The sequence below is a fragment of the Staphylococcus sp. HMSC062A01 genome, assembly GCF_001836805.1.
Lineage (GTDB): Bacteria > Bacillota > Bacilli > Staphylococcales > Staphylococcaceae > Staphylococcus > Staphylococcus haemolyticus.
This window is the reverse complement of the sequence record NZ_KV830621.1, coordinates 1-57671: the sequence shown is the minus strand read 5'-3', so window position 1 is coordinate 57671 and position 57671 is coordinate 1. Positions and strand designations below refer to the sequence as shown.

Genomic DNA, 57671 nt, shown 5'->3' with positions numbered 1-57671 from the left:
TTCGCTAGGAATATATTGTTGTTGATTCAACACATTGCTATTTAGAGTATTAGAATCAACATTAAATATATGTGCTACATCTTTGATTATCTTATTCTGCAAAATTTGAGAATTCATTAATGCAATATCTTGGGTAACTTCTTTAAGATAACGTTCATAAGCTAAGTCATTATTAGCAATTTCATCTTTGTGTTTATTTACTTTATAAATGATAAATGATTTCTTTTCATTATTTACATATTCAAGAAATTTTTCATTACCATATTTAGTTATATACTCATCTGGATCCATATCTTTAGGTAATTGAACCACAAAAACATTAAATCCTTGTTGTAAAAGGTGTTGCCCAGTTTTAATTGTTGCTTCTTGACCAGCGAAATCACCATCAAACATTAGAGTAATATGAGATGTTAATTTTTTTAGAACAGTAATGTGTTCATCTGATATAGCTGTTCCCATACTTGCAATGACCGGTTTTAGTCCTGATGAATCTGATTTAATTACATCCATAAATCCTTCTAATAAAATGGCTTCATCATTTTTTCGTATATGCTTTCTAGCATTATCAAGATTATATAATAATCTTCTCTTTTGAAATATGGGTGTTTCCGGACTGTTTAAATATTTAGGTTCTTGATTATTATATGTTCTACCTGAATAGCCCACAATACGACCCTGAGCATTATTTAAAGGGAACATAATGCGATCTCTAAACCTATCAAAATAGCTGAAATTTTCTTCATTTCGTGATAAAAGACCAGCTTCGTACGCGAGTTCTATATCATAACCTTTTTGTTGTAAAAAGTCATGACAAAAGTGAGTATGATTAGGCGCATAACCAATACCACGTGATTTAATAAGTTCTTCAGTAAAACCACGTTTTTTTAGATAATTTAATGCCTCTTCACCTTCTACTGTCTTAAGTAAAGCATATTGATAATATTCAAGCATTAATTCATGCATCTCAATCATTGTTAAATCATTCGATGCTATTTGACTTGTATAGTCACTACTATTACCAATATCAACTGAAATGTTAATTCTTTCTCCTAGATCTTTTACAGCCTCTACAAATGATAAATCTTTTATCTCTTGAGTAAATTGAAAGACATTACCACCTTTTTTACAACCAAAGCAATGACAAATTTGTTTATCTTCAGATACAGTAAACGAAGGAGTCTTCTCATCATGAAAAGGACACAAACCAATGTAATTGCGTCCTCTTTTTTCTAATTTTACATATTCACTTACTAGATCCAAAATATCGGTCTTATCTTTAATTTCATTAATTACTGATTGTTCAATACGCAATATATATCACCTATAAATTGTAGTCATAATATTATACTTTGTCTAAAGATAAATTAAAACTATTTTGATTGACTTTCGATTATATTAATAACATCATTAGCTGTTTCTTCAATTGCTTTATCAGATACATCAATGACTGCACATCCAATTCTGTCTACGATATCTTCGAAGTATTTAATCTCTTCTTTAATACGTATTTCATTAGCGTATCTTGCTGAATCACCTAATCCAAGCTGTTTCAAACGTTGTTTTCTAATACGATTTAATTTTTCTTCACTAATTCTTAAAGCGATGCATTTTGATGAGTCAATGTCAAATAACATGTCCGGTGGGGTTACTTCAGGTACAATTGGAACGTTCATCACTTTATAACTTTTATGGGCTAAATATTGAGATAAAGGAGTTTTTGATGTTCTTGAAACACCAATTAATACTATATCCGCTTTAGGTAATCCTTTAGGGTCTTTTCCATCATCATATTTTACCGCAAACTCAATCGCATCAATTTTCTTAAAATAAGCGTCATCTAAACGATGGACTCTACCAGGTTGATTATATGGATTCTCTTCAAAAGCATCTTTTAAATAGCCCATTAATGGTCCCATAATATCAATAGAACGTAACTTATTAGTACCTATCTTACTTTCCATATATGTTTTCATTTCTGGTTTAACTAACGTATAAACTATAATTGCATTTCTGTCATTTGCTACTTGAATAACTTCATCAATGTCCTCTTTTGTCTCGATATAAGGATACCTTAAAAATTCATGTTTACATTCCTTTGGATTGAATTGAGAAATACATGCTCTTGTTACTAATTCAGCAGTTTCTCCAATTGAATCAGAAGCGATGATTATCTTTATATTTTCCATCGTTCTACCACCTATTCTTTAAATAATGATACAAATAATTTTGCAATTGTTGTTTTTGAAATTCTACCAGTGACTTGATATTTATTATTACCTTTATTTTTTACAATGGGTATTGAGTCGATTTCTTTCTCTATCATTTGATCTGCAGCATATATAATAAGTTCATCTTCTTCTAAATAAGTTAAGTTAGGCATTCTAGACATGTTTACACTGATAGGCATTGTATGAATATCCTCTCCAATCATAGATGCTCGTAACAAATCCTTTCTTGAACAAACGCCTATAAAATCATTATGCTCATTTGTAATGAATAAAGTACCTGCGTCTTCTAAAAAGATGGTACAAATAGCATCATAAACAGTCATATCTTCTTTTACAATGACTGGTGGAGACATATAGTCTTTAACAACATATTGGCGTAATTTATCGGTCATTAATTTGTTTTTTGATTTTCCTGAATAATAATAACCAACTCGAGGTCTAGCTTCTAAAAAACCGGACATAGTTAAAATTGCTAGGTCAGGTCTTAGAGTAGCACGCGTTAAATCTAATTTTTCGGCAATGTGTTCTCCAGTGATGGGTCCACCGCTTTTGACTATTTCAATGATTTGCTCTTGTCTTTTACTAAGTTCTATAGGTCTTCACCCCTTTTTTATTCACGTCTATTATACCTATTTATTTATGTAGCTACAAATACATATAATTTCTTGCTATTAAATAATCAATCTATTAAACTAATAGTAAGCGAGTTAAGGATGGTGTAAGCTTAACAATTTTAATTTGGCTAATATTAAAACTTTATAAAAGAGAGTGGCTACACTAATTTGGGTGGAACCGCGGGTTATTAAGGTATCAACTATATTAAAATAATATAGTAAAATAAATTAACTCGTCCCAAGATAATGATAAATGTAATTAATACATTTATTTATTGTCTTGGGGCGTTTTTATGTATTAAATAAGGAGAGATTATATGGTTAAAGATATGGAAACAATTGTATCATTAGCGAAACACAGAGGATTTGTATTTCCTGGTAGTGATATTTATGGTGGATTATCAAACACATGGGATTATGGCCCATTAGGTGTTGAATTAAAAAATAACGTGAAAAAAGCATGGTGGCAGAAGTTCATAACTCAATCACCATTTAATGTTGGTATTGATGCTGCAATTTTAATGAATCCTAAAACTTGGGAAGCTTCAGGTCACTTAGGTAACTTTAATGATCCTATGATTGACAATAAAGATAGTAAGATTCGTTATCGTGCAGATAAATTAATTGAAGATTACATGCAAAAAGAAAAAGGCGACGAAAACTTTATCGCTGATGGTTTGAGTTTCGATGAAATGAAACGTATTATTGATGATGAAGGTATTGTGTGCCCGGTAAGTGGAACTGCTAATTGGACAGATATTCGTCAATTTAATCTTATGTTTAAAACATTCCAAGGTGTTACAGAAGATTCTACAAATGAAATTTTCTTAAGACCAGAAACTGCACAAGGTATTTTTGTGAATTACAAAAACGTGCAACGTTCTATGCGTAAAAAATTACCATTTGGTATTGGTCAAATTGGTAAGTCTTTCCGTAATGAAATTACACCAGGAAACTTCATCTTCAGAACTAGAGAATTCGAACAAATGGAATTGGAATTCTTCTGTAAACCAGGTGAAGAAATTGAATGGCAAAATTATTGGAAAACATTTGCTAGTCAATGGTTAAAAGATTTAAATATCAATGAAGAAAACATGAGATTACGTGACCATGACGAAGAAGAGTTATCTCATTACTCTAATGCTACGACAGATATCGAATATCGTTTCCCATTTGGTTGGGGTGAATTATGGGGTATCGCAAGCCGTACTGACTTTGACTTGAAAAAACATAGTGAACATTCAGGTGAAGACTTTAAATATCACGACCCTGAAACAAACGAAAAGTATGTTCCATACTGTGTTGAACCATCTCTTGGTGCTGATCGTGTTACATTAGCATTCTTATGTGATGCATATGAAGAAGAAGGTGTTGAAGGAAGCAAAGATGCACGTACAGTGATGCATTTCCACCCTGCTCTAGCACCTTATAAAGCCGCTGTTTTACCATTAAGTAAAAAATTATCTGAAGAAGCTATTAAGATTTTCGAACAATTAAGTTCTAAATTTGCAATTGATTTTGACGAGTCTCAATCAATTGGTAAACGTTACCGTAGACAAGATGAAATTGGTACACCTTATTGTATTACATTTGATTTTGACTCATTAGAAGATAATCAAGTTACAGTACGTGACCGTGATTCAATGGAACAAGTGCGTATGCCTATTTCAGAGTTAGAAACATTTTTAGCTGAAAAAGTGGCATTCTAATAAAATGTGAATAATTAGTACTAACCCCACCTCAAATTTCTTTGTGGTGGGGTTTTAAGTGTGAGTATTGTTGGATATTAATATTGTATACGTTTAAGTTGGTTAATTAGCTTTTGACCTTTAAAGTACATGCCTGCATATTCTTTATAAATTAATAATATTAATTCTGACATTTCATCTAATATTTCTTGGCTAATGTTAAATTGATTCATTTTATCAATTGGTAATTTTTGTAAAACATCTAATAAGTATAACGTTTTGTTAGATATTCGAAAGGCATGTGGGTCTTTGTGTAATTCTGATTCAAGAATAGTTCCATCATATACAAAACTATACGCAACTAATTTTGATTGATCAAAGCTATTTGAAATAGCTGAGTGATTAAAAAATGCTGTAAACCCAAAACGATTCATACATTTTAAAAGAACTATAATTGACATTAATTGAGCTGAATCACCATTTGAAATCTTTTCGAGTACGAAGTGTAAAAGTTGGTAATGGAACCGTGAAATGTCATCATTATCCATAGAACGTTCAATTGCCTCTGCACATAACGTAGCATAACTACTATTAAATATATCTAAACGTAAATAATAATATTGATTGATAACATCAACTGAACTTAATGTACCCATACCTTTCCATTTATTATAAATAAATAAGCCATACACAAATAGTTGCGTATGGGCTTGCAAACCTGTTTTTGATTTTTTAGCTCGTCTAACCATTAATGGTATTTTTGCACCATGCTCGTTTAATATTGTAATAATTTTATCAGATTCTCCATAATCTACGGACTTTATGATGATACCTTTTTGTTTTTCGAGCATAGTTTCACGACCTTTCTAAAATCAAATATTTTTAATCTTGATCTTCAATATATCCCATTTGACGAATAAAATTAACTTTATTTCGCCAATCTTTTTGAACTTTTACCCATAGTTCCAAATAAACTTTTGAGCCTAGTAACATTTCAATATCATGTCTTGCTCTTTTACCGACTTCTTTTAGTTTTTTGCCACCTTTACCGATAACAATACCTTTTTGTGAATCTCTCTCAACAAAAATAGTAGCTTCAACTCTAACACGCTCGTCATTTTCTTTAATCATTCTATCTACATTTACGCCTATTGCATGCGGAATTTCTTCACTAGTTAAATGTAAAATTTTCTCACGTATGATTTCACTGACAACAAACTGTTCAGGGTGATCTGAGATTTGATCATCTGGATAGTATTTTGGACCTTCAGGTAAATATGTTTTCAACACATCTATAAAATGGTCAACATTTAGTCCTTCTAAAGCTGATATTGGTACGATTTCAGTAAAATCCATGTATTTTTGATATTGTTCTATTCTTGGCATTAGAGCATCAGGATGAACTAAATCGATTTTATTTAATACTAAGAAAACGGGCGTCCTAACATTCTTTAGCATTTCCATGATATATTCATCGCCACGACCGATTTCTTCATTAACGTTAACCATGAACATGATTGCATCAATTTCAGATAGAGTATTTTTTGCAACACGCATCATATAATCACCTAATTTGTGTTTAGGCTTATGAATACCCGGTGTGTCTAAAAATATGATTTGTGCATCATTTCTAGTCATTACACCTTGGATTTTATTTCGAGTTGTTTGAGCCTTGTCGGACATAATTGCAATTTTATGGCCAATAACTCTATTCATAAATGTAGATTTTCCTACATTCGGTCTTCCTATTATTGATACAAATCCTGACTTATGTTCTGTCATTTATTCTAAATCCTTTCCTGAAAAGCCATGTGGTAATAAATCTCCCACAGTTGACTCAAGTAATTCCCCTTTATGGTTTGTCATATATACCGGCATATCATCATCGCATAATTCTTTAAGTACCTGTCTACAAGTTCCGCAAGGAGAAGACGGTTTTTCAGAATCAACAGTTACTGTTATTGATTCAAAATCTCCAGGTCGATAACCTTCAGATATTGCGGCCACTAAACTAGAACGTTCAGCACAAATGGTAGCAGGGTAAGCTGCATTTTCAACATTAGCACCATAGAACGTACGGCCGTCTTTGGTCTTTAAATAAGCACCTACTTTAAAGTTGCTGTATGGTACATACGCACGGCTTTGAGCTTCTCTAGCTTCTTGAAAATAATGTGATTGATAAGTCATTTAAACATCCCCTTTATAGTTAGAAAATATGAGGTAAAAATATAACTAATCCAGTTATTAAAGCAAATATTGATACCAACATAACACTAAATGCGGCAATATCTTTAGCCTGTTTAGCAAGTTCATGATAATCCATTGTAACCAAATCAACTACACATTCAATTGCAGTATTAACAGCTTCTAAGGTTAATACTAAAAAGATGGCTAGTAATATAAATAACCACTCTATAGCACTCAATTGATAAATATAACCTAAAATAATTGTTATAAAAGCAATAATGATATGTAGTAAATAATTATGATCTTTTAGAAGAAGCGTTTTTAACCCATCATACGTATGTTTAAAACGTTTAATATGTTTAATCTCTAGTCAATCCATATGCATTTAGTATAGTGTCTTGACGGCCAAACATTTCTTTCTCATCTTCTTCATTCATATGATCATAACCTAATAAATGTAAAAATCCATGAAGCGCTAAAAATCCAAGTTCTCTTTCAAATGAATGCCCGTATGAGTCAGCTTGTTCTTCAGCTACATTAGTGCAGATAATAATATCACCGAGAACTCTAGGCATATCTAGTCCAACAATTTCTGGTTCGTCTTCTTCAAGAGCGAATGAAATAACATCTGTTACTTTATCGTTATCGCGATAAGTTTTATTTATTTCTTGAATTTCATTTTTATCTACGAATGTGACTGAAAGTTCAGCATCCTCGTTAATTTGCTCTTGTTCTTTAGCAAAATTTAGTAAATTTTCAATCTGATGATACCAAGATTCATTTACCAGGTCTGTATGATCATTAAAATCAATTGTAAACATTTAAATGTCTCCTTCATAGCGATCAATTATTTTACTTACTAATGGGTGTCTTACAACATCACTTTGATCTAATTGCATAATGTTAATTCCTTTGACACCATGTAATTTTTTGACTGCTTCTTTTAGTCCACTTTTAACACCTTTTGGTAAATCGATTTGAGTTTGATCTCCTGTTACTACCATTTTAGAACCAAACCCAAGTCGTGTTAAGAACATCTTCATTTGAGCATGCGTTGTATTTTGAGCTTCATCTAAAATCACAAACGCATCATCAAGTGTACGACCACGCATATAGGCTAAAGGCGCAATTTCAATAGTACCTCTCTCTATAAATCGAGCTGTTTGTTCTCTTCCTAATACAGTGTTTAATCCGTCATAAAGAGGTCTTAAATAAGGGTCTACTTTTTCTTTTAAATCACCGGGTAAAAATCCAAGAGACTCTCCTGCTTCAACAGCTGGTCTTGTTAATACAATACGTTTTACTGAGCCCTTTCTTAGTTGTTTAGCTGCATATACCACTGCTAAAAAAGTTTTACCAGTACCTGCAGGCCCAATGCCAAAGACTAAGTCATTATTCTTCATTGCATTAACATATAGTCTTTGTCCCATAGTTTTTGCTCTAATAGTTTTTCCATAAGCATCTTTTGTAATTTCTTCATCATATAAATCAATAAGGTGATGTATTGTATCATTTTTAGCCATTTTTATTGCAACTTCTACATCTTTTAATGTAATTGTGTTACCCATTTCAATTACTTTTAATAAATTTTTAAGAACTAATTCTGACTTTTCTACAGGCTCTATTTTTTGACCTTTAACTGCTATTTCTTGGCCACGAGCATGTATTTCGACATCAAATGCCTCCTCAATCGCATTAATATGTTCATCATTATTACCAATTAATGCTTGAGAATGGTTAATATCGTCTATTTGAATTATTCCTGGCATACAAGCGCTCCTTTTCACTTAAACAATGTAAAATCTTTTGATTATATTAGTTTCACTTAAAATTCAAAAATTAAACATGATTTGTTAATCTTCAAAAAAGTAAAACTTAATTAAGTTTAGTAAATTAACTTTCATTTAAATTTTACTAAAGTCTGTTAAAGTATACAAATTTAATTGGCTTTGTGTGCTGATTTATTAAATTATAATATGAGCCTTTTCTTTTTAATAAAATAAAAAAACCCGAAAATCATTTAAAAATGAAATTCGGGTTAAATATAATTTTTAATTATAAAATTATAACATTTCTTCAAATTATAATTGTTTAGGTTTATTGAGAATTTCTTGCCATATAATACCATTTACAACAGGATCATTATCAAACTGAAAACTTTGATGTGTCATATCTTGTTCTATTGCTTTACTATTTAACAATTGTTTTAATCTATAGCGTTTGGTACGTTCAGATAGATTTTTATCATTGATAATAGTTCTTGCTTTATTTTCAATTCTAGAAAGGTGTTTTTCTTTTTCACGGTCGATTTCTGTACGTACGTTATATAAATCGTCTACAAGTTGTTTTTCTAATTCTTTTTGAAGTTTATTCGAGTCTCTATTGCTCTCGCGTGAACTGGCAGATTGACGTGTTTCTCTTTCAACTCTACCACGTTGCCTTGCAGAACGCTCTAATTCCTCTGGTACGCTCTCTTTTTCGATTTCTTTTTCAAGTTTTTGATCCTGATAAACACGTTTTGTGTTAGGCTGTTTATCTTTCTTTTGTTTGTTAGATGGTTTATCTTCGTTTGTAAATTCCTTTTCTAACTCACTAAATGCTTCTTCAATTTGCTCAAAAAAACCTTTTTCATGAGTTTCTTTTTTGTCAGAAGTTGACTTTTTTGGCTGAGGGGGTCTTTGATTTTTTCTTTGTTCATGACTCTTATCCCTCATCGCACTAATACCTGTAACAATTATGGATATTATAAAAATTATAATACCAATATTCATCTAATCACCCCTTAAATTTTACTTTGGTGATTCATCTTCATTTTGTTCAGTACGTTTGTTTATCGCATTTCTCATGCCAGTGTCAGCCTCTACGTTTTTTAAATTGTAGTAATCTTTGACACCCAAATTGCCTTCACGTAATGCTTCTGCCATCGCAAGTGGAACTTCAGATTCTGCTTCAACCACTTTAGCACGCATTTCTTGAACACGCGCTTTCATTTCTTGTTCAGAAGCTACGGCCATAGCACGACGTTCTTCAGCTTTAGCTTGTGCAATATTCTTATCTGCAAGTGCTTGTTCTGTTTGTAAGTCAGCACCGATATTTTTGCCAATATCTACGTCAGCGATATCGATAGATAAAATTTCGAAGGCTGTACCTGAATCAAGACCTTTACTTAAGACAGTCTTAGAAATGTTATCAGGGTTCTCAAGTACTTGTGTATGATGCTCACTTGAACCAATAGTAGAAACAATACCTTCACCTACACGAGCAATGATTGTTTCTTCTCCGGAACCACCAACTAAACGAGAGATGTTTGCACGTACAGTAATTCTAGCTTTCGCTTTTACTTCTATACCGTTCATTGCAACACCAGTAATAAATGGTGTTTCAATTACTTTAGGGTTTACAGACATTTGAACTGCCTCAAGAACGTCACGTCCAGCTAAGTCAATAGCTGCACCACGTTCGAATGGTAAGTTAATATCTGCACGTTGAGCAGCAATATTTGCATCGACTACTCTATCTACATTACCCCCCGCTAAGTAATGTGATTCTAATTGATTTGTTGTAAGGTTCAAACCTGCCTTATGTGCTTTAATTAATGGACCAATTACCTTACGCGGTGATACTCGACGTAATCTCATACCTACTAATGTTCCAATACCTACTTTAACTCCAGCAGCAATTGCTGATATCCAAAGTCCTACTGGGACAAATGAGAATAACACTAGTAAAGCAATGACAATGATTACTGCTATAACTATAATGCCTAATCCAAACATTTAACCACTCCTCTATGTATTTTCAATCTCTCTAACAACGACTCTAGATCCTTCTACCTCAAGAATTTTAACTTCTTTATTTCTTAAAATAAAAGCGCCATCTGATACGGCATCTATTCTTTCATTATCAAGCGTTATAATTCCTGCAGGTCTTAAATCTGTCACAGTACGAGCTGTTTGACCAACTAAATGAGAACGATCATCGTGAGATCTATATCCTGCTTCTGAATTAGTAGAATCTTTTAACACAACTTTATCTAAAAATGGAATTTTCCTTTTAAACCATTTCACTAATATCACCCATTCAATAATTGCCAATATTGACGCAATCACAACGTTTAATAGCATCAAGAGAATGTTATCTCCTAACATTATTATGCTAAGTATAATCAGTGATATACCAATAATACCTATGACCGCACCAATGACAAATAATTCAATAATAACGAGTATTGCTCCAACGAAGAATAGCAATACAGAAATCAGATTAACATCACCGTTTATTAAAAAACCGAGAAAGAGAATTAAAAGTGCAAGTATTGCAATAATTCCTGCAAAGTTAATACGCTTCGAATACAATTGATATAAAAAGCCTAAAAAAATGATACATGTTAATATAAGTGATATTAATGGACTCGTTACGAACTGGGATAAATTATTAAATAAATTATTAGTGGTTAAAATGGAATTGATAATTGTATGTATTGCAATGAAATAGGTCACAATTTCACCTCGCTCTCAATTCCAATTATACATGAATAAACTTAGTTATAATAGTGATAGTAGAATCTTTAACATAAAAAAGCTCTCGACTAGTTTAACTAATCGAGAGCATATATATAATTAATATTCTTGTTGAGGGAGTCAACAGAGTTATTAATTATTTGAATTTACGTTTACGTGCAGCTTCTGATTTCTTTTTACGTTTAACACTTGGTTTTTCGTAAAATTCACGTTTACGTACTTCTTGGATAGTACCACTTTTAGATACTGAACGTTTAAATCTACGTAATGCATCTTCAAGTGATTCATTTTTACGTACTACTGTTTTAGACATCTGTATTTCCCTCCCTCCAAATATCAACGGAACTTTAAAGTCATTGCATAGTAGGATACAACTATGCTTTACTTAGTATAATATATGAATTTATTATGGTCAATTCCAAATTATTATAAATTTTAAAAATTATAATAATACGCCTTCTTCAGATTTGTTCGTTGCGTGTTCTACAATTCTCACGACTTTACCTGTATTAATAGGATAATCAGCTTTAGCGATTTTTACTTTTACAATTTGACCGATTAAAGAGTCATTGCCTTCAAATTGTACTTTCATATAGTTGTCAGCATACCCCACCAATGTTCCTTCTATCTCGCCAGCTTCTTCAGGAATAACTTCTAAAACTTCATCTTCAAATTTAGAGGCATATTCTTTAGCTAATTGATCACTTAATGTGATTAATTTATGCACACGTTCATTTTTGATAGTTTCATCAATTTGATCATCCATACGAGCTGCAGGTGTACCAATTCTAGCTGAATATGGGAAAACATGTAATTCAGAGAATTTGTGTTTAACAATAAAATCATAAGTTTCTTGAAATTCCTCTTCCGTTTCACCTGGAAATCCAACTATAACATCGCTTGTAACAGCTAAATCTGGTAATGCATCATGTAATTTCATGATTCTTTCTGAAAAATGTTCCATAGTATATTTACGTCTCATTCGTTTTAAGACAGTATCTGAACCTGATTGTAATGGAACATGTAAATGTCTAACAACTTTATTTGAACGTTTTAGAACATCAATGACCTCATCTGTTAATTGACTGGCTTCAATAGAAGAAATTCTAATTCGTTCAAGTCCATCAATTTCTTCTAAATCACGGAGTAACTGTGCCAAATTATAATCTTTTAAATCTTGACCATAGCCACCGGTATGAATACCAGTTAAAACAATTTCTTTATAACCAGCGTTAACTAATTGAGTAGCTTGTTCAACCACTTTTTCTGGATCACGTGAACGCATTAATCCACGCGCCCATGGTATGATACAAAATGTACAGAAATTATTACACCCTTCTTGGATCTTCAGTGAAGCTCTTGTTCTATCAGTAAAATATGGTACATCTAATTCTTCATAAGTACGATTTTTCATGATATTTCCAACACCATTGATTGGTTGACGTTCTTCTCTGAATTGTTGGATATAGTCTAATAGTTTATGTCTATCCTGTGTACCTACCACTACATCTACGCCAGGAATTTCCATGATTTCTGCAGAAGATGTCTGAGCATAACACCCTGTCACACATACCACTGCGTCTGGATTTTGTCGAATTGCTCTTCTAATTATTTGTCTACTTTTTTTATCTCCAGTATTTGTTACTGTACAAGTGTTGATTACGAAGACGTCTGCATTAGTTTCAAAATCAACTCTGTCATAATCAGCGTCTTTAAATAATTGCCAAATTGCTTCAGTTTCATAATGGTTTACTTTGCAACCTAATGTGTGAAACGCAACTGTTGACATAATATTCACCCCATTAATTCATTTTCATAACTGATAGCACTTAAAGCGTAAAGTGGCGCCGTTTCTGCCCGTAAAATTCGAGGTCCTAAACCAACATTGAAACTCGTTTCATTTAATAAATTGATTTCATTTTCTGAAAAGCCGCCTTCAGGACCAAATATTAATAAAATACGATCGTTAGTTTTAAACTTCTTCAAGGTTTCTTTAAAAAGACTAACTTCACCACGTTTTGCTTCATCTTCGTATGCTAACAAGATATAGTCATAATGATTAATAGTATCATAAATCTCATTTAAATTCGACTTAAAAATTATATTAGGAATAATTAAGCGATAGCTTTGTTCAGCAGCCTCTTTAATAATCTTTTGCCAGCGTTCTAATTTTTTTTGAACTTTATTTGAGGTAAGCTTTACTACAGATCTGTCCATTTCTACAGCTATAAAACTATCAGCACCTAATTCAGTAGCTTTTTGAATTAGCCATTCATATTTATCGGCTTTAATTAATCCACTACATATAGTAACCTGTACTGGTAACTCTGAATTGATATCAATCTGCTCTATTAGTTTAATTTCAATTGACTCATTTTCAATAGTAATAATTTCCGATTTGAAAACTATTTTATCTTTAAATGTTATAATAATCTGATTACCAATTGTATTTCTCATCACATTAGTAATATGATGTATATCTTCTTTATTTGTTATAAAAAAACGCTGACTTTCATCAGCGTTTTGATTGATAAAGTATCTTTGCAAATTATTCACTCACTTTCTGACCTACAATACATACCCAACCATTGTCATGATTTACTGATTTAATATCAAATCCAACATTTTCCATTTGATTTAATATTTGTTTATGTTTTTCCTCTATAATACCTGATGTTATAAAATAACCATCTTTATTTAGAGTATTATAAGCATCTTCAATCATATCTTCAATAATATGAGCTAAAATATTTGCAATAACAATATCAAATTTTTCAGTTTCATTCTTTAATAAGTTTCCTGATACAGCTTCAATTGCATCTTCACAATGATTTTTAGCAAAGTTTTCTTTAGCAACGTTAACAGCCAATTCATCAATATCCAAAGCTTTAATTCTTTTAACTCCAAGTAAATGACTGGCAATACTTAATATACCAGAACCTGTTCCAACATCAATAACGGAATTGTCAGGATCAACGTAGGTCTCAATTGCATTTAGACACATGCTTGTTGTTGGATGATCTCCAGTTCCAAATGCCATTCCTGGGTCTAATTCAATACACTTTTCAGAATCATCTTCTTTAGTGTATTGTTCCCAACTTGGCACAATTGTGAATTTTTCTGAGGCTCTAAAGGGATGAAAATAATTTTTCCACTCGTTCTCCCAATCTACTTCAGCTATAGTTTGCTCAGAAAAATCTAAAACAGTTGAATCAATATTTTCAAGGTTAGTGACAGCTGTCTTAATATTATTTCTTAAAGAATCATCAAACTTTAATTCGTTGAAATAAGCTTTTAACCGGACACCTTTTTCAGGATAATCTTCTTGTTTCAGTTCATAAATTTCACCGAATTTATCGGCAGGTTGATTAATTAAATCATTAGAATCTTCAATTACAACACCATTTGATCCATAATTTTCTAATATATCAGTAACTAAAGGTTCAACTTCATGGTTTACAACAATCGAAAGTTCTGTCCAGTTCATTCGCTTATTCTCCTTTAAAGAATTTGCGTGCTCTATCTTTAAAATTAGATGGTTGTTCTTCAATCGATTCACCATTTAATTCAGCAAACTCTCTCATTATTTCTTTTTGTCTATCTGTTAGTTTTGTAGGTGTAACTACTTTAATATTAACAAATAAATCACCATGACCATATCCATGAACATTTTTGACACCTTTATCTTTTAATCGGAACTGTTTACCAGTTTGAGTGCCAGAAGGAATTGTCAACATAACATTACCATTAAGTGTTGGAACTTTTATTTCATCCCCAAGAGAAGCTTGAGGGAAACTAACATCTAAATTGTAATAAAGATCGTCTCCATCACGTTCAAATTTATCAGAAGGTTTGACCCTAAATACGACATACAAGTCGCCGTGTGGTCCGCCATTTTCTCCTGGTGTTCCTTCGCCAGCAAGTCTAATTTGTTGGTCATTATCTACACCTTCAGGTACAGTTACTTCTAATTTAACTGTTTTATTTTCTGTACCTTTACCATGACATGTTGGGCATGGTTCTTCAAATTCTTGACCAGTTCCATCACATTTCGGACATGTTTGTTGAGTTCTTACACGACCTAAAATTGTATTTTGCTCAACTGACACATGACCTGCCCCATTACAATAACTACATGTTTTTTTACTTGTACCTGGTTTAGCACCATCGCCATTACAAGTGTGACATGTCACATCTTTACGAATTGAGATTTCTTTTTTAGTTCCAAATACAGCTTCTTCAAATTCTAGTGTCATTGTATATTGTAGATCATCACCTTTTCTAGGTGCATTAGGATCTCTTTGACGTGAGCCACCAAAGAATGAACTGAAGATGTCTTCAAATCCACCTCCGCCAAATCCACTAAAGTCTTGGCCACTAAATCCTTGACCACCAAAACCACCTTGAGGTCCGTCGTGACCAAATTGGTCATAATTTGCTCTTTTATTATCATCGCTTAGGACTTCGTAAGCTTCTGAAATCTCTTTAAATTTCTCATCTGCACCCTCTTCTTTATTGATATCAGGGTGATATTTTTTTGATAATTTACGATATGCTTTTTTGATTTCATCTTTAGATGCATCTTTACTTACACCTAGGACGTCATAATAGTCTCTTTTAGCCACAATCATCTCTCCTTAACTTAATTATTTACTAGGTTTAAAAGAACGAAGTTATAAAATAAAAAGTCAAAGCCAATGTTCAATTGACTTTGACTTTTTGGCTTACATTCATAATAGTTTGCTAATTAAAGCATACTTTACAAACGGTTAGCAATTATTTTTTACCTTCATCATCATTAACTTCTTTAAATTCAGCATCTTCAACATTGCTATCGTTTTGAGTTTGTTGAGTACCTTCTTGGGCTTGTTGCTGAGCTTGTTGAGCTTGTTGATATACTTTTGCAGATAAATCTTGAATTACTTTTTCAAGTTCTTCTTTTTTAGCTTTAATATCTTCGATATCTTGCCCTTCAAGAGCAGATTTTAAAGCATCTTTTTTACTTTCCGCATTAGATTTATCGTCATCACTTATATTGTCGCCAAGGTCAGTAATTGTTTTTTCTACTTGGAATACTAAGCTATCTGCTTCATTTCTTAAATCTACTTCTTCACGACGTTTTTTATCTGCTTCTGCGTTTTCTTCAGCATCTTTAACCATTCGGTCGATTTCTTCATCAGAAAGAGCAGAGCTTGATTGAATAGTAATATTTTGTTCTTTATTAGTACCTAAGTCTTTAGCAGTTACATTAACGATACCATTTTTATCAATATCAAATGTTACTTCGATTTGTGGTACACCTCGTGGAGCCGGTGGAATGTCAGTTAATTGGAATCTTCCTAAAGTTTTGTTATCAGATGCCATTGGACGTTCACCTTGCAATACATGAATATCCACTGCTGGTTGGTTGTCAGCTGCAGTTGAATAAACTTGAGATTTTGAAGTTGGGATTGTAGTATTACGTTCGATCAACGTATTCATACGTCCACCCATAATTTCAATACCTAATGATAATGGTGTTACGTCTAATAATACAACATCTTTAACATCACCAGTGATAACGCCACCTTGAATTGCAGCACCCATTGCTACTACTTCGTCTGGGTTTACACCTTTATGAGGATCTTTACCAATTTCTTTTTTAACAGCTTCTTGAACTGCTGGGATACGTGTTGAACCACCTACAAGAATAACTTCGTCAATTTCAGAAGTTGATAAACCAGCGTCTTTTAATGCTTGACGAGTTGGTTCCATAGTTCTTCTAATTAATGAATCAGCTAATTCTTCAAATTTAGAACGAGTAAGGCTAATTTCTAAGTGTAATGGACCACTTTCACCAGCTGAAATAAATGGTAATGAAATTTGAGTTTGTGAAACGCCAGATAAGTCTTTTTTAGCTTTTTCTGCAGCGTCTTTTAAACGTTGTAATGCCATTTTATCTTGAGATAAATCTACGCCATTTTCTTTTTTGAATTCTGATACTAAGTAGTCAATAATTACTTGGTCAAAGTCATCACCACCAAGTTTGTTGTCACCTGCAGTTGATAGTACTTCGAATACACCGTCACCTAATTCAAGAATTGATACGTCAAAAGTACCGCCACCTAAGTCGAATACTAATACTTTTTGATCTTGATCAGTTTTATCTAAACCGTATGCTAATGCAGCTGCAGTAGGTTCGTTGATAATACGTTCAACTTCTAAACCAGCAATTTTACCAGCATCTTTTGTGGCTTGACGTTCAGCATCATTGAAATATGCAGGAACTGTGATAACAGCTTTATCTACTTTGTCACCTAAATAACTTTCAGCAGTGCTTTTAAGGTTTTGTAATACCATAGCTGAAATTTCTTGAGGTGTATAAGATTTACCTTCAATATCTACTTTATAGTCAGTACCCATATGACGTTTTATTGATTGTACAGTGTTTGGGTTAGTGATAGCTTGTCGTTTTGCTACTTCACCGACTTGTGTTTCACCATTTTTGAATGCCACAACTGATGGAGTTGTTCTAGCACCTTCTGGGTTTTGAATTACTTTAGGTTCATCGCCTTCTAAAACAGCTACACATGAATTTGTTGTTCCTAAGTCAATACCGATTACTTTACTCATAATAAAATTCCTCCAATTTTAATATTTAATATATGGTATTTTTCGTCAATTTATTGATTTACTTTTACCATAGATGGTCTCAATACTCTATCTTTTAACTTATAACCTTTTTGTAGTTCTTGAGTAATATCACCAGATTTGAAATCTGGATTATCATCTTGAACGACAGCCTGGTGGAAGTTAGGGTCAAAAGCTTGACCTTCAGATTCGATTTCTTCAAGACCATTATCTTTTAATGCTCTAAGTAAACTTTCGTGTACCATTTGAACACCTTTTTGAAGTGATTTAAACGATTCATCATCACCTTCAATTTGAAGTGCGCGTTCAATATTATCAATCGTTGGTAAAATGTCAGTTAGAACACGTTGAGATTGATAAGTTTTATTAGTTTCATTTTCTTTCTGAATTCGTCTTTTATAATTTTCGAATTCAGCGTATAATCTTAAATATTTCTCTTCATTTTCATTAGCTTTTAATTGTAATTGCTGAATTTCTTCATCTTTAGGATCAACTACAGTTTCTTCAGAACTTTCTTCATTCGAACTGTCGTTAGATGAATTATCACTATCAGAAGTACTACCTTCAACACTATCAACTGTTGAAGTTTCTTCATTCTTAACTTCTTGTTCTTCAGTATATTCAGAATTACTTTTTACTGATTCATCTTTTTCTGTCATTTTTTACCCTCCAATATAATTACAATTAAAATTACCATATTTGGTTAAGTAATTGAATCACATTCTGATAACGCATCGCTGTAGGTCCAATAACCGCAATTTGACCTTTTAATGAATTGTCGAAGTGATATTGACTCGTTACAATGGATATATCACTAAGACTTTCATCAATTTCTTTTCCTATCTTAACGTTAATATCATTTGATGTAATTGTCTGGAGCAATTCAGTGATTCTCTCAGATTCTAGATATTGTAAAATTGGTTGAATTGATGAAACATTTGATTCATTTAACGCATCAATTAGTTTAACCTTTCCACCTAGGAAAATGCTATTACTTTGTTTGTTAATATGAGAATTTATCATCTTAACAATGTCATTAATAAATCGATTCTCTTCATTCGAGCTAGCAAAAGAATTAATTTTATTTGATAGTTTGGCGCTCATTTCTAAATTATTGTTACTAATAAAATTAGAAATAGCGATTAATCTATCGGATGATAACTCAAGTGAATAATTCAAGTGAAAATGCTCAACATGACCAGAATTATAAATAATTACTAAAATCATGATCGAATCATTTGCTTTAATCAAATGAACATTATTAATCATTTCTTCACTATGCTTTGGACGTACAACTAAAGTTGCATAATGAGATTTCATTGACAACTCATTTGCAAAGTAGCTTAATGCTGAAGAAATATCATAGTGATTCTCAATCAATAGTTGATTTAAACGTTGTATTTTATTTTTATTTTGACGAGAGGTTTGTTTTAACAATTGATCGACATAAAGTCTAAACCCTTCTTCGGAAGGTGAACGCCCTGAAGAAGAATGCGTCTTCTCTAAAAAGTTCAAATCTTCAAGTAGCTTCATCTCATTCCTTATTGTTGCAGGACTGACATCTAAATGATGTCTATCAATCAAAGCTTTAGAACCTATAGGTTGTCCTAAATCAACATAATCTTCAACAATTGCATTTAAAATGCTTAATTGTCTTTGTGTAATCATGTTTTCACCTCATTAGCACTCTTTTGTTCTAAGTGCTAATTATAATTTATCAAATTGGTCAAAGTAAGTCAACGTTAAAGCTTTACTTTTTGGATTTTTTATTAATTTAATAAGAAAGCTTCAAATACTTCGTTACCTATAACCTTTCCTCTTTCAGTAAGTGAGATGTTTCCGTTCGTTTCAACCAAAAGTTGTTTTGATTTTAAATGAAATATTGTTTCACCAAATATGTCATCTAATGATTGACCAAATTTCACCTCGAAACGTTCACGATTGACTCCTTGATTCATTCTCAAGCCTAAAAACATTTCTTCTTCCATCTTTTCGTTAAAGGTTGGACAACTAGAGGTTAAAACAGGTCGTTTTCCATTATTAATAGCATCAATATAGTGGCGAACTGGATTTAAATTTGTATAGCGTTCACCTTCAACATATCCACTTGCACCTGCTCCAAATCCGTAATATTCCTCGTTAAACCAATACACTTTATTATGATCGGATTCATGATTAGTTTTAGCAAAGTTGGAAATTTCATATTGTTTAAAGTCGGTTTGATTTAATGTTTTCATTAGGTATTGGTACATTTCAGCGCCTAAGTCTTCATTCGGTAATTTCAATTTCCCTTTACGATACATATTATAAAACTGTGTCTTTGGTTCAAGTATTAAACCGTAACTTGAAATATGGTCAATATCCATATTAACTGCTTGGTTTAAACTATCTGCAAAATCATCTATCGTTTGTTCAGGTAAATGGTACATTAAGTCAAGACTTATCGAATTAATACCAGCTTTCCTAGCATTATTTACTGCATTATAGATATCTTGAGTATTATGTGTTCGTCCTAATATTTTTAATAACTCAGGTTTAAACGTTTGCACACCCATTGAAATTCGATTAACACCATACTGTTTAAGTAACTTAACTTTATTTAAAGTAAGTTCATCTGGATTTGCTTCAAAACTAAATTCGCCATTTATCGAGAATTTTGAATTTATCGCTTGTAATAAACGTTCTAATTGCATTTCACTTAGTGCAGTTGGCGTGCCTCCTCCAACGTACATGGTCTCCAGTTTTTTTGTTTTACTAAATGACATTTCTTTTATTAAGGCATCAATGTATTCATCTACTGGCTGTTTATCAATATAATATTTATTGAAATCACAATAAGTACAAATTCTCACACAAAAAGGTATGTGTATGTACGCACTTTTAACTTCCAATGTTACACCCCCCCTTTTTATAACTTAAAAAAGAGATTGAGACTTAGTAATATAAGTTAGTAGCTTCTTTATCAATAATATTCATTATTGTTATGATATCTACCAATATATATTCGTCTCGATCTCTTTTATGTTCTATTCATCATCCATTTTTAGTACAGCTAGGAAAGCGTCTTGAGGAATTTCAACACTACCTACGGCTTTCATTTTAGCCTTTCCTGCTTTTTGCTTTTCAAGTAACTTACGTTTACGGCTAATATCCCCACCATAACATTTAGATAATACATTTTTACCCATTGATTTTATGTTTGTTCTTGCAACAATTTTTTGACCAATAGCTGCTTGTACAGGTACTTCAAATTGTTGACGTGGTATAAGCGTTTTTAATTTTTCAACTAATACTTTACCACGTTCGTATGCAAAGTCTTTATGAACAATAAAGCTTAAAGCATCAACTTTATCTCCATTAAGTAGGATGTCCATTTTCACTAAGTTACTTTCTTTATTTTCAATAAATTCATAATCAAAAGAAGCGTAACCTTTAGTGTTGGATTTAAGTTGATCAAAGAAATCAAAAACAACTTCAGAAAGTGGTATCTCGTATACGATATTAACTCTAATATCATCTAAATAATCCATATTAATAAATTGTCCACGTTTACGTTGGCATAACTCCATAACTGCTCCAACGTAATCGTTTGGAACCATCATTGTAGCTTTCACATATGGTTCATAAATTGAGTCAATCTTATCTCTTTCTGGCATTTGAGCCGGATTATCTACTGTAACCTCTGATCCATCTTTCATAATACATTGATAAATTACAGATGGCGCGGTAGCAATCAATTCAATACCAAATTCTCTTTCGATTCTTTCTTGAATGATTTCCATGTGAAGCATTCCTAAGAAACCTGTTCTAAAACCAAAACCAAGAGCCTGAGAAGATTCTGGTTCAAATTCTAATGAAGCGTCATTTAATTGTAATTTTTCAAGCGCTTCTCTTAAATCATTATAGTCTTTATTTTCAATTGGGAACAAACCACAATATACCATTGGGTTCATTTTTTTATAACCTTTTAATGGTGCTTCAGCTGGTCTATTAGCATGAGTAATAGTATCACCCACACGTGAGTCATCAACATTTTTGATGCTTGCAATAATATACCCTACATCACCTACAGTTAGTTCTTCGATAGGTAGTTGTTTAGGAGTATTAATGCCTACTTCACTAACTTCAAATTCTTTACCTGTAGCCATCATTTTAATTTTGTCACCAGCTTTAACGACGCCTTCCATCACACGTATTGATGAAATAACACCTCTATAAGGGTCGTATTCTGAATCAAAAATTAATGCTTTCAATGGTTCACTAGGATCACCTTCAGGTGGTGGGACAACTTCTACAATTTTCTCTAAAATATCTTCAATACCAATATTTGACTTTGCACTTGCCATTACTACATCGTCTTGATCTAGACCAATTACATCTTCTAATTCTTGTTTTACTCTTTCAGGTTCAGCTGCAGGTAAATCAATTTTGTTTACTACAGGTAATAATTCTAGATCATTATCAAGTGCTAAATATACGTTTGCTAAAGTTTGTGCTTCAATACCTTGTGCTGCATCCACTACTAATATTGCACCCTCACATGCTGCTAAAGATCGTGAAACCTCGTATGAAAAGTCTACATGCCCTGGTGTATCAATTAAATGAAATGTATAAGTTTGACCATCATTTGCTTCATATTTTAATCGCACAGCATTTAATTTAATTGTAATGCCTCGTTCTCTTTCAAGATCCATTGAATCTAATAATTGATCTTGCATTTCCCTTGTTTCTACAGATTTAGTATTTTCTAAAATTCTATCTGCTAATGTTGATTTACCATGATCAATATGAGCAATAATAGAAAAATTTCGTATATTTTCTCTTCTGTTATAGCGTTCTTGCATATCCATAGCCTATCATTCTCGCTTTCATAAAATTAGCCCGTATATGTATACATCTTTGATATAATAACGTTTTTAATGCTTAATTGCAAACGTAATTGTGCTATTAAAAATTTAAGCATAAGCTTAATAATTCATTACTTACATTACATTTTCATTTTGATTACATACTAATTATAAAGTGTTAAAGAGTGCATTCCAACAGTAATTATGATTTAATTCAGATTTTAATTACTCTATACTTAATTAATGATTGCACAAATATGTATGTTTTGATAAAATATTTCTTGTTGTAATCAAAATAAAATTTGATATGCTTAAGATCACTTTTAGGAGGTGACAGTAATGCCAAATATTAAATCTGCTATTAAACGTGTTAGAACAACTGAAAACGCTGAAGCTCGTAATATTTCACAAAAAAACGCTATGCGTACTGCTGTGAAAAATGCTAAAACAGCAATCAACAATAATGCTGATAACAAAGCTGAATTAGTTAACTTCGCTATCAAATCAGTTGATAAAGCTTCACAAAGTAACTTAATTCATTCAAATAAAGCTGATCGCATTAAATCACAATTAATGTCTTCAAGTAAATAATTTGTTAAAAAGCACGGAACATTGTTCCGTGCTTTTTTAATTGTTAGACAAATTCCCATATAATATTAATTATATGTTTATCACTGATTTGATTTAAATATTTGAATTTGATTAATATTTAAAGTGATAAAATAAATAATTCAAGAATTAAATGTTTGTCCATATATGAAGATTTTAGTTTATAATCTGTTTCGGCACAGTTATTAATAATATTTAGTAGTTGACCTAACTCGTAATGACGTACTTGATTTAATGCTAGTTTAACTCTATAAGGGTGAACATTTATGGTCTTAGCAATTTGCTGGCCACTATAGCCCTTTTGAGCAAGAATTTTACATTGATAATATAATCTATAATTACTTGTAATAAGCGCCAGTAATTTTATAGGTTCTTCTTTCATAATTATTAAATCTCTTACTAATTGTATAGCCTTATCTTTCTGGTTCTTCTGAATGAACTCTGTTAAAAGAAAAACATTTTGCTCTAAACTTCTATTTATTATTAAACTAACATCATTTTTAGTAATAGTGGTTCTATCACCTAGGAATAATGAAATTTTGTCTAATTCTTGAGAAACGATATTAAAGTTAACACCAGTTAATTCTATAAACAAATTTAATGCATCTTGTTTTATATCTTTGTAATTCTCGTGTAACTGATTTTGTATCCATGATTTAATTTCTTGTTCTGACATTTGTTCTACTTTTGAAAGTTTACTAGTTTTCTTTAATGTTTTAGTTAATTTCTTTCTCTCATCTAATTTATTGCTATATATTTCAAAAATGACTAAGTTTTCACCATCGTATTTTTCTAAGAATTCAATAACTTGTTCATTATTTGGTGTAATATCTTTGTTAACTTTTTCACCAGTAAACATGAATGAATTTTTAACAACAATGACTTTTTTCTCAGATATAAAAGGCATAGTTAAAGCTTCTTCAATAACTGTAGACATATCAGTTTCATAAAGATTATATTTAATATAGTTAAAATCATCTTTATCTTCATTTAAGAATGAATGTGTCAGTTCATTGCTTTTCTTTTCAACTAATTCAGGCACTTCACCATATATTGCCATAATGTTATTTGCCATAATTGTGAACTCCCTTTCAAATATCAAACATTTATAATTATACCACGTCTGTATAAAGCCTCACTAGATAAATAGCTAATTTTTGAATTTTATATCTAAATCATGGTCTAAGTCTATCGTTATTTCTCCAACATCTTGTGTGTTTAAAATTGAACTATTTATAGATCTTAGCGTTTGTAACGTTTCTCGATTAGGTAAGTGATATTTATTGTTTTTACCACTTGAAATGATACTTATTGTTGGCTTTATTAAGTTAATAAATGATTCAGAACTGCTAGTCTTACTTCCATGATGAGCAACTTTCAGTATATCAATTTTTGGTAATTGATATATTTTCATTAATTTTGATTCATTATTTTTTGTTACATCACCTGGTAAAAGCATCTTATATCTTTGATATTCAATAAGTAAAATGATGCTATGTTCATTTTTATCATTACTGTTGGGAATATCTCCATGTAAAAATGAAATTTTAGAATTATTTAGTTGAATAAATTGTATCGTTGTAGCATCTATTAATTCAATATTATTGATCTTACATAAACGTTTTATTTTTATTAATTCTATTTCAGAATAGCTATATAAGTTTATATATAACTTTTTGATTCTGATGTGTTGGGCGATATATGGTAATTCACCAATGTGATCTGCATGCGGATGAGTAATAATTAGATGATCAATTTTTGTAATTCTTTTTTGCTTTAATGTTGGTATAATATGATATTTAGCAATATTATGATTATCAATATTACCTATTTTAACCTCTTTACCACCGGTATCAACCATGACAGTTTCTTGTTTCCTTGTTTGAAAGATTAGACTATCCCCTTGACCAACATCAAAGAAGGTTATCGTGCTAACATTTGGTCGAACGTTAAAAACACATAAAACTATAAACACGATAATGAATAAAAACAGAATTTTCATTTTTTTATAACAGAAAAAGATATAAATGAGTACTATTAATAATACAAAAATAGAAAATTCTACTGCCGATTTAGGTGCTATAAAAATTTGATAATATTTAAAAGTTAAGAATAAATCTAAAAGTTTGTTATGAACTATGTATATTTTGTCAAAAACTAAATTAGGCAATGCCGTATCACTTACAAAATGATAAGCAAAGAATAAAAATATGGCTAATGGAAAAATGATAAAACTATAAAATGGAACAAAAATGAGATTGGATAGTAATCCTATCCATTGAATTTGGTTAAAATGATAGATTGAAATTATAGTTGAAGAGAGTTGTGCGATAAATGTAAGTACAAAAATATTTTTAATGAAAGTTAATTTTTTAAGAAGAGGAAATGAAATAATAATAAAAAATGAGATTATAAATGAAAATTGGAAACCAATGTCATATAGATAATCAGGCTTGAAAAAGGTCATAACTAAAAATATGAGACCTAGTATATCTATAGAAGCTATTTTTGTTTTATTTGAAATAAGTATGACAGTAGTTGTTGCTAAAATTGCTCTTAGTGCACTTGGTGCAAAACCAGTATAATATGCAAATATTGATAAAAATAAGATGATTAAACCATTAATAATTACTTTAGGAATGTTTAATCTTACAAGTGGTTGATAAATGAGAAATGAAATTGTTGCAATATGTGATCCGCTAACGGCTAATAAATGGTAGATACCGATATCTTTTACTTTATCAATGAAATCAGTATTGATTCCATTTACATCTCCAGTTACTAAAGCGATAACATATTCAGGATGAGATAAACTTGAATTGTTTAATTTTTTAATAATAAAGTCTCTTTGTTTTTCAATTATATTTTTACTTTTAGTAATATGACATGAATTTAAGTCTACATTACTTATAGAGACATACGGAGTATGATTTAAAACACTAATTATCTTGCCTTTAATAACACAAGATTTATTTTCTAGATCCTTTTCTTTTAGATTATTAGAATAAAGGTAATACACGAAAGGTTGATGACTAAGTTCAAATATACCTTTTAATTGTCTCTCTTGTTTCTCTATCTTGGAACCAAATTGAACTTCGGTAGATATATTAGAATTTGACTTAAGAAATTCGTCTTTATTTAAATTATATTCATTGTGAAAGTGTTCAAAAGTTAAGCCGGAAAATAAACAAATAATCAAAAAGAAAATATGTCGTAACTTTAATCTCTTTTGTAGCGAGATAATGATTAACAATAGAGTAATAAGAATGGCAATCCATTTTATATGTATCCATAAAATACCTGATAGAAAAGATAATTCATAAAATATCATAAATTTAGTTAGTCAAATATCGAGCTACATTTTGTGCTGAAAAAGGTATTTTTTTATAATCAATACCCGCTTGATCTAAAAGTTCTAGTGCGTATTTATGATTGTGATAGTCTTCAGCATAGTATATTTGTTTAATACCAGCCTGAATTATAGATTTTGTGCAATTAAGGCATGGGAAATGAGTAACGTATATAGTAGCTCCATCAGTCGATACACCTTGTTTAGCACATTGTAATAAAGCATTCATTTCGGCGTGAATGGTTCTAATACAGTGGCCATCTTCAATTAAACATCCTTCATCAATACAATGAACTTCTCCAGCTACTGACCCATTATAACCTCCAGCAATAATTCTATTATCTTTAACGATTGTTGCCCCTACTGACAATCTTTGACAAGTTGAGCGCAAAGCTAATAGATGACTTTGCGCCATAAAGTATTCATCCCATTTCAATCTTTCCATTTTCTTCACTCCAATACGTAATTATTATAAATATTATAAAGTATCCTTAAATAGAAGCCAATAATCAATATTAAGTTGTTACATATTCCTTAATTCTTTCAAAAGTTTTATCACCAATACCTTTAATATTTTTCAAATCTTCAATTGAATGAAACGTATTATTTTTTTGTCTGTAATCAATAATTTCTCTTACTTTAGTAGGACCAACACCCGGGATTTTTAATAATTCTGCTTCGCTTGCAGTATTTATATTGACCTTATTAGTAGATGATGAATTTAAAGACTTACTATGGCCACTTTTATTATTATCGTCATTTTGAGTTATGCGATTTTTATTTTCATTAGCAGAGGGAATATATATCATTTTTTGATCTGTTAACTTTTCAGACAAATTGACCTGACTCAAATCCGCGTCAGTAAGCAATTTAGCTTTATCTAACACATCTTTTATTCGATCTGAACTTTTCATTTTATAAACATTTGGGTGTTCTACTGCACCTTTAATATCTACAAAAACTATTTCGTCTCCATTTTGAATTGTATTAGATTCTATCTTATTATTAGTTTTATCATTATTTTTCAACACATCATGATTTTTTCCTTTTTGATTAGAGTTTACATGAGATGTAACAATAGGTTTAGTATCATTTGTGTCTTCATCTGATTTCGAAAAAATTAGAAATAAAGCTATAGATATAATCACTAATACAGTGATACTCAATTGGAATTTCCATTGCTTAATAATATATAATAACTCTTTTTTATCTTTAAACAAAAAACTCATCTCCTTATATGTATAAACGTTTGAGGAGATGAGTTTACTTTATTTATTTAAAAGCTACGAAGAACAGGCGCTCACCATGATCATCGTGATTATTTCGGTTAAAGTCAATAAATGTTTCGATGTTTTTAAAACCTATTTGATTTAACATGTTTATATAAGTTTCTTTTTCAAAGGTTCTTTGATAGTGAGATTCATTAAATCGTTGATAAGTACCGTTATTGTCTTCTATAAAGAAACTCATGTCGTGATAAACACTAAAAGGTTCATCACCTTCAATGGCTTCCCAAGCTAAAAAGGTTGACTCATTTTCATCAATATAACATTGATTATGAAACAACGTACTCATCTTATAAATAGTGTGAACATCAAATATAAAAACGCCATTTTCTGATAAATGATTGAAAACATTTATAAATGTTTTATTTACATCTTCTATAACAGGTAAATAATTCAGTGAATCACAAAATATTGTTATTACATCAAATTTATTATTAAATGAAAAATCGGTCATATCTCCCTCTAACCATAATACTTGATTAGATTTGTTTGCAGCAATGGCTAGCATATCAGAACTTAAATCCATTCCTGTTACCGAACCAATAGTACTAAGTTGAGCAGTTAAACTGCCTGTCCCACAACCAAGATCAAGAATATTAGGCTTATGATTAAAATTTTGAGAATAATGTTGTACTATCTCAAACCATTTATCATAAGGTTGGTCTTGTGTAAGTTGATCATATACTTGACTCATTTCAACATATTGGGTCATTTAATAAGCAACCTGACCATATGATTCTATTGGTGCATCTTGATAAAGCTTCTCAATATTATAATAATTACGTTCGTCTTTATGGAAGACATGAATAACTACATCTGCCAAATCAATTAAAACCCATCTGGCACTTTGATACCCTTCCATACGTTTGACATCAATAGCTTGTTCATGTGCAACTTCTTTAACTGCTCTAGCAATTGATTGAACTTGACGTTCATTATTGCCGTGACAAATCACAAAATAATCAGTCATATCACTGATGCCTTTCATATTTAGAGAAACAATATCTTCTGCTTTTTTGTTTTCTGTCGCATCGACAGCAATATTTAATAATTCTTCTGAATTCATTTAATCATCCTTTATTCTTTGATCACTATAATTATAATAGTTTAAACATGAAATCGTTTTGCCATAAACTGTAATATCCTTACTGATTAAGAAAAGTACCGTTCGCTTAGAAATTTCATAAATCGTTTTATCTAAGCTACCTTGATTGTATGCCATATCTCTTATTTCTTCAACTCCTGGGGTTTTTCTCCCTGGTTCAATATAATCAGCAATGAATACAAGTTTTTCAGTTTTAGTCATTTCTTTACGTCCAGTTGTATGGTTCTTAATTGCTAGTAAGACTTCTTCATCTTCGACTCCAAATTCTGAGCGCATTATAGCGGCACAGACAGGTCCGTGTAAGATTTCTCCACCATAACTTAATAATTCACTATCTAAATCATGCTGTCTAGCAATTTGATACATAGTACTTAAATCATCGTATTTGCAATAATCATGTAATACACCAGCTAAATTAGCTTTATCTTTATCACCACCATAAATTTCTGCTAATTTTACAGCAGTTTCAGCTACTCTTAACGAATGTTTGAATCGTTTTTCAGGTAGTTTATCTTTAATAAGTTCAATAGCTTTATCAATTTTCATAAAATCCTTCCTCTCTTATATAGTCGTGAATACTAGGAGGAACCAAGATATTTATTGGTTGTTTATTTTTTACACGATTTCGAATTAATGAAGAGCTAATATCCATTCTCGGTATTTGAATTGCTATCATTGAATCTTCTATTTCTTGATAGTTAACATCTCTGTTAACAACTACAAACTTGATTAGTTTTTTTAATTTATCAATTTCATACCATTTATCTAGTTGCTTATACTGATCAGTTCCGATAACGAAATAAATCTTAGCATTTTTTTCATTTTTTGCGAAATCTTTTATCGTATCATAAGTATAGCTTTGGCCTCTCCTGTTAAGTTCGATATCACAAATTTCACCAAAACCTAATTCATTAATTGCTAAATTTATCATTTTGATACGATATTTAGCATCTAAATATTCATCGTGAGTTTTTAAAGGTGCCATAAAACTTGGTAGGAAATAAAATTTATCTGGTTGAAGGTGATGATAAACTTCATTAGCAACTAACATGTGTGCAGTGTGTATTGGATTGAATTGACCACCATAGAGAACTATTGTTTTCTTATTCATAACTTATGGTAATGTAATTTCTTTATTATCAACTGATTCTCTATATATTACGATCATAGAACCAATCACCTGTACAATTTCACTTTTAGTTGCATTGCTTAACGCTACCGCTAATTCATTTTTATCATCAAAATTATTTTGTAACACGTGTATTTTAATTAATTCTCTATTTTCAAGTGTATCATCGATTTGAGCAATCATATTTTCATTAATACCTGATTTACCAATTTGAAAAATAGGATCTAAATTGTGAGCTAAACTTCTTAAATATCTTTTTTGTTTTCCTGTTAACATATTAAACTCCTTGTAATTTACTTAATACTGTATTTTTCATTTCTTTTAAGTTTGGTTTTTTTCCCGTCCATATTTTAAAACTTTCAGCGCCCTGATTTATAAACATATCTAAACCATTATGAATCACGTTACCTTTAAGTTCAGCTTCCTTTAATAACTTAGTCTTATATGGAATATAAATAATATCACTGACTAGTGTTCTTGATGATAGATTGTCTAATTTTATAACAGTGTCATCGTTATTATCTAGTCCTGCTGATGTTGTGTTGATGATAATATCAAATTCATCTAAATATTGTTCAGCTTGGTTTAATGAAATAGCATTAATATTCATATCCCATGATTCAAATCTACTCATCGTTCTGTTTGCGATTGTTAATTTAGGTTGAACAATCTTATTAAGTTCATTAGCAATTCCTTTACTTGCGCCACCAGCACCTAGAATAAGAATATAAGCATTAGCTAAATCAGGATATATTTGTTTGAGACCTGAAACATAGCCAATTCCATCTGTGTTATAACCAATCCATTTATTATCAACAATTTTTACAGTATTAACAGCTCCTACTGCTTTTGATTGATCATCAATTTCATCAAGATACTGAATAATACTCTCTTTATGAGGAATTGTCACATTAAATCCAACAATACGCTTATCTTCTATAATATTACGTATATTATGGAAGTCTTCTTTACGTACATGCAAAGCTTCGTACGAATCTTGCATATCTAATGATTTAAAGTTTGCATTATGCATTATTGGAGATAAAGAGTGAGAAATTGGATCGCCTATCACTGCATAATTCATAAATAATCCACCTTACATTATTGAATTTCTTAAGATTACATCAACATTTTTTGGTACACGCACAATAACTTTTGCACTTGATTCAATTGTTATAAACCCTAGACCGGAAATCATTATATCTTTTTTCTCTTTTCCAGTCTCTAGTCTAACTGCTTTAGTATTACTCATATCAAATTGATCTGGGTTATTTGGTGGTGTTAAAACATTTCCAATTTGATTTCGCCATAAATCATTAGCTTTTTCTGTTTTGGTACGGTGAATATTTAAATCATTTGAAAAATAACAAACTAGCGGTCTTTTTCCACCTGAGACATAATCAATTCTAGATAACCCACCAAAGAATAACGTTTGCCCTTCATTCAGTTGGAAAACTCTTTGCTTAATTTCATTTTTAGGTACGATTGTTTTTAGTTCTTTTTCAGAAACATAGTGTGTCATTTGATGAGATTGAATAATACCAGGAGTATCATACATAAACGTTTTTTCATCTAAAGGTATGTCAATTAAGTCTAATGTAGTACCAGGAAATCTTGATGTAGTAACTACATCTTTCTCTCCTACACTTTGTTCAATCAATTTATTTATAAGTGTAGATTTACCTACGTTTGTTGTGCCTACTATATAAACATCCTGTTTATTTCGATTTTGGTCAATTGATGCTAGAAGATCATCGATACCCCAACCTTTTTGAGCAGATATCAATATAACATCGTCAGCATCTAAGCCATATTTTCTAGCAGTTTTCTTAAGCCATTCTTTTACTCGTCGTTTATTAATCTGTTTTGGTAGAAGATCTAGTTTATTTGCTGCTAAAATAATCTTCTTGTTACCAACTATTCGTTTTAAAGCATTAATAAATGATCCTTCAAAGTCAAATATGTCAACTACATTAACAATAATGCCATTTCGGTCAGACAGTTCATTTAATAAATTTAAAAAATCTTCACTATCCATTCCAACATCTTGAATTTCATTGTAATTTTTTAGTCTAAAACAACGTTGGCAAATAACATCCTCTCTAAAAAGGTTATGTTCAGGAACATAACCAGGTGCACTTTTATCTTCGGACTGAAGTGGCGCACCACAGCCAATACATTTTAATGTGTCATCCAATCAATTTTCCTCCCATTTGATATAGCCTTTATTTTTAAAGTAATTTAATAAGCGACGTTCAATAATACGGTTGAACTTTGTAATAAAACCATCTGTACGTTTAACAGGAACCACCATAATTGTATATAAACCATTTCGATTGCCTCCAAATACATCAGTTAACATTTGGTCTCCAATGACAATCGTTTCTTCTGGATTAATATTCATATGTTTAATAGCTTTTTTAAATGCTTTGCCCATAGGTTTTCTTGCTTTGAAAATAAAATCCACATCTAGATCTTTAGAAAAACTAGATACTCTATCTTCATTGTTGTTAGATACAATTGTAATTGTGATACCTAACTCATTTGCTCTTTTAAACCATTGCTGTATCTCTATAGTTGGAGATTTAACATCCCAACCCACTAAGGTATTATCTAAATCTGTGATAATACCTTTAAAACCAGCCTCAGCTAACTTTTCAATATCTATTTGAAATACAGACTTAACGTAGTCGTTTGGCATAAAAAATTTTTTTATTAATCCCATTTATTTATCACCTTTATTATTATTTATAAAATTTTAATTAATGCTTCAACAATTGAACTTGAAGATTTTGCAGCTTCGCCAAGAAATTCTTCAAAAGATATGTCTGCTTTACCATTAGCTAAATCTGAGACTGCACGTGTAACTATAAAAGGAACATGAAATTGATAGCAAGTTTGTGCAATTGCAGTTGCCTCCATTTCAACAGCCATAGCCTCAGGAAATTGTCGTTTAATTGTTAATCGCTGCTCTATACTACCAATAAAACTATCACCACTAACAATTTGGCCAATTTTAGCATTATAATTTTTTTTATTAATTACTGTTTCTACCGATTTAAGTAGTTCTTGATCTGACTTAAATTCTAATGGCATTTGAGGTATTTGACCCAGTTTATAGCCAAATGCTGTTGCATCAACATCATGATAAACAACATCATTACTAATTAACATATCTCCAACAGATAAACTCTCATCTAATGCACCGGCAGATCCAGTGTTGATGATGAGTTTTGGATTGAATTTTTCAATTAATAACGTAGTTGAAATAGCAGCATTTACTTTGCCAATACCACTTTGAGTTAACACTACTTCTTTTGAATTTAATTTCCCTCTATAAAACTTTACATGTGCAACAGAAATTTCATTCATATCTGTTAATTTGTCTTTTAGTATAGCTACTTCTTCTTCCATAGCTCCTATAATTCCAATCATATTAACACCTCAGTCTTTATCTTAGCAATTGCTATTTTATCATATATTTTTATTCATCACGACAATGTTATTAACTCTTTTATTAAAAAAATAAATTCATCTAATATAAAAGCTTTTGGGGTCATGAAATTAATGCACTAAATTAATTTAAACTTGTAAAAAAAAGACCATTTCTATTAAAATTTAATAGAAACAGCCTTAAAGAATTATATAAGCACTTTACGAGTGTGCTCATTATTGAAAATTTAGCCTTTCCAAAGCGTAGCTAAATCTTGTAGTGAGAAAATACCAGTTACAATTGTTACAATCACTGCTACTATACCGAAAATAAGCATCCATGTAGGGTGTTTGTAGTCTCCGACTATAGATTTTTTACGACTTGCAATTAAAATAGCCCCAAGTATAATAGGTAAAATCCAACCATTTATTGCACCAGCAATAATAAGTAAACTAATAGGTTTACCAATAAATAAGAAAATTAAAGTCGAAACAACAATAAAGATAATTACAATAAGATTATTTTTAGTCAATAATGATTTATGTAATGTTTTCAAGAATGTAGCACTTGTATATGCTGATCCTATAACAGATGACATAGCAGCAGCAAAAATAACTACACCGAAAATATTTTTACCAATAGGTCCTATTGCGTGTTCAAATACAGATGCAGGTGGGTTATCAGTGCTTAATGTTACTCCAGTAACCACAACTCCTAATACTGCAAGGAATAATAATGTTCTCATAATACCGGTTGTTAATATACCAGCAATAGCAGAACGGTTTACAAATGGTAAGAATTCTTTCCCTTTCATTCCAGAATCTAAAAGTCTGTGTGCACCAGCAAATGTAATATATCCACCCACTGTTCCTCCGACTAGTGTAATAATTGGTAAAATTAATTTAACCGGATGTTCAGGAGCAAATGTGTGAATTAAAGCATCTCCATATGGTGGATTTGAAACAACCATAACATATGCAACTACTAGTATCATAACAACACCTAAAATCATCGATACAACATCCATGATTTTTTGTCCACTTTTACTTACAAAGATTAATATTGAGAAGATAGCTGTAATTGCAGCACCCCATTTAATATCTAATCCAAACATAGCATTTAACCCTAGGCCAGCACCGGCAATATTACCAATATTAAATGCCAGTCCTCCAAATGCAATTAGTATGGAAATTAAAGTACCAAGACCTGGCATAACTTTATTAGATACTTCTTGTCCACGAAGTCCAGTTACTACAAGCACACGCCAAATATTAATTTGTGCTCCAATATCAATTATAATGGAAATTAATATTGCGAATGCGAAGCTAGCGTAAAATTCTGCAGTGAATACAGCGGTTTGAGTTAGAAAAGCTGGTCCAATGGCTGAAGTTGCCATTAAGAATACAGAACCGTACAGTAATCGTCTGTGATTTTTTGTGAATTTAAATTCCTTTTCATTTGGATTAATTTCTTGATTTGGATTTTGGTTTAAGTTTTCTCCCATAATAGCTCCCCCTTATAAGGATTGAATATCAATGCCTTCTTTCGTTAATTTTTCTCTAATTTGCGATACAAATTCTAGTGCATGAGCCCCATCGCCATGCACACAAATCGTATCAGCTTTTAAATCAATTTCTTTTCCGTTTTTACTAACAACTTTGTTTTCAATTACCATTTTTAAAACTTGATCTAAGGCTTCTTCAGTATTAGTGATTACTGCATCTGCCTCTTTACGACTAACGAGTTGACCATTGTCTTCATATCGTCTGTCAGCAAACACTTCAGATGCAGTTCGTAATCCTAATGATTCAGCTTCAGTAATTAATAATGTATTTGATAACCCTACTAAGATTAGTGAAGAATCAAAATCATATACAGCTTGAGCAATTGCATGTGCAATGTTTTTGTCTTTAGCACCCATATTGTAAAGTGCACCGTGAGGTTTAACATGATTAATACGTGTTTGATGTACCTTACAAAATCCATCTAACGCACCAAGTTGATAAACAACTAAATTATAGATTTCTTTTGGTGTAATATCCATGTTGCGACGACCAAATCCTTTTAAATCTGGTAATCCAGGATGAGCCCCAATACCGACAGCATTGTCTTTGGCAAGTTTAATTGTGTCATACATGACATTTTCATCGCCAGCATGGAAGCCACAAGCAATATTAGCTGATGTAATTAATGGAATGATTTGATTATCTCCACCGAATGAGTAATTTCCAAACGCCTCACCTAAGTCACAATTTAAGTCTATGCGCATTATAACTCCACTCCTTCGATTATTTGATGTTTTTCAAGGAATTTAATATCTACTTCACTTGCATCATCATTTGCATAAAGTGGGTAACTTAAAACTGCATATAAAAAGTCTGCAGTTGTTGTAAATCCTTCTATAACCATTTCATCAAGTGCTACTTTTAATTTGTTTATAGCTGTTTTTCGATCAGTATCTTTTACTATAACTTTAGCAACTAGCGAATCATAATAAGGTGATACTTGATACCCTGGATACAACAGAGAATCGACACGGATGTTGAAACCTTGAGGTAAATGTAACTTTTTAACTTTACCAGGCGAAGGTTGAAATTTCTTTTCTGGATTTTCAGCATTGATACGTGCTTCAATTACATGTCCATTAAACACAATATCATCTTGAGAAAATGGTAATTTATCATGTTGCATTAAGTATAATTGGGCTTGTAATAAATCTCTATCAGCGCGCATCTCTGTAACAGTATGTTCTACTTGAATACGTGCGTTCATTTCAATAAAGTAGTGTGCATCCTTAGTTACTAAAAATTCAATTGTACCTGCACTTCGATAATTTGATGCTTTTGCGACTGCAACTGCATCTGCACATATCTGTTGGCGTCTCTCTTCAGTTAAAGCGGCACAAGGAGATTCTTCTATTAATTTTTGGTTTTTACGTTGAACCGAGCAATCTCTTTCGCCTAAATGTACATAATTACCTTTACCATCACCAATAATTTGTACTTCCACGTGTTTCGCCACAGGTATAAATGCTTCAACATAAACTCTGTCATCGTTAAAGTATTTTTGTCCTTCGCTTTTCGCTTCTTTAAGGGATTTTTCAAGTTGTTCTGGCTCTTTTACTATACGGATGCCTTTTCCGCCACCACCACTTGCTGCTTTTAAAACAACAGGATAGCCAATTTCTTCAGCTAGTTCCTTTATTTCATCAACTGAATTAACTGCATCTTTAGATCCTGGAATTACAGGAACATCTGCATCATCTACAGTTTGTCGAGCAGTTATTTTATCACCCATTAGTTCCATTGTTTTCTTACTTGGACCAATGAATTGAATATTATTTTCTTCTACTTTTTCAGCAAAAGTTGTACTTTCAGATAAAAAACCATATCCTGGATGGATTGCATTAGCACCTGTAATTTCTGCTGCTCCAATAATTCGCTCAATATTTAAATAACTATCTAAAGGATTTGCTTCACCAATACAAACTGATTGATCAGCTAAACTAACATGTAAACTTTGCTCATCTCCTTTAGCATATATCGCAACGGTCTCGATTCCCATTTCACGACAAGCTCTAATTATACGGACCGCAATTTCTCCTCTATTTGCTACTAAACAACGATACATTTAGCTGTCCCCCTTATTTAACTTTTACTAGTACTTGATCATATTCAACATTTGTACCATGATCTGCTACTATTTCAGCAACTTCTCCATCTACATCGCTAGTTATTTCATTCATAACTTTCATCGCTTCTACATAACCAATAATGTCACCAACTTTAATTTTATCTCCAACTTTAATTTGTGGATCAGTTAACTCTTTACTATCTTGTAAGAAGAAAGTACCCACCATTGGTGAAGAAATTTCTTTAGAAGTTTCTTCACTTGCATTCGTTTGAACTTGTTGTGGATTTTCATCATTTACAGTGTTTGTACTTACTAAGTTTTGGTTTGAAGACACATTAGATGATTGGTAACCCTCAGTGAAATCTAATTCTAATTCGCTTTTATTATCCTTAAATTTAAAACGTTTAACGCCATTTGATTTAACTAAGTTAATAACTTCTTCTATTTTTTTTATATTCATCTATTATTTCTCCTCTTCAATTAATTTTGCTAATTTTTTTGATGTTGCTCGCATTGAATGCATATTAAATATTGGAGCCTTTGTCACTGATTCTAACTTCTCTTCAAAATGTTGATTAAAGTTTTTTAACATAGCATTCGCTTCATCCACAGATATCCATTTAAACTGTATCACATCACCCGGCTTAAATTGAGCTAGTTTTTTAAGATCTAATTGACTCACTGTAGCAATTTTTGTATAACCACCAACTGTTTGTTTATCATTCAAAAGTATTATCGGATTGCCATCATTTGGAACTTGGATACTACCCATCCCTACAGGTTCTGATATGATATCAGCTCCATTATCTGGTGGAATGTTGTCACCGATAAGTCTATATCCCATTCGATCTGATTGATCAGATATTTTATATTCCGATTCAACTAAGGTCTTTCTTTTTTCACGTGAGAAAGCATTTACTTGAGGACCTTCTATAATATGAATAATATTGTCTTGTTCTATTGCATCATAGTCGCTTGATTTTCCAAGATTAACCTTAAAGTTGCTATTTTGCACAACTTTAATATAATCGTCTTTTTTCAAAGCTCTACCATCAAAACCACCTATTTTACTTCTTGTATGTGTAGAGTAGCTACCAGCAACCATTTCAATATCAAGGTGATGACCAAAGAAAATATAACCACGTGCACCCTTTTTTGCTGGTCCAAATTCAAGTACATCGCCTTTATTTGCTAATAAGACATTATTATTGGAAATATTAATATCATTTAACTTTGCATTAAATTGACCACCTGTTATTACAAAGGTGTTAGCTTGAGTAAAAGTCAATGTTGGTCCAATGATAGTAAATTCTAGGCTAGGACCGTTATTTCCGATTAGTTCACGTCCTAAGTTATAACTAAATTGATCCATTGCACCAGACCCGGAGAAACCTAAATGTTGATACCCAAAACGGCCTTTATCTTGAACGGTAGTGAAAAGACCTGGCTTCAAAATCTTAATGCCCACTACGAGTCACCCACTTTTCTTTATTAAATCTTCCATCATTGATTTCACTTTCAATTTGATTATACGTCTTCTCATCTATCGAGTAGAATTTAATATAATCACCAGCTTCATACAATGTCATAGGTTCAGAATATTGATCAAAGACTTTTAAAGGTGTTCTTCCAATAATTTGCCATCCTCCAGGTGAATCAGAAGGATATAAACCTGTTTGATTGTTAGCTATTCCAACTGAACCAGCATTAATTTTAACTCTTGGTTCAGATCTTCTAGGAGTATGAATACGTTCGTCTAAACCACCTAAGAATGGGAAACCAGGCATAAAACCTAGCATATATACAAGGTATTCATTAGTTGAATGGATTTGAACAACTTCTTCTGTAGATAAGTTGTTATAACTAGCTACCTCTTCTAAATCAGGTCCCATTTCTAAGTTATATAATACAGGAATATGTATAACATTTTTTTTAGAGTATGTATCCTCTTTCGAAACTTTGAGCTTATCTAATTCTAATTTTTCAATCAATTGTTTGTAATCGATTGAATCATTATTGAAATTAATCATAATAGCTCGATATGATGGGATAACATCTTTAATATCTGGAATATTTTTGGACAGAATATGTTGTGTAGTTAAATCAACCTCTTGATAATTAACCTCACTTATTTCTTCTTTGAAATAAAGCAATAGCGATTGCTCATTTATAACTTTAACTTCCAATCCATTGCCTCCCCTTTAATATTATTAATTGTATATTTGCGCCTTAAAAAGATGATTTAATATTTTAAATAATCATATTTTACCGATATGTATAAAAAATTATAACATTATAATATCTTAGTTGTTTAATAAGTATTTCAAATTATGAATAATAAAAAAAGCGAGACAAAATGTAATCGCTTACTTTATAGTGTAATTTGCAAATAATTCAATTGTATTTACAACGTTATTTAAGCATATAAAACTAATTTTGTCATGAAAAAGTTCATATTTTCAAATTAATTTGATAAAATATATGAAATTTTGTAACATAAAGTATAATTTTATCTTAAAAATTATCATATTCTAGCTGTTAACTTTTTTAATATCACTTTATTAAAGTTAATACAATAGCATTATTGGGTTATTAAAAAAAGCTATGAAAGAAATCATTGATATTTGATTTCTTCATAGCCAATATAAATATGCATTTAATTAATGTAAATAGCAAAATATTTAAAGAGTTTGTAAAACTTTATTCAGAAAAAATCTATCTATTTAATATTTACAATTTTAACATTAATTTCTCCACCATTTGGTAGAGGCACACGAACTTCATCTTTTAAACTTTTACCAATTAAAGCTTTAGCCATTGGTGATTCATTTGAAATTTTACCGTTGAATGCATCTGACTCTGCAGAGCCCACGATTTGATAGCTTTCTTCTTCATCTCCAGGTAACTCAATGAAAGTAACAGTTTTTCCAATTTGTACAACGTTGTTATCACCAGTATCCTCAATGATTAGAGCATATCTAAGCATATGTTCTATACGTTGAATATCTTGTTCGATAAAACCTTGCTCATCTTTAGCGGCATCATATTCTGAGTTCTCAGATAGGTCACCAAATGAACGTGCTACTTTGATTTTTTCAACAACTTCTGGACGTTTAACTGTTTTTAATTCTTCTAATTCTTTTTCTAATTGTTCATAACCCTCTTGAGTCATTGGATATTGTTTTTGATTTTCCATTATGTCATCTTCCTTTTTCAATTAATATAGTTTAGTCATTAAATATATAGTTTTTTGATACATATTGTAATTTACTTATTGTTTACTAACCAATGTTTGAATTTTAGTAGTCATTATATCAATTGCAACCTTGTTACTTCCACCTTCTGGAATGATAATATCTGCATATTTCTTAGTAGGCTCAATAAATTGATTATGCATTGGTTTGACAACATTTAAATATTGGTTAATTACTGATTCCATAGATCGACCACGTTCTTTAGTATCACGAACTAGTCGTCTAAGAATTCTTAAATCTGCATCAGTATCGACGTATATTTTAACATCCATCATATCACGTAGTGTTTTATTTTCTAAAGCAAATATACCTTCTACGATAATAACATCTTTAGGTTCAAATGCAATGGTTTCTTCACTACGTGTATGATTTGAATAATCATATGTAGGAACTTCGACTGCATGACCATTTCGTAAATCTTTTAAATTTTCAATTAGCAAATCATTATCAAATGCAAAGGGATGGTCATAATTTGTTTCTAATCGCTCTTCAAATGTTAAATGTGATTGATCTTTATAATAATAGTCTTGAGCAAGTAATGCGACACTATGGCCTTCTAAATTCTTCATGATTTCGTTTGTAACTGTTGTTTTACCAGATCCTGAACCACCGGCAATACCAATAATTGTTGTGTTTGCCATTATCTAATTTCCTTTCTCATCATGTTCTTAGGATAAATTGGATGATCTACTTTGATTTGTACAATTTGAAGTGGGTGACGTGCAGCATCTAGACTATTGCCCTCCTCATCATATATGGCATCAATAACTTGTCTAAAACTTTGTATTTCAGGTCCAAAGAATTCAATTTCTTGACCTGGTTTAAAGTGATTTCTTTGTTGTATTGTAGCAATTTGAGTAGTTTCATCATAATCTATTACTAATCCACAAAAATCGTAAGGTGATTTTTTATTTTGTTGAACACCAAACATTTGCTCTTCATATCCTGGTGTACCTTCAAAAAATGCTGGTGCAGTATCTCTATTAGCACATTTATCTAATTCTTTTAACCATTCAGGATTAATTTTAAAATTCTCAGGATCTTCAGCATAAGCATCAATAACTTTTCTATAAACTGATACAACTGTAGCTATATAATGAATAGATTTCATTCGCCCTTCTATTTTTAAAGAGTCGATACCGATTTCCATCATTTGAGGTATTGATTCAATTAATTTTAAATCCTTAGGACTCATAGCAAATGGTACGGTGTCTCCATCTTGATAATAAAGATCAAGTTCACCGTCATTATCTACTTCTAATAAATCGTAATCCCAACGACAACTTTGACAACAACCACCTCTGTTAGAGTCTCTAGCTGTCATATGATTACTAAGTGTACAGCGACCTGAATATGCAATACACATTGCACCATGTATAAATGCTTCAATTTCAATGTCTACATTTTCTTTCATTTCTTTCATTTCCATCGCACCAGTTTCACGTGCTAATACCACTCGATCTAAACCTTCTTCTTTCCAGTATTGAACCGCTTTAGTATTAGACAATGACTGTTGTGTCGATAAGTGTATTTCTAATTTAGGAGCAACTTGCTTACAAGTTTCAATAATTAAAGGATCTGCAACAATGATTCCGGTAGCACCCGTTTTTTCTAATTTAATTAAATAATTTTCCAGATCTTTAATATTCTCGTCATGAGCGATAATATTAGTAGTTACGTAAATTTTTGCATTATATTGACTTGCGAATTCAACGCCTTCTTTAATTTCAGCCATAGTAAAATTATCAGCATTAGAACGCAAACCATATTCTTGACCACCTAAAAATACTGCATCTGCACCATAATGTACTGCAATCTTTAATTTTTCTAAATTACCAGCAGGCGCTAATAATTCGGGCTTTTTAATTTTACTTTTCTCTTGTGTTTGAATTTCAGTCAATGTTTTCATTTTTAGCGCCTCCTTTTAATAAACTGTTTGTTTATATAAAAATCCTTCATCAAATGGACGATGTTCTGGTTGGATTGCTTCAATTGGATCTACTAACATGAATTTTTCATCTTCATATGCTTCAGGATCTTCATTATATAAATCTATAGCTTCTCTGTATTGAGCTGTAACAGTATTTATATATTCTTCACTTTGCAGAATTCCATCTATCTTAAAAGAATCAATTCCAGCTTCAAATAGTGGATCGAGTTCTTCAATTAAGCAGATATCATTTGGAGACATTATATGTGTACCATTAAAATCTTCAAATACAGAATATTTATTATCACGTTCTTCGTCATATAGGAGTAACTCTTTATCATCATTTTCACGTTTAATCTTCATTTGTCTATCTTGGAAAGTATAATAGTTCCCAAGCAACATGCGTTTAGATTGGAACATACAAGTCATCCCATGTACTTGAACTTCAATTTCAACATTTGCATTCTCTTTTATATTTATTATTTCATCTAAGTTTAATTCTCTCGCTAGAAGTGCTCGTTTGGCACCTCTTTTTCCCCAATAGTTACATTGGAAATAGTTAGTTACTATAGTTTCAGCATCCCAATTTAGTGGTATCGGATTATGTTGGTTTTTGACATACATGACGACTGCAGGGTCACCAAATATAATTCTGTCTACTCTAACTTCATGTAAGAAATTAATATAGTCTTCCAATGCATTTAAATGATAATTGTGGAAAATGCCATTTACAGCAACATATATTTTTCTATCATGCTCATGCGCTAATTTGACTGCTTGTTTAATATCCTCACGATTAAACTCTCCTGGTAATCTTAACCCAAATTTTTGTTCACCAATGACAAATGCATCTGCACCAATATCTATTAGTGTTTCTAAATGACTTAATGATTTAGGAGTAACGAGTAATTCCGTCATAATTATTCTCCTTTAATTGATATTGCTAACCCATCATCCATATTTATAAAGTTAGTACTGTAATTTTCTAGACTAATTAGCCAATCATTAAATTTTTGAACTTTTTTAACCATTTGCTTAACATTTCTTGAACGTACGATATCTATATTCGATACAAAACCGTGGTATAGAACATTATCTGTAATGACTAGTCCACCATTTCTTAATAGTGGTGTGTAATATTCAAAAAATTTCTTTGATTGAGCTTTTGCTGCATCAATAAAAATAATATCATATTGTTTATCACTGACTTTGTTATATTGCTCTAAAGCATTTCCCTCAATAAGTCTTATTTGTGATGAGTAGCCATAAGTTTCGAAATTTGATTTAGCTTGTGTAATCATTTTCTCATCACGCTCTATAGTCGTAATATGTATATCATTTGATACGGATGCAAATTGCATTGAACTATACCCTATTGCAGTGCCAATTTCTAGAATGTTTTTTGCACGATGTATCCGAATTAATTGTTTAATCATCTCTAGGGATAATCTATCGACAATTGGTACAGCATTTTGCTCCGCATATTCTCTTAACGTTTCAATTTTATTATCTGTTTTACGATGTATATCCAATAAATACTGCTGGTTAGCTTCCATTAATTTACTTCCTTTTTAAAGACAAAATGACATTAAAAAATAAACCAGTCGATATGGAGTTATCCACTAAACTTTAAAAGTTTTAAATAAACTTAACCGTGCTAGGATAACTTATACTTATAAATGTATGACTGATTTAAATATTTATTAAAACTCATTGTCTACCTATAAGAATTTAACTTTAAATATTTTATCATATATTTGATTGTAATTTAAGATGTAACATATAAAAAACACGATTTTATCAATCAAAAAAGGAGCAGAATAGAACTCGAATTGAATTCATTATCCCACTCCTTATATAAAATTTCTGTTCTGAATTATAAATTAAATCACATATTGACAGTTCAGTCAGCTAATTTAAATTTGTTTTAGTATTAAATATTAAATCTAGGAAACTATTCTTCCATGTTTGTGTTAACTACTTCTTCAATCATGTCCCATTCTTCATCAGTCTCGATAGGTACTAATTTACCACCATCACCTGATTCATCAGGTTCATTAATCATTGGAATCAATTCAATCATGTCATCATCGTCAGATTGAGCACCTTCCTCAGCTAAAATAACATATTCTTTTTTAAATTCTGGATGATAAAATTCCAACATTTTACGATATAAAACTTCGTTACCATTTTCATCGAATAAAGTTAATAACTCTTCTTCATTACTAATATCTAATTTTACATCGTGGTTATGATTATGTTCAGTCATTGTTTATTACTCCTTTATTGGATTGAATCTAAATAGCCTTGCAATATAAATACTGCTGCCATTTTATCAATTACTTTTTTTCTTTTTTGTCTAGATACATCTGCTTCAAGTAATGAACGCTCTGCTGCCATAGTACTTAATCGTTCATCCCACATAATTATCTCTATATCAGGTAAGCTTTCTTTGAGTAACTCCTTGTATCTTAACGAAGCTTCTCCACGAAAGCCAATAGAATTATTCATATTCTTAGGTAAACCAATTACTACAGAACCAACGTTATGTTCTTTAATAATGGTCACTAATTGATCTATGCCAAAATCTTCTAGTTCCTCGTTAATTCTTAGAGTGTCCAATCCTTGGGCAGTCCAACCCATTAAATCGCTTATAGCTACGCCAACTGTTTTACTACCTACATCCAAACCCAAAATTTTGTGCGTTAACATATACTAGTTCTTGTTCTCTTTTAAATAATTTGAAACGAGTTCTTCCATGATAACGTCACGATCAATGTGGCGAATTTGATTTCGAGCATCATTTTGACGAGGTATATATGCAGGATCACCTGAGAGTAAATATCCTACAATTTGATTTACAGCATTGTAACCACGCTCTTCTAAAGTTCGGTGTACGTTGTTTAACACTGTTTCAACATTATCTTTCGGAATTTCTTCATAGTCAAACTTCATTGTTTTATCAATATTATCCATAGATGCGACACTCCTCTAAAACGAATTATCTTACATACACCAATTTTACACTAGTTGATTACAAAGTTATAGTTTTTTAATGTAATCTTTAATAAAGCGTAATGCTTCTGAGATATTTTCTGGTTGCGTACCGCCACCTTGAGCCATATCTGGACGACCGCCACCTTTACCACCAACTAATGGTGCCATATTCTTAATGATATCTCCAGCTTTAATTTTATCTGTTTGTTCTTTTGGTACAGTTGCTATTAGTGATACCTTTTCACCTAAATCACTGGCTAAGATTATAATAGCATCTTGTTGTTTAGATTTGAAATCATCCATAGTTTGTCTTATTTCTTTAGCATTAGAAACTTCAACTTCTGTAGCTAGTACTTTAAAGCCATTAATTTCTTCAATTTGATCCTCTATATTGCCCATTTTAAGTGAAGTGATTTCCTTATTTCGTTGTTCTAATTGTTTATGAAGGTTCTTTTCTTCCTCTTGTAGCTGGACAATTTTATCAAATACTTGATCATCAGATTTGACTTTAATTTGATCTTTAATAGAATTAAATTTATTTTGAATATCCTCTAGATGTAAGAACGCTGACTTACCAGTAAATGCTTCAATACGTCTAACGCCTGCACCTGTACCTGATTCACTTATAATCTTGAAAAGCCCAATTTCTGCAGTATTATCAACATGTATACCACCACATAGCTCAATTGAGAACGGTGACATATTAACAACGCGCACAATATCTCCATATTTTTCACCGAATAACGCCATAGCACCAATTTGTTTTGCTTCATTAATAGGCATCTCTTGTATATTAACTGAAATACCTCTCCAAATTTCCTCATTTACACGTCTTTCAACTTTATCAATTTCGTCTTGAGTCATCGGACCAAAATGTGAGAAATCGAAACGCAAACGCTCACTTTCAACTAACGAACCTGCTTGATTTACATGTTCACCTAATACTTCTTTTAATGCAGCGTGAAGTAAATGAGTGGCACTATGATTTTTTTGGATGTCTTTTCTTTCATCCCTATTAACACTTGCATCTACATCACTATTAACTGTAACTTGACCAAATTGGATGACACCTTGATGTAAGTTTTGACCATTAGGTGCTTTAGTTACTTCAGTTACTTCAATCTCAAAGTTCTCATTACCTACTGTTCCTCTATCAGCTACTTGCCCACCACTAACTGCATAAAATGGAGTTTCTTTTAAAATGAAATATACAGTTTCTCCTGGTTCAGCAGATTCAACTTTCTCTCCATTATAAATTAAATCAGTTAACGTAGTCTGATAATCTGTAGTTTCATATCCGACAAATTTGCTTTCAGTAGTAATATTTTTAAGAACTTCACTTTGGATTTGCATTGATTGTGAACTTTGTCGAGCTTCTCTAGCTCGTGTACGTTGTTGATCCATTTCTTTTTCAAACGTTGCCATATCCACAGAGATGTTTTCTTGACTAGCTAATTCTTCTGTCAATTCAATTGGGAATCCATAAGTGTCGTATAATTTGAACGCATCTGAACCGTTAATTTCATTATTAGATGATTTAGCTTTAGCTAATAAATTATTCAAAATTGCTAAACCTTCTTGAAGTGTCTCATGGAAACGCTCTTCTTCTGATTTAATAACACGCTTAATAAAATCAGCTTTCTCTTTAACATTTGGATAATATGGCTCCATTATCTCTGCAACGATGTCAACTAACTTATACATAAATGGTTCATTAATGTCGAGAGTTTGACTAAATCTGACTGCTCTACGTAGAAGTCGACGTAAAACGTAACCCCTTCCCTCATTCGCAGGTAAAGCGCCATCAGCAATTGCAAATGCAATTGTACGAATATGGTCCGCTATTACCTTAAAGGCAATATCATGCTCGTTGTTTACTAAATATTTTTTGCCAGCTACATTTTCTACTTCATTAATGATTGGCATAAATAAGTCTGTTTCATAATTTGTTCTTACGTTTTGAGAAACAGAGGCCATTCGTTCAAGCCCCATACCCGTATCAATATTTTTATTTGGTAATGGTGTATAAGTGTTGTCTTTATTATGGTTAAATTCACTAAATACTAAGTTCCAAACTTCTAAATATCTTTCATTTTCCCCACCTGGATACATCTCTTCTGATGGATCATCTTGGCCATATTCATCTCCACGATCATAGAAAATTTCAGTGTTAGGACCAGATGGACCCTCACCGATATCCCAGAAATTACCTTCTATTCTAATAATTCGACTTTCTTCTAATCCAATTTCATCATTCCAAATACGATAAGCTTCAGTATCTTCAGGATGAATAGTTACATATAATTTTTCAGGTTCCATGCTCATCCATTTTTCACTAGTTAAAAATTCCCACGCAAAGTGGATTGCTTCTTTTTTGAAATAATCACCAATTGAAAAGTTACCAAGCATTTCGAAAAATGTATGATGTCGTGCAGTAAATCCTACATTTTCAATATCATTTGTTCTAATTGCTTTTTGAGAATTGACTATTCTAGGCTTTCTTGGTGTTTCTCTACCATCGAAATATTTCTTTAAAGTTGCTACACCTGAATTTATCCATAATAATGTATCGTCATCAATTGGCACTAAAGGGGCTGAAGGTTCAACCATATGACCTTTTTCGACGAAGAAATCAATATATTTTTGACGAATTTCACTAGCCTTTAAATTTTTCATTTCCGACACTCCTATATCAACATATTTTATCTAAAAAACACAAAAAACGTTCATCCTCAAAAAAGGGACGAACGTTTTCGCGGTACCACCCTAGTTATAAACAATCTATCTTTAAGCTACAAAAATTATCGCTTGATAGAAAACATTTATCACTCAATTAAAATATAAAAATGACATGAAGTAGCGTTCAACAATATACATTGCACTTTTCACCAACCAGTACATCTCTATATAAGTTATAATTGCCTACTCATCTTCATGCGAACTTAAGATTATTTTAAGTATTTTCAAACTAAATGTCAACGCTCAGCAAAATCATAAGGAGAAACATCACCCATATTAATCATTGGATTGATTTGATATATAGTAGATTCACTTAAAATGATTTGATCATCTTTTGTATCAACGTCGTAAATTGTATCCATTGCCTCTTCATCTTTATTCACAGAAGTATTTGAAATTGTTACATCACTTTCTTTTTGGTCTATATCAAAATATGACAAGATTAGCTCTTGCAATTGTGTATGTCGTATTTGTCCTTGCGTATTTAATCCAATTTCAAATGCGGTTGAATCTCCAAGTAATACTAATGATTGTTTAGCACGTGTAAGTCCTGTATAAAGTATTGGTCGCTGTAACATTCTAAAATACTGCTTAACGATAGGCATAATTACAATTGGAAATTCAGACCCTTGTGATTTATGAATGGATGTGCAATAAGCATGCGTTAATTCTAATAAATCTTGACGAGTGAAAGTAATCTCGTTACCTTCGAAATCAACAACCATAACATCTTTATTTAAAGCATTTTCTTTAGCCCAAAATATACCAACGATTATTCCTATGTCACCATTGAAGATATTATCATTAGGACGATTAACTAACTGAAGAACCTTGTCACCTTTACGAAACTTTATGTCACCAAATTCAATTTCTCGTGTATCTTGTGCCTTGGGGTTTAAAATATCTTGTAATACTTGATTTAATCTTTTAATACCTGCGTTACCTTTATACATAGGCGCCAAGACTTGAATATCACTCATATCATAACCTTTATTAACTGCACTTGAAACTACTTTTTCAACTACTGTAGGAATTTGATCGACATTACAACTTATAAAACTCCTATCATGATAACGCTTTGTAATATCTATTGGCTCACCATGTTTCATACGATGCGCTAAATCGATGATACTTGAACCATCTTGTTGACGATAAACTTCAGTTAGATTAACTCGTGGTATTGCCTTCGAATCAATAAGATCCTTAAAGATTTGACCTGGTCCAACTGAGGGTAATTGATCTTCATCACCGACTAAAATAATTTGTGCATCTAGAGGAACTGCACTTAAAAATTGGTGAAACAACCATGTATCTACCATAGACATTTCGTCAATAATTATGAGCTTTGCTTTAATTTCATTATCTAGAATGTCTTCTGGTTGTGTTTCTTGATTCCATCCAATTAGACGATGAATTGTCATTGCTTCTAACCCTGTAGATTCTTGCAATCTTTTAGATGCTCTACCTGTCGGAGCTGCCAGGACAATAGGATAGTCATCTTCTTGATAGTCTGAATAATTAAGAGAAAGACCATGTACCTCTGCATAAAGCTCAACGATTCCTTTGATTACTGTTGTTTTACCTGTACCAGGGCCACCGGTTAAAAGCATAATTTTAGAATTAATTGCAGTTTGTAAGGCCTCTTTTTGAGATGGTGCATAAAGCACATTATTACTAGTCTCTATATCCCCTATATGTATCTGCAAATCAGATTGTTCTATTTCTTTTAGCTTATGTTTGTATGTTTTAATTCGATATAAATTTTGAACACTTTTGAGTTCGGAATAATAGAGACTAGGAATGGCGACTCGCTCATTATTTACAATAATTTTTTGTTCCTCATGTAATAATTCGAGAATATTTTCAAGTTGTTTTGAATCGATACTATCACTGGAATGAGTATCCATTAGCATCTCTAATGTCACTTCAATTGCATAATCTAGTGATAAATAGGTGTGACCTTGTTTTATACATTCTTCTTCTAACGTATATAATAATCCTGCTTTCAATCGTTCTGGATCATTAAAACTAATGCCATTATTTCTAGCTAAAGTATCAGCTTTATTAAAACCAATTCCTTTAATATCATAAACGAGTTGATAAGGGTTATTTTCGAGCACGTTTAAAGTCTCGGCTTGGTAGAATTGATATATCGCCATTGATAATTTAGGTCCGAAGCCTAAATCATGTAATCGAATCATAATTTTTTCGGACTCTTGATTGGCGTTAATTTGATCAGCAATCTGCTTTTGTTTCTTTTTCGGTAAATTTGAAACCTTCTCTAAAACTGATGCGTCTGCCATAATATCATTTATCGCATTTTCACCAAGTGTATTTACAATATTTTGAGCAGTTTTTTTACCTATACCTTTGAATAAGTCACTTGATAAATATGTAATTATAGCATCCTTAGTTTGAGGGTCCTCTTTTTCAAAAGTGTCGGCTTTCAATTGCTTGCCATAACGTGGGTGCTCTACCACTTGTCCTTTAAAAGTGTATACATCTCCTTCCACAATATTTGGAAAGAACCCTACAACTGTTGGTAAATTACCAAATGATTCATTAGTCTCAATTGTATCCACTTTAATGACTGTATAGAAATTATTATTATTTTGAAATAAAATAGCATCTACAGTACCTTTAATCATTGAATAATCAAATAGTGTAGGGTCAGACATATTACTCCTCCTCATTCTTTATAGCTTCAAACGTTTTCTTAGCATGTTGACTTAACAAGTGATTTGGATCTATAGATATTGCCTTGTCAAAATAAGACATAGCTAAATCAAGATCTTCAGTATCCATGTAAGTGGCTAAACCAAGATTATATAAAGCATCGACATGCTTTGAATCTATAGATAAAACAATTTTCAATTGATTTATAGCCTGGTTAAACATTTCTAAATGACATAGAGCCAGACCATATTGAAATTGAACTTCTGCATCTTGATTATTATCTAATTCTGCTGCAGTCATAAAGTAAGGTAAAGATTCTTTTGGTGCATCTAATTGGTTAAATGACATACCAATCATGTAATTAGTATCTATTTTATCCATATTGTATTTAGATGCCAATTGATATAGTTTAATAGCATCACGGTATTTATCTTGATCGTAATATAGATTGGCTAAATTGTAATACACTGCACCATTTTTATCATCTATCGTAATTGCTCGTTGAAAGAAACGCTCAGCCTTTTCAATTTCATTAATATCAGCTAATACTATTCCTGCATTGATATAATTTTCAATGGTATTTGGTTCTTCTTCTATGTTTTGAAATAAAGCTTTTAAAGCATCTTCAAGTTGACCATTTTGAATCCACTCATAAATCGTATCTTGTTTCGTTATCATGATTCCACCCAATCCTAAAATTATCTTACGAGAAACGCTGTATTTTATAAAATAAAGATGTAGTAGTATTTGGGAGCAAGACATAAACAATATTTTTCGAAAATATATTTCCAGTCAAATACTGCCAATATATATTTGTAGCCTGAGGCATTGAATTATGTCCCAGGCTCTTAACAACTCCATCTTTTGTTTGTTTAATTAAACAACATAACTTAACTGACCTGTTGTTTTAAATACATCATCGATAGTTGCTCCACCTAGACAAACTTCCTCATCATAAAATACAACGGCTTGTCCCGGTGTGATAGCACGTACTGGTTCATCAAATGTAACGCGTAAAGCATTTTGACTTTCACGTTGAACAAACACCTTAGTATCTTTTTGACGATATCTAAATTTAGCAGTACATTCAAATCCGTTGTCCAAATCAACTGGATTTACGAAAGAAAAATCGGAAGCTATTAAATAATCACTATAGAGCGCATCATGATGGAAACCCTGTTCAACGTATAAAATATTGTCTTCTAAATTTTTACCTACAACGAACCATGGATCACCGTCTCCACCGATACCAAGTCCATGTCTTTGACCAATAGTGTAATACATTAATCCACTATGCATTCCCATTTTTTCGCCATTCAACGTACGCATTTCTCCAGCTTGAGCTGGTAAATATTGTGATAAGAATGTTTTGAAATTACGCTCTCCAATAAAACAGATGCCTGTAGAGTCTTTCTTTTTAGCTGTTGCTAAATCTTGCTTTTCTGCTATTTTACGAACTTCTTTTTTATCAATATCTCCAATTGGAAACATAACTTTAGACAATTGTTGTTGAGATAGTTGATTTAAGAAATAAGTTTGATCTTTATTATTATCTACACCTCGTAACATTTCTACATGGCCATCATCATGACGACGTATTCTTGCGTAATGTCCTGTTGCTACGTAATCTGCGCCCAATTTAAGTGCATGCTCTAGAAAAGCTTTAAACTTAATTTCTTTGTTACACATTACATCTGGATTAGGTGTACGACCTTTTTTATATTCATCTAAGAAATAAGTAAAGACTTTATCCCAATATTCTTGTTCGAAATTAACGGCATAATATGGAATACCAATTTGATTACATACTGCGATAACGTCATTATAGTCTTCTGTTGCAGTACAAACACCATTCTCATCAGTGTCATCCCAGTTTTTCATGAATATTCCAATAACATCATACCCTTGCTCTTTAAGCACATGAGCTGTGACTGAACTGTCAACACCGCCAGACATACCTACAACTACACGTATATCTTTATTAGACACATTTATTCCTCCTTAAATTTATGATATATTTTGTGAATTTCAGCTACGATATATTTTATTTCTTGATCAGTTGTTAATTCATTAAAGCTAAATCTTACTGAATGTTTAGCACGTTCTTCATCTTCATACATTGCTGCTAAAACATGAGAAGGTGTTGTTGAACCAGCTGTACATGCTGAACCTGAAGATACATAAATGTTAGCTAGATCTAAAAGTGTTAGCATAGTTTCCACGTCTATGAATGGGAAATATAAATTTAGAATATGTCCTGTTGTATCAACCATAGAACCATTTACCTCAAAAGGAATCGCACGTTCTTGTAGGCTAACTAAGAATAATTCTTTTAATTGCATTAAATGTAAATTATTATTATCTCTATTCTTATGTGCTAATTCTAGTGCTTTTGTTAAACCAACAATTTGTGCTAAATTTTCTGTTCCTGCACGTCGTTTAGTTTCTTGTTCTCCTCCTAGTTGAGAGTACTCTATTGGGGTTTTATCTCTAACTAATAAGACACCTACACCTTTTGGACCGCCGAATTTATGTGCTGTCAAACTTAAAGTATCCATTTTAAATTCTTTAAAATTAATATCTAAATGTCCGATTGCTTGAACTGCATCTACATGCAATAATGCGTTTGACTCGCTAACAATATCTTCTATATCATACATAGGTTCAACAGTTCCAACTTCATTATTAACAAACATTATTGAAACTAAAATAGTGTCATTCGTTAATGCTTCTTTAAGTTGATCTAAATCTATTGCACCTGTATCATCTACATCTAAATAAGTGACATCATATCCTTCTTTTTCTAATTGTTCAAACACGTGTAAGACAGAATGATGCTCAATTTTAGTTGTAATAATGTGATTTCCAAGATGTTCATTTGCGTAAACTAATCCTTTAATGGCTGTATTATTTGATTCAGTTGCGCCACTTGTAAAAATAACTTCGCTAGGCTTAGCATTCAATAATTTAGCAACTGTTCTTCTTGATTCATCTAGATAACGACGTGCATCTCTTCCTATAGAATGAATAGACGATGGATTACCAAAATGTGATTTATAAATTGTCATCATCTCTTCAATTACTTCTGGTTTGACAGGTGTAGTTGCAGCATAATCTGCATATACTTCCATTTTTAAGTACACTCCTCACAATATTATCAATGTTCCTATAATAGCACCTGAATAGATTTTTTTCTATATAGTTGTTTATAAACATAAATTTTTCCATTGTTTAATATTTTAACATTCAACCACTTTAAAAATTAACCCCACATTAACTTATAAATAATTTTAAATGTACTATTAATTAAAGTATCAATATTTTTTCACTAACATTATCGATTATGAGCATTTCAATATAAATTAAACTACATATCTTGTTAAACTAAACCATATTAATTTTATATGAGGAGATGAAAACTGTGGGTAATCTAAAGGTATCTGCATTAAATTTAGTTCCAATAAGAGAAGGTCAGAGTGATAAAGAAGCAATTGAGGATATGATTAGTTTAGCTCAAAAGTTAGATTCACTTAATTATGAAAGATACTGGATTGCAGAACACCATAACGCACCAAATTTAGTAAGTTCAGCAACTTCTCTATTGATTCAACATACACTTGAACATACGAAACGTATTAAAGTTGGATCTGGAGGGATTATGTTACCAAACCATGCTCCTCTAATAGTTGCGGAGCAATTTGGAACAATGGAAACACTTTTCCCAAACAGAGTTAATCTAGGTTTAGGTAGAGCCCCAGGGACTGATATGATGACAGCTAGCGCATTGAGACGTGACCAGCATAATGGTGTCTATGAGTTTCCTGAAGAAGTTGAACAATTACAAACTTATTTTGGACCTGGAAATAAACAAGCTTATGTAAGAGCTTATCCTGCTGTAGGTAAAAATGTACCTTTATATATTCTTGGATCATCTACTGATTCAGCTCATTTAGCTGCACGTAAGGGATTACCTTATGTCTTTGCTGGACATTTTGCACCTCAGCAAATGAAAGAGGCAATTCAAATATATAAAGAACTATTTGAACCTTCTGACGTATTAGACAAGCCTTATATGATTGTATGCTTGAATGCTATAGTAGCTGAAAGTGATGAAGAAGCTGAATACTTGGCAAGCACATTAGCTCAAGTATTTATTGGTATTGCTCGTGGTAGAATGCAACCATTACAACCACCTACAAATGACTTACAAGCTCTTCTAACACCTAGAGAATTTGAAATGGCTAAACAAAGATTTAATGATTCGCTAATAGGTTCAGAGGAAACAGTTAAAGAGAAGTTGGAAGCATTTATAGAAGAATATGGTGAAATTGAAGAACTCATGGGAATCAGCTATATTTATGATCAAGAAAAGCAATTTGAATCATTCACTCGTTTACAGAAAATTATTGAAAAATTGAATCAATAATCAATATTAAAATTTAATATTGATGGATAGCGAGAGAATTAATGCATAATTTGGAGTGGGATATTATTTAATCTCACTCCTTTTATTTGCTAATAAACATATAGGTTTTAATGCTAAAACAACATTAACTTTAATAAAAATGTTTTGAATTACTTAAATTGTAAATACTTCTTTTGATATAAAAAAGCGATAACATTTAATGTTATCGCTTGAAAACTAATTATTTATCATCTTTTTTGTCATCGTTGTTTTTGTCATCGTTGTTTTTGTCAGTATATTCATTGATTTTGTCTTTAACTTTATCAACTTGTTCGTTATCGCTATTTTTAAATTTTTCTGCTGCGTCTTTCGCTTTATCCATGAATCCCATAATGAAATTCTCCTTTCAAATTTAAGAATATTTATATCGATCAAGTATTATGTTAATTCTGAGATACAAAATAAAGAATGTACCTTACTGTTGTAATTATTATTTACCACACACAATTGTATTTAAACATATTTTTTAAATTAAATATAAAACATGTAACCATCAAGTTTATCATCAGTTTCGACATAGTCTGCTAGATATTTTAAAGTAGTATTATCTAATACTTCTCTAACAGCATCTCTCATTCTTAACCATAACTGTTTTTGTGCAGGTGGTTCTGATTCAATACTTTCGACTATCGTAATAGGACCTTCTAGTAAACGAATAATATCGCCTGCTTTAATTTCGTCAGCTGGTACTCTAAGTTGATAACCACCTTTGGCACCACGAACACTTCGAATTAAACCAGCATTTCTTAAAGGGCCAACTAATTGTTCGAGATATAAATCACTCAAACTGTTTTCTTCAGCAATTGACTTTAAAGATACGCATCCTTGCCCTTCTCTTTTAGCAAGGGAAATCATTAAAGTTAAACCGTATCTCCCTTTCGTTGATATTTTCATAACATTACCTCACTTAATTCGAATAATATATAATACCATTCTAGCATTTTTTCAGTTAAGATAGTATTAGAAAGGTGTGAAAATAGTGACTACAGAACCTTTAGCTTCAAGAATGAGACCTACTAACATTGACGAAATCATTTCGCAGCAACATTTAGTAGGACCTAGAGGCATTATAAGACGAATGGTTGAAACCAAAAGATTATCATCAATGATATTTTATGGGCCACCAGGGATTGGTAAAACAAGCATTGCAAAAGCAATTTCTGGTAGCACTGATTATAAATTTAGACAATTAAATGCAGTTACAAATTCAAAAAAAGATATGCAAATGGTAGTCGAAGAAGCCAAAATGTCTGGTCAAGTCATTCTTTTATTAGATGAAATTCACCGGTTAGATAAAGCTAAACAAGATTTCTTATTACCACATTTAGAAAATGGCAAAATCGTCCTAATTGGTGCAACAACCTCAAATCCATATCATGCAATCAATCCAGCTATTCGCTCTAGAGCTCAAATATTCGAACTGTATTCATTAGATCATGATGATGTGCGACTCGCAATTAATAGAGCATTAAATGATTCTCAACGTGGCTTAGCTAATTATCATCCCAAAGTAGATGAAGATGCATTAGAATACTTTGCTACGCAAAGTCAAGGAGATGTTAGAAGTGCTTTAAATGCTCTTGAATTGGCTGTTTTAAGTGCTTCAGTTGAAAATGAAATTAGACATATTACGCTTCAAGATGCTAAAGATTGTTTGCAAAAAGGTGCTTTCGTAAGCGATAAAGATGGAGACATGCACTACGATGTTATGAGTGCTTTTCAAAAATCAATAAGAGGTAGTGATGTAAACGCTGCATTACACTATTTAGCAAGATTAATTGAAGCTGGCGATTTACCGACTATTGTAAGACGCTTATTAGTCATTAGTTATGAAGATGTAGGGTTAGCTTCACCTAATGCGGGACAACGTACGCTTGCAGCCATTCAATCGGCAGAGCGACTGGGGTTTCCTGAAGCGAGAATTCCTCTTAGTCAAGCTGTAATTGAACTTTCCTTATCACCTAAATCCAACTCAGCGATCACTGCTATTGACAGTGCACTTAGTGATATACGTAAAGGTAATATTGGCCAAATTCCTGACCATTTACGAGATGGACATTATGCTGGAGCTAAAGATTTAGGTCGTGCCATAGGTTATAAGTACCCTCATAACTATGAAAATGGATACGTCATTCAACAATACTTGCCAGATAAACTCAAAAATAAAATTTATTATGAGCCTAAAACAACATCAAAAAGTGAACAACAATTTAAAACTATTTATGATAATTTAAGAAACAAAAACTAAAAAAGATTATGAATCAATTAGCCATTATAAATGACTTTTAAATGGCTCTATAATAAATTGGACTGATGATTAAAAATCATCAGTCCAATTTTTATGTTTGAATA

Annotated in this window: 59 protein-coding genes and 2 pseudogenes (1 of these 61 running past the window's edge); 4 read left to right on the top strand and 57 right to left on the bottom strand. The window is 31.5% G+C overall.

Annotated elements, in window-relative coordinates; genetic code table 11:
* The 3 genes in view from dnaG to HMPREF2715_RS05600 are tightly spaced (at most 59 nt apart) and all read right to left on the bottom strand, a layout consistent with a single transcriptional unit that may run on beyond the window.
* Positions 1 to 1311, bottom strand: partial view of a DNA primase gene (gene dnaG, locus HMPREF2715_RS05610; protein WP_070581593.1) — the 5' portion only. 495 nt of this gene lie to the left of the window's left edge; the window shows 1311 of its 1806 coding nt (coding positions 1-1311); its start codon is at positions 1309 to 1311; its stop codon lies beyond the left edge, outside the window.
* A 59-nt stretch (positions 1312 to 1370) separates the two neighbouring features.
* Positions 1371 to 2186 carry a pyruvate, water dikinase regulatory protein gene (locus HMPREF2715_RS05605; RefSeq protein ID WP_070441027.1) on the bottom strand — a complete coding sequence of 272 codons (816 nt, stop codon included), beginning with the start codon at positions 2184 to 2186 and terminating at the stop codon, positions 1371 to 1373.
* Between the two features lie 11 nt (positions 2187 to 2197).
* Positions 2198 to 2821, bottom strand: a complete 624-nt coding sequence (locus HMPREF2715_RS05600; protein WP_075140644.1) for a transcriptional regulator CcpN — start codon at positions 2819 to 2821, stop codon at positions 2198 to 2200.
* Positions 2822 to 3159: 338 nt separating this feature from the next.
* Between HMPREF2715_RS05600 and HMPREF2715_RS05595 the strand changes: the two genes are divergently transcribed.
* A complete protein-coding gene (locus HMPREF2715_RS05595; protein ID WP_070581592.1) occupies positions 3160 to 4551 on the top strand; it encodes a glycine--tRNA ligase in 1392 nt (463 codons plus the stop codon).
* Between the two features lie 77 nt (positions 4552 to 4628).
* On the opposite strand, the gene recO is transcribed toward HMPREF2715_RS05595, so the two are convergent.
* The 19 genes from recO to lepA all read right to left on the bottom strand — a co-directional run bounded on the left by recO (position 4629) and on the right by lepA (position 22717).
* Positions 4629 to 5381 carry a DNA repair protein RecO gene (recO, locus tag HMPREF2715_RS05590; RefSeq protein WP_070839596.1) on the bottom strand — a complete coding sequence of 251 codons (753 nt, stop codon included), beginning with the start codon at positions 5379 to 5381 and terminating at the stop codon, positions 4629 to 4631.
* A 31-nt stretch (positions 5382 to 5412) separates the two neighbouring features.
* A complete protein-coding gene (gene era, locus HMPREF2715_RS05585) occupies positions 5413 to 6312 on the bottom strand; it encodes a GTPase Era (RefSeq protein ID WP_070581591.1) in 900 nt (299 codons plus the stop codon).
* Positions 6313 to 6717, bottom strand: coding sequence for a cytidine deaminase (gene cdd, locus HMPREF2715_RS05580; protein WP_011275644.1), 405 nt, complete (start codon positions 6715 to 6717; stop codon positions 6313 to 6315).
* A gap of 19 nt (positions 6718 to 6736) precedes the next feature.
* Positions 6737 to 7072 (bottom strand): diacylglycerol kinase family protein, encoded by a 336-nt coding sequence (locus tag HMPREF2715_RS05575; RefSeq protein ID WP_037536612.1) that lies wholly within the window; start codon positions 7070 to 7072, stop codon positions 6737 to 6739.
* A 4-nt stretch (positions 7073 to 7076) separates the two neighbouring features.
* Entirely contained in the window at positions 7077 to 7538 is a 462-nt protein-coding gene (ybeY, locus tag HMPREF2715_RS05570; protein ID WP_070441039.1) for an rRNA maturation RNase YbeY, read from the bottom strand.
* Positions 7539 to 8486, bottom strand: a complete 948-nt coding sequence (locus HMPREF2715_RS05565; RefSeq protein WP_070581590.1) for a PhoH family protein — start codon at positions 8484 to 8486, stop codon at positions 7539 to 7541.
* A gap of 312 nt (positions 8487 to 8798) precedes the next feature.
* On the bottom strand, positions 8799 to 9488 hold the full coding sequence (locus HMPREF2715_RS05560) for a hypothetical protein (RefSeq protein ID WP_070581589.1): 690 nt from the start codon (positions 9486 to 9488) through the stop codon (positions 8799 to 8801).
* Positions 9489 to 9506: 18 nt separating this feature from the next.
* Positions 9507 to 10493, bottom strand: coding sequence for a flotillin-like protein FloA (floA, locus tag HMPREF2715_RS05555; RefSeq protein WP_011275639.1), 987 nt, complete (start codon positions 10491 to 10493; stop codon positions 9507 to 9509).
* A gap of 12 nt (positions 10494 to 10505) precedes the next feature.
* Positions 10506 to 11177: an NfeD family protein gene (locus HMPREF2715_RS05550; protein WP_370591693.1), complete on the bottom strand. Its 672-nt coding sequence runs from the start codon at positions 11175 to 11177 to the stop codon at positions 10506 to 10508.
* Between the two features lie 196 nt (positions 11178 to 11373).
* On the bottom strand, positions 11374 to 11550 hold the full coding sequence (gene rpsU / locus HMPREF2715_RS05545; RefSeq protein WP_000048060.1) for a 30S ribosomal protein S21: 177 nt from the start codon (positions 11548 to 11550) through the stop codon (positions 11374 to 11376).
* Positions 11551 to 11679: 129 nt separating this feature from the next.
* The gene (mtaB, locus tag HMPREF2715_RS05540; RefSeq protein ID WP_070441048.1) at positions 11680 to 13026 is read right to left on the bottom strand and encodes a tRNA (N(6)-L-threonylcarbamoyladenosine(37)-C(2))-methylthiotransferase MtaB; all 1347 of its coding nucleotides are present in this window, start codon (positions 13024 to 13026) and stop codon (positions 11680 to 11682) included.
* A gap of 5 nt (positions 13027 to 13031) precedes the next feature.
* Complete coding sequence (locus tag HMPREF2715_RS05535; RefSeq protein WP_070441051.1) at positions 13032 to 13784, bottom strand: 16S rRNA (uracil(1498)-N(3))-methyltransferase; 753 nt, start codon at positions 13782 to 13784, stop codon at positions 13032 to 13034.
* Between the two features lies 1 nt (position 13785).
* Positions 13786 to 14724: a 50S ribosomal protein L11 methyltransferase gene (gene prmA, locus HMPREF2715_RS05530; protein ID WP_070839593.1), complete on the bottom strand. Its 939-nt coding sequence runs from the start codon at positions 14722 to 14724 to the stop codon at positions 13786 to 13788.
* Positions 14725 to 14728: 4 nt separating this feature from the next.
* The gene (gene dnaJ, locus HMPREF2715_RS05525) at positions 14729 to 15862 is read right to left on the bottom strand and encodes a molecular chaperone DnaJ (RefSeq protein ID WP_070581587.1); all 1134 of its coding nucleotides are present in this window, start codon (positions 15860 to 15862) and stop codon (positions 14729 to 14731) included.
* A 151-nt stretch (positions 15863 to 16013) separates the two neighbouring features.
* Positions 16014 to 17849, bottom strand: coding sequence for a molecular chaperone DnaK (gene dnaK, locus HMPREF2715_RS05520; RefSeq protein ID WP_070441060.1), 1836 nt, complete (start codon positions 17847 to 17849; stop codon positions 16014 to 16016).
* A gap of 50 nt (positions 17850 to 17899) precedes the next feature.
* Positions 17900 to 18526: a nucleotide exchange factor GrpE gene (grpE, locus tag HMPREF2715_RS05515; protein ID WP_070581585.1), complete on the bottom strand. Its 627-nt coding sequence runs from the start codon at positions 18524 to 18526 to the stop codon at positions 17900 to 17902.
* Between the two features lie 31 nt (positions 18527 to 18557).
* Positions 18558 to 19535, bottom strand: coding sequence for a heat-inducible transcriptional repressor HrcA (hrcA, locus tag HMPREF2715_RS05510; protein ID WP_070581584.1), 978 nt, complete (start codon positions 19533 to 19535; stop codon positions 18558 to 18560).
* A 101-nt stretch (positions 19536 to 19636) separates the two neighbouring features.
* Positions 19637 to 20758 (bottom strand): radical SAM family heme chaperone HemW, encoded by a 1122-nt coding sequence (gene hemW, locus HMPREF2715_RS05505; RefSeq protein WP_070581583.1) that lies wholly within the window; start codon positions 20756 to 20758, stop codon positions 19637 to 19639.
* Between the two features lie 135 nt (positions 20759 to 20893).
* Positions 20894 to 22717 (bottom strand): translation elongation factor 4, encoded by a 1824-nt coding sequence (lepA, locus tag HMPREF2715_RS05500; RefSeq protein ID WP_070839591.1) that lies wholly within the window; start codon positions 22715 to 22717, stop codon positions 20894 to 20896.
* Between the two features lie 336 nt (positions 22718 to 23053).
* Between lepA and rpsT the strand changes: the two genes are divergently transcribed.
* Positions 23054 to 23305, top strand: coding sequence for a 30S ribosomal protein S20 (gene rpsT, locus HMPREF2715_RS05495; RefSeq protein ID WP_011275628.1), 252 nt, complete (start codon positions 23054 to 23056; stop codon positions 23303 to 23305).
* A 118-nt stretch (positions 23306 to 23423) separates the two neighbouring features.
* Here rpsT and holA read toward each other — a convergent pair whose 3' ends face one another.
* The 33 genes and pseudogenes from holA to HMPREF2715_RS05335 form a co-directional block, all read right to left on the bottom strand.
* Positions 23424 to 24398, bottom strand: coding sequence for a DNA polymerase III subunit delta (holA, locus tag HMPREF2715_RS05490; RefSeq protein ID WP_070581581.1), 975 nt, complete (start codon positions 24396 to 24398; stop codon positions 23424 to 23426).
* 75 nt (positions 24399 to 24473) lie between these two features.
* Positions 24474 to 26654: a DNA internalization-related competence protein ComEC/Rec2 gene (locus HMPREF2715_RS05485; protein ID WP_070581580.1), complete on the bottom strand. Its 2181-nt coding sequence runs from the start codon at positions 26652 to 26654 to the stop codon at positions 24474 to 24476.
* Positions 26655 to 26658: 4 nt separating this feature from the next.
* Positions 26659 to 27117: a ComE operon protein 2 gene (locus HMPREF2715_RS05480; protein WP_011275624.1), complete on the bottom strand. Its 459-nt coding sequence runs from the start codon at positions 27115 to 27117 to the stop codon at positions 26659 to 26661.
* A gap of 70 nt (positions 27118 to 27187) precedes the next feature.
* Entirely contained in the window at positions 27188 to 27901 is a 714-nt protein-coding gene (locus tag HMPREF2715_RS05475; protein WP_240565898.1) for a helix-hairpin-helix domain-containing protein, read from the bottom strand.
* A gap of 43 nt (positions 27902 to 27944) precedes the next feature.
* Positions 27945 to 28670 carry a class I SAM-dependent DNA methyltransferase gene (locus HMPREF2715_RS05470; RefSeq protein WP_070581577.1) on the bottom strand — a complete coding sequence of 242 codons (726 nt, stop codon included), beginning with the start codon at positions 28668 to 28670 and terminating at the stop codon, positions 27945 to 27947.
* Positions 28671 to 29024, bottom strand: coding sequence for a ribosome silencing factor (gene rsfS / locus HMPREF2715_RS05465; RefSeq protein WP_070581576.1), 354 nt, complete (start codon positions 29022 to 29024; stop codon positions 28671 to 28673). It abuts the gene before it with no gap.
* Positions 29025 to 29609, bottom strand: a complete 585-nt coding sequence (gene yqeK / locus HMPREF2715_RS05460; protein WP_070581575.1) for a bis(5'-nucleosyl)-tetraphosphatase (symmetrical) YqeK — start codon at positions 29607 to 29609, stop codon at positions 29025 to 29027. It lies immediately after the preceding gene.
* Positions 29599 to 30174, bottom strand: a complete 576-nt coding sequence (gene nadD / locus HMPREF2715_RS05455; RefSeq protein WP_070581574.1) for a nicotinate (nicotinamide) nucleotide adenylyltransferase — start codon at positions 30172 to 30174, stop codon at positions 29599 to 29601. Before nadD ends, yqeK begins: the two co-directional genes overlap by 11 nt.
* A gap of 3 nt (positions 30175 to 30177) precedes the next feature.
* On the bottom strand, positions 30178 to 30468 hold the full coding sequence (gene yhbY / locus HMPREF2715_RS05450; RefSeq protein WP_037536659.1) for a ribosome assembly RNA-binding protein YhbY: 291 nt from the start codon (positions 30466 to 30468) through the stop codon (positions 30178 to 30180).
* A 1-nt stretch (position 30469) separates the two neighbouring features.
* A complete protein-coding gene (gene aroE / locus HMPREF2715_RS05445; protein WP_070581573.1) occupies positions 30470 to 31276 on the bottom strand; it encodes a shikimate dehydrogenase in 807 nt (268 codons plus the stop codon).
* Between the two features lie 12 nt (positions 31277 to 31288).
* Positions 31289 to 32389 carry a ribosome biogenesis GTPase YqeH gene (gene yqeH, locus HMPREF2715_RS05440; protein ID WP_070581572.1) on the bottom strand — a complete coding sequence of 367 codons (1101 nt, stop codon included), beginning with the start codon at positions 32387 to 32389 and terminating at the stop codon, positions 31289 to 31291.
* Complete coding sequence (locus HMPREF2715_RS05435; RefSeq protein WP_070581571.1) at positions 32390 to 32917, bottom strand: YqeG family HAD IIIA-type phosphatase; 528 nt, start codon at positions 32915 to 32917, stop codon at positions 32390 to 32392. It lies immediately after the preceding gene.
* A 23-nt stretch (positions 32918 to 32940) separates the two neighbouring features.
* Positions 32941 to 33627 (bottom strand): 5'-methylthioadenosine/adenosylhomocysteine nucleosidase, encoded by a 687-nt coding sequence (locus HMPREF2715_RS05430; protein ID WP_070581570.1) that lies wholly within the window; start codon positions 33625 to 33627, stop codon positions 32941 to 32943.
* A gap of 245 nt (positions 33628 to 33872) precedes the next feature.
* Positions 33873 to 35129 (bottom strand): NRAMP family divalent metal transporter, encoded by a 1257-nt coding sequence (locus HMPREF2715_RS05425; protein WP_070839589.1) that lies wholly within the window; start codon positions 35127 to 35129, stop codon positions 33873 to 33875.
* Positions 35130 to 35141: 12 nt separating this feature from the next.
* The gene (pxpA, locus tag HMPREF2715_RS05420; protein WP_037550706.1) at positions 35142 to 35894 is read right to left on the bottom strand and encodes a 5-oxoprolinase subunit PxpA; all 753 of its coding nucleotides are present in this window, start codon (positions 35892 to 35894) and stop codon (positions 35142 to 35144) included.
* Positions 35894 to 37255 carry an acetyl-CoA carboxylase biotin carboxylase subunit gene (locus HMPREF2715_RS05415; protein ID WP_070581567.1) on the bottom strand — a complete coding sequence of 454 codons (1362 nt, stop codon included), beginning with the start codon at positions 37253 to 37255 and terminating at the stop codon, positions 35894 to 35896. Before HMPREF2715_RS05415 ends, pxpA begins: the two co-directional genes overlap by 1 nt.
* Before the next feature lie 13 nt (positions 37256 to 37268).
* Positions 37269 to 37499: pseudogene (locus tag HMPREF2715_RS12410) on the bottom strand (acetyl-CoA carboxylase biotin carboxyl carrier protein subunit); the annotation flags it as partial.
* Between the two features lie 107 nt (positions 37500 to 37606).
* Positions 37607 to 37718: pseudogene (locus tag HMPREF2715_RS12405) on the bottom strand (acetyl-CoA carboxylase biotin carboxyl carrier protein subunit); the annotation flags it as partial.
* Between the two features lie 3 nt (positions 37719 to 37721).
* Positions 37722 to 38726 carry a 5-oxoprolinase subunit C family protein gene (locus HMPREF2715_RS05405; protein ID WP_070581565.1) on the bottom strand — a complete coding sequence of 335 codons (1005 nt, stop codon included), beginning with the start codon at positions 38724 to 38726 and terminating at the stop codon, positions 37722 to 37724.
* Positions 38716 to 39444 (bottom strand): 5-oxoprolinase subunit PxpB, encoded by a 729-nt coding sequence (gene pxpB, locus HMPREF2715_RS05400; protein WP_070581564.1) that lies wholly within the window; start codon positions 39442 to 39444, stop codon positions 38716 to 38718. Before pxpB ends, HMPREF2715_RS05405 begins: the two co-directional genes overlap by 11 nt.
* Positions 39445 to 39977: 533 nt before the next feature.
* Positions 39978 to 40454, bottom strand: a complete 477-nt coding sequence (gene greA / locus HMPREF2715_RS05395; protein ID WP_037536682.1) for a transcription elongation factor GreA — start codon at positions 40452 to 40454, stop codon at positions 39978 to 39980.
* Positions 40455 to 40529: 75 nt separating this feature from the next.
* A complete protein-coding gene (gene udk / locus HMPREF2715_RS05390) occupies positions 40530 to 41153 on the bottom strand; it encodes a uridine kinase (protein WP_037536685.1) in 624 nt (207 codons plus the stop codon).
* Positions 41153 to 42421: a peptidase U32 family protein gene (locus tag HMPREF2715_RS05385; protein ID WP_070581563.1), complete on the bottom strand. Its 1269-nt coding sequence runs from the start codon at positions 42419 to 42421 to the stop codon at positions 41153 to 41155. Before HMPREF2715_RS05385 ends, udk begins: the two co-directional genes overlap by 1 nt.
* Before the next feature lie 15 nt (positions 42422 to 42436).
* Entirely contained in the window at positions 42437 to 43360 is a 924-nt protein-coding gene (locus HMPREF2715_RS05380) for a peptidase U32 family protein (RefSeq protein WP_070839585.1), read from the bottom strand.
* Positions 43361 to 43362: 2 nt separating this feature from the next.
* Positions 43363 to 43998 (bottom strand): O-methyltransferase, encoded by a 636-nt coding sequence (locus HMPREF2715_RS05375; protein ID WP_070581561.1) that lies wholly within the window; start codon positions 43996 to 43998, stop codon positions 43363 to 43365.
* 398 nt (positions 43999 to 44396) lie between these two features.
* Complete coding sequence (locus HMPREF2715_RS05370; RefSeq protein ID WP_070839582.1) at positions 44397 to 44711, bottom strand: DUF1292 domain-containing protein; 315 nt, start codon at positions 44709 to 44711, stop codon at positions 44397 to 44399.
* A gap of 14 nt (positions 44712 to 44725) precedes the next feature.
* Complete coding sequence (gene ruvX, locus HMPREF2715_RS05365) at positions 44726 to 45154, bottom strand: Holliday junction resolvase RuvX (protein WP_070581559.1); 429 nt, start codon at positions 45152 to 45154, stop codon at positions 44726 to 44728.
* A gap of 3 nt (positions 45155 to 45157) precedes the next feature.
* Positions 45158 to 45418, bottom strand: a complete 261-nt coding sequence (locus HMPREF2715_RS05360) for an IreB family regulatory phosphoprotein (RefSeq protein ID WP_070581558.1) — start codon at positions 45416 to 45418, stop codon at positions 45158 to 45160.
* A gap of 66 nt (positions 45419 to 45484) precedes the next feature.
* Entirely contained in the window at positions 45485 to 48115 is a 2631-nt protein-coding gene (gene alaS, locus HMPREF2715_RS05355) for an alanine--tRNA ligase (protein ID WP_070581557.1), read from the bottom strand.
* Between the two features lie 299 nt (positions 48116 to 48414).
* Entirely contained in the window at positions 48415 to 50856 is a 2442-nt protein-coding gene (locus tag HMPREF2715_RS05350; protein WP_070839579.1) for an SF1B family DNA helicase RecD2, read from the bottom strand.
* 1 nt (position 50857) lies between these two features.
* Positions 50858 to 51529 carry a tetratricopeptide repeat protein gene (locus HMPREF2715_RS05345; protein ID WP_176744752.1) on the bottom strand — a complete coding sequence of 224 codons (672 nt, stop codon included), beginning with the start codon at positions 51527 to 51529 and terminating at the stop codon, positions 50858 to 50860.
* A 201-nt stretch (positions 51530 to 51730) separates the two neighbouring features.
* Complete coding sequence (gene mnmA / locus HMPREF2715_RS05340; RefSeq protein ID WP_070581554.1) at positions 51731 to 52843, bottom strand: tRNA 2-thiouridine(34) synthase MnmA; 1113 nt, start codon at positions 52841 to 52843, stop codon at positions 51731 to 51733.
* Between the two features lie 2 nt (positions 52844 to 52845).
* Complete coding sequence (locus HMPREF2715_RS05335; RefSeq protein ID WP_070581553.1) at positions 52846 to 53985, bottom strand: cysteine desulfurase family protein; 1140 nt, start codon at positions 53983 to 53985, stop codon at positions 52846 to 52848.
* Between the two features lie 281 nt (positions 53986 to 54266).
* On the opposite strand from HMPREF2715_RS05335, the gene HMPREF2715_RS05330 reads away from it, so the two are divergent.
* A complete protein-coding gene (locus HMPREF2715_RS05330) occupies positions 54267 to 55280 on the top strand; it encodes an LLM class flavin-dependent oxidoreductase (protein WP_080497797.1) in 1014 nt (337 codons plus the stop codon).
* 220 nt (positions 55281 to 55500) lie between these two features.
* On the opposite strand, the gene HMPREF2715_RS12025 is transcribed toward HMPREF2715_RS05330, so the two are convergent.
* The gene (locus HMPREF2715_RS12025) at positions 55501 to 55650 is read right to left on the bottom strand and encodes an SAS049 family protein (RefSeq protein ID WP_176744751.1); all 150 of its coding nucleotides are present in this window, start codon (positions 55648 to 55650) and stop codon (positions 55501 to 55503) included.
* Positions 55651 to 55790: 140 nt separating this feature from the next.
* The gene (cymR, locus tag HMPREF2715_RS05325) at positions 55791 to 56213 is read right to left on the bottom strand and encodes a cysteine metabolism transcriptional regulator CymR (protein ID WP_033080142.1); all 423 of its coding nucleotides are present in this window, start codon (positions 56211 to 56213) and stop codon (positions 55791 to 55793) included.
* A gap of 85 nt (positions 56214 to 56298) precedes the next feature.
* Between cymR and HMPREF2715_RS05320 the strand changes: the two genes are divergently transcribed.
* On the top strand, positions 56299 to 57567 hold the full coding sequence (locus tag HMPREF2715_RS05320) for a replication-associated recombination protein A (RefSeq protein ID WP_037550736.1): 1269 nt from the start codon (positions 56299 to 56301) through the stop codon (positions 57565 to 57567).
* Positions 57568 to 57671: the final 104 nt, after the last annotated feature.

What these genes read in the sequence shown, in the direction of transcription:
- HMPREF2715_RS05605 (WP_070441027.1), bottom strand. Translation starts at nt 2,186, where the DNA reads ATGGAAAATATAAAGATAATCATCGCTTCTGATTCAATTGGAGAAACT.
- HMPREF2715_RS05595 (WP_070581592.1), top strand. Translation starts at nt 3,160, where the DNA reads ATGGTTAAAGATATGGAAACAATTGTATCATTAGCGAAACACAGAGGA.
- recO (WP_070839596.1), bottom strand. Translation starts at nt 5,381, where the DNA reads ATGCTCGAAAAACAAAAAGGTATCATCATAAAGTCCGTAGATTATGGA.
- era (WP_070581591.1), bottom strand. Translation starts at nt 6,312, where the DNA reads ATGACAGAACATAAGTCAGGATTTGTATCAATAATAGGAAGACCGAAT.
- cdd (WP_011275644.1), bottom strand. Translation starts at nt 6,717, where the DNA reads ATGACTTATCAATCACATTATTTTCAAGAAGCTAGAGAAGCTCAAAGC.
- ybeY (WP_070441039.1), bottom strand. Translation starts at nt 7,538, where the DNA reads ATGTTTACAATTGATTTTAATGATCATACAGACCTGGTAAATGAATCT.
- HMPREF2715_RS05565 (WP_070581590.1), bottom strand. Translation starts at nt 8,486, where the DNA reads ATGCCAGGAATAATTCAAATAGACGATATTAACCATTCTCAAGCATTA.
- HMPREF2715_RS05560 (WP_070581589.1), bottom strand. Translation starts at nt 9,488, where the DNA reads ATGAATATTGGTATTATAATTTTTATAATATCCATAATTGTTACAGGT.
- floA (WP_011275639.1), bottom strand. Translation starts at nt 10,493, where the DNA reads ATGTTTGGATTAGGCATTATAGTTATAGCAGTAATCATTGTCATTGCT.
- rpsU (WP_000048060.1), bottom strand. Translation starts at nt 11,550, where the DNA reads ATGTCTAAAACAGTAGTACGTAAAAATGAATCACTTGAAGATGCATTA.
- mtaB (WP_070441048.1), bottom strand. Translation starts at nt 13,026, where the DNA reads ATGTCAACAGTTGCGTTTCACACATTAGGTTGCAAAGTAAACCATTAT.
- prmA (WP_070839593.1), bottom strand. Translation starts at nt 14,724, where the DNA reads ATGAACTGGACAGAACTTTCGATTGTTGTAAACCATGAAGTTGAACCT.
- dnaK (WP_070441060.1), bottom strand. Translation starts at nt 17,849, where the DNA reads ATGAGTAAAGTAATCGGTATTGACTTAGGAACAACAAATTCATGTGTA.
- grpE (WP_070581585.1), bottom strand. Translation starts at nt 18,526, where the DNA reads ATGACAGAAAAAGATGAATCAGTAAAAAGTAATTCTGAATATACTGAA.
- hrcA (WP_070581584.1), bottom strand. Translation starts at nt 19,535, where the DNA reads ATGATTACACAAAGACAATTAAGCATTTTAAATGCAATTGTTGAAGAT.
- lepA (WP_070839591.1), bottom strand. Translation starts at nt 22,717, where the DNA reads ATGGATATGCAAGAACGCTATAACAGAAGAGAAAATATACGAAATTTT.
- rpsT (WP_011275628.1), top strand. Translation starts at nt 23,054, where the DNA reads ATGCCAAATATTAAATCTGCTATTAAACGTGTTAGAACAACTGAAAAC.
- holA (WP_070581581.1), bottom strand. Translation starts at nt 24,398, where the DNA reads ATGGCAAATAACATTATGGCAATATATGGTGAAGTGCCTGAATTAGTT.
- HMPREF2715_RS05485 (WP_070581580.1), bottom strand. Translation starts at nt 26,654, where the DNA reads ATGATATTTTATGAATTATCTTTTCTATCAGGTATTTTATGGATACAT.
- HMPREF2715_RS05480 (WP_011275624.1), bottom strand. Translation starts at nt 27,117, where the DNA reads ATGGAAAGATTGAAATGGGATGAATACTTTATGGCGCAAAGTCATCTA.
- HMPREF2715_RS05475 (WP_240565898.1), bottom strand. Translation starts at nt 27,901, where the DNA reads ATGAGTTTTTTGTTTAAAGATAAAAAAGAGTTATTATATATTATTAAG.
- HMPREF2715_RS05470 (WP_070581577.1), bottom strand. Translation starts at nt 28,670, where the DNA reads ATGACCCAATATGTTGAAATGAGTCAAGTATATGATCAACTTACACAA.
- rsfS (WP_070581576.1), bottom strand. Translation starts at nt 29,024, where the DNA reads ATGAATTCAGAAGAATTATTAAATATTGCTGTCGATGCGACAGAAAAC.
- yqeK (WP_070581575.1), bottom strand. Translation starts at nt 29,609, where the DNA reads ATGAAAATTGATAAAGCTATTGAACTTATTAAAGATAAACTACCTGAA.
- nadD (WP_070581574.1), bottom strand. Translation starts at nt 30,174, where the DNA reads ATGAATAAGAAAACAATAGTTCTCTATGGTGGTCAATTCAATCCAATA.
- yhbY (WP_037536659.1), bottom strand. Translation starts at nt 30,468, where the DNA reads ATGTTAACAGGAAAACAAAAAAGATATTTAAGAAGTTTAGCTCACAAT.
- aroE (WP_070581573.1), bottom strand. Translation starts at nt 31,276, where the DNA reads ATGAATTATGCAGTGATAGGCGATCCAATTTCTCACTCTTTATCTCCA.
- HMPREF2715_RS05435 (WP_070581571.1), bottom strand. Translation starts at nt 32,917, where the DNA reads ATGGGATTAATAAAAAAATTTTTTATGCCAAACGACTACGTTAAGTCT.
- HMPREF2715_RS05430 (WP_070581570.1), bottom strand. Translation starts at nt 33,627, where the DNA reads ATGATTGGAATTATAGGAGCTATGGAAGAAGAAGTAGCTATACTAAAA.
- HMPREF2715_RS05425 (WP_070839589.1), bottom strand. Translation starts at nt 35,129, where the DNA reads ATGGGAGAAAACTTAAACCAAAATCCAAATCAAGAAATTAATCCAAAT.
- pxpA (WP_037550706.1), bottom strand. Translation starts at nt 35,894, where the DNA reads ATGCGCATAGACTTAAATTGTGACTTAGGTGAGGCGTTTGGAAATTAC.
- HMPREF2715_RS05415 (WP_070581567.1), bottom strand. Translation starts at nt 37,255, where the DNA reads ATGTATCGTTGTTTAGTAGCAAATAGAGGAGAAATTGCGGTCCGTATA.
- greA (WP_037536682.1), bottom strand. Translation starts at nt 40,454, where the DNA reads ATGGAAAATCAAAAACAATATCCAATGACTCAAGAGGGTTATGAACAA.
- udk (WP_037536685.1), bottom strand. Translation starts at nt 41,153, where the DNA reads ATGGCAAACACAACAATTATTGGTATTGCCGGTGGTTCAGGATCTGGT.
- HMPREF2715_RS05385 (WP_070581563.1), bottom strand. Translation starts at nt 42,421, where the DNA reads ATGAAAACATTGACTGAAATTCAAACACAAGAGAAAAGTAAAATTAAA.
- HMPREF2715_RS05380 (WP_070839585.1), bottom strand. Translation starts at nt 43,360, where the DNA reads ATGACGGAATTACTCGTTACTCCTAAATCATTAAGTCATTTAGAAACA.
- HMPREF2715_RS05375 (WP_070581561.1), bottom strand. Translation starts at nt 43,998, where the DNA reads ATGGAAGCTAACCAGCAGTATTTATTGGATATACATCGTAAAACAGAT.
- HMPREF2715_RS05370 (WP_070839582.1), bottom strand. Translation starts at nt 44,711, where the DNA reads ATGACTGAACATAATCATAACCACGATGTAAAATTAGATATTAGTAAT.
- ruvX (WP_070581559.1), bottom strand. Translation starts at nt 45,154, where the DNA reads ATGTTAACGCACAAAATTTTGGGTTTGGATGTAGGTAGTAAAACAGTT.
- HMPREF2715_RS05360 (WP_070581558.1), bottom strand. Translation starts at nt 45,418, where the DNA reads ATGGATAATATTGATAAAACAATGAAGTTTGACTATGAAGAAATTCCG.
- alaS (WP_070581557.1), bottom strand. Translation starts at nt 48,115, where the DNA reads ATGAAAAATTTAAAGGCTAGTGAAATTCGTCAAAAATATATTGATTTC.
- HMPREF2715_RS05350 (WP_070839579.1), bottom strand. Translation starts at nt 50,856, where the DNA reads ATGTCTGACCCTACACTATTTGATTATTCAATGATTAAAGGTACTGTA.
- HMPREF2715_RS05335 (WP_070581553.1), bottom strand. Translation starts at nt 53,985, where the DNA reads ATGGAAGTATATGCAGATTATGCTGCAACTACACCTGTCAAACCAGAA.
- HMPREF2715_RS05330 (WP_080497797.1), top strand. Translation starts at nt 54,267, where the DNA reads ATGAAAACTGTGGGTAATCTAAAGGTATCTGCATTAAATTTAGTTCCA.
- HMPREF2715_RS12025 (WP_176744751.1), bottom strand. Translation starts at nt 55,650, where the DNA reads ATGGGATTCATGGATAAAGCGAAAGACGCAGCAGAAAAATTTAAAAAT.
- cymR (WP_033080142.1), bottom strand. Translation starts at nt 56,213, where the DNA reads ATGAAAATATCAACGAAAGGGAGATACGGTTTAACTTTAATGATTTCC.